Below are 57,671 nucleotides of genomic sequence, written 5' to 3'. Positions count from 1 at the left end.
ATTAATCAATGCTCAGATCAAATCGGGTTCTGGGCCTGTTCAGGGACTTCGTTCATCCAGTAGGAAGCTTCAATGACAGATATACGTGTTGACGATTTAAATGTCGAATCTCAAGCAGTACTGATTACTCCTGATCAGCTCAAAGCAGAGCAACCATTGACTCAGGCCGCCATGGAGTCTGTTTTGACCGGGCGACAGACAATCAAGAATATCCTGGACGGCAAGGACAAGCGCCTCTTTGTCGTCGTCGGTCCCTGCTCTATTCATGATACCAAAGCAGCCATCGAATATGGCCAGCGACTTAAAGTGATGGCCGATGAACTTCAGGACACTCTCTATATCGTCATGCGTGTCTATTTTGAAAAACCTCGCACCACTGTTGGCTGGAAAGGATTGATTAATGACCCGCACCTGGACGATTCTTTCCAGATTGAGGAAGGGTTACATATTGGCCGAAAGCTACTGATTGATCTGGCAGATATGGGGCTCCCTTTATCTACAGAAGCCTTGGATCCTATTTCTCCACAGTATGTTCAGGACCTGATTTCCTGGTCAGCGATCGGTGCCCGAACCACTGAGTCCCAGACCCATCGGGAAATGGCCAGTGGTTTGTCCTCAGCAATCGGTTTTAAAAATGGTACGGACGGTGGTCTGACTGTTGCTATCAACGCCTTGCAATCTGTCAGCCATCCTCACCGTTTTTTAGGCATCAATGCTGAAGGCCAGGTTGCAGTTATCCATACCAAGGGTAATCAGCACGGTCATGTGGTTCTGCGGGGCGGTAATAACAAACCCAACTATGATTCTGTTAGCGTCGCTCTCTGTGAGCAGGCGCTGGAAAAAGGCGGTGTCAGTCAGAACATAATGGTGGACTGCAGCCACGCTAACTCAAATAAGGACCCTGCTCTGCAGCCTCTGGTTATGGAAAACATTGCTAATCAGATACTGGAAGGCAATCAGTCTATTGTCGGCCTTATGGTTGAAAGCAACCTTGAATGGGGCAATCAATCCGTTCCTGAGGATTTAAGCCAGCTTAAGTATGGAGTCTCTATTACCGATGCCTGTATCGATTGGGACGCTACAGAAAAGAGTCTCAGGGAAATGCGCGAGAAATTAAAGGAAGTTCTGCCCAACCGCCGTCAATGAAATAGCTGAATAAACAGCGATCGGCCAGATTATTCTTTTGAGTAATTCTGGCCGATATGTTTTCTTTTAGTGCAAATCCTTTACTTTGTGATGCTGCTGATAATTCTCAGCCAGATGAGTCAAGAGTAACCAGTCCTTGAGAGAGTGGCTTGGATATTGCGCGGCAAGTTTTCCAACACCTTCCATCAGGTCCATACAGTCCCAGTCAGCGAGAATTTCTTCGACAGGATCCAAAGATGCACGTTCGGGTTCAGAAGGTTCGGGCATAATGACCCCCAACGGTGTCTTCTGGCCAACGGTGTGTTCTGGATAGCAGTACAACTCATGAAAAGACACCTAGTCCTACTGTAGCGCAAAACCAGGTTCAAATCTTCTTTCACTTCCTGTCGGGCTTAACCTTCATAACCGCTGTTTTTACCCCCGTTGTTTTCAATTAACCAGCAATTGTGAATTTTCTGGTTTCGTGCAAAATCCTTATCAATAGTCTCTCTGGTAATATCCTTGATTGTCAGGTCCGACAAGGACTCCAGATCCATCTTAAACTTTCGAAGGTTGTTCGAGAAAATAAGCTGCCCTTCGGGAGCCAGCAATACCAGGGCCAGACGAATGAGTTCTACATGATCCCGCTGAATATCAAGCGTATCACGCATACGCTTCGAATTTGAAAATGTCGGCGGATCCATAAAGATCAGATCATAACTCTGCGGTGATTCCTGTCCCTGAGCTTTGAGCCATTCCAGACAATCAGCCTGAACTGTCTGATGGAGTTGTTCACTCAAGCCGTTTAACGCAAGATTCTTGCGTAACCATTCCAGATAGGTGTTAGACATATCCACGCTGGTTGTGGAACGGGCAAGCCCCAAAGCCGCGTGAATGGTAGCGGCCCCTGTGTAACAGAAAAGATTAAGGAAACGTTTACCCTTAGCCCAGTGATGGATTTTCTGCCGGATGGGTCGATGATCAAGAAACAACCCCGTATCCAGATAATCATGAAAATTGACCAGAAAGCGACAGTTTCCTTCGCTAACTTCAACAAAATCTTTCTGCTCATCAAGCTGTTGATACTGGTCCTTGCCTGACTGTCGTCGGCGTTGCTTCAACACCACACGGTCAGGGTCCACCTGCATGACTGAAGGAATAACCGAGATGACCTGCTCTAAGCGCTCGACTGCCTTAACCTGATCAACCGACGCGGGCGCTGTATATTCCTGCACATGAACCCATTGATCATAACGATCAATCGCCACGGAAAACTCAGGCATGTCCGCATCATAAACGCGATAACAGTGAATATCCGCTTTACGGGCCCATTTATCGATCTGCTTTAAGTTTTTCCGCAAACGATTGGCAAACATCTCAGCACTGCCGGTAAAAGTCGTCTCAATCGTTGTCTTTGACTGAGCTTTTGATGTCGACGGTGAACCTTTCGGCTGATTATCCGCAGTTGTTTCAGCCCCCTTGTTTTCATCCCGAAAGAAGTGCTCTTTTTCTACATCAAACATCAGCAGTTTACTGGGGATCGCACCGTTATAGAGTTTGTATTGCTTGTTTGATCGTATTGCGACGGCCTTACCGAGTTCAGGATTGCCTGTGAAAACCCCTACTTTCCAGTGCAGGAAGTACTTCTTCAGGGCCTCTCCCAAGTGGCGATATAAATAGACAATAACGGGAACTTCGCTAAGTCGTTCACCATAGGGTGGGTTTGTCAGCAGAAGGCCGGGGAGTTGATCTGCCTTATGCGTTAGCGGTTTCAGATCGGCCAGTTCACGCTGGGATACCCGCACATAACCTTCTAAACCAGCGCGGCGAATATTTTCCCGAGTGATAGAAACTGCTTTCGGGCTGGCATCATAGCCGTGAATTTCAGGCAGGTTTATAGCCTTTGCCTCAACGCTATCCTGTTGTTGAGACCATGGATTGTCTGAATCTGATTTCGTTGTTTTTTTCGCAAGGTTATTTCGGGTCGCTCGTGCTTCTCGCACCAGCTCTTGCCAGCTCAACGAATCATGCTTTAGCCAGTTTTCGAAACCAAAACGTCGACGAAACACCCCAGGTGCAATACCTGCTGCCATTAATCCTGCTTCTATCAGCAAGGTTCCCGATCCACACATAGGATCAACCAAAGGACGTGAATCAGCCGCCATCTGTGGCCAGTTGCAGCGATATAGCAAAGCGGCGGCCAGATTTTCTTTTAACGGTGCTTCTCCACCCTCGGTACGATATCCCCGACGATGCAGGCTATCTCCTGATAGATCCAGGCTAAGCTGGCACTGGCCTTTATGCAAATGAACATTAATTCTGATATCAGGAGACTGCTTGTCCACACTGGGCCGCTGCCGGGTCTTTTCCCGTACCTGATCAACAACCGCATCTTTAACTTTAAGGGAGCCAAAATGGGTATTTTTGATGCTGTTCGTGCGACCGGTAAAATCGACAGTCAGGGTGCCTTCTGAACGCATGTGTTGCAGCCAATCAACTTGCTGAACACCGGCATACAATTGTTCTGCAGTTTCTACCGCAAAACTGTTCAGAGGCATAAGAATACGGTTCGCCAAACGGGACCAAAGACAAGCTTTATAGGCTGTTTTTAACTCTCCAGAAAAGTAAACTCCGCCGATAGTTGACTTGAGTTCTTCGGCCCCCAGCCCCTGGAGTTCTTCTAACAGCAGTAACTCAAGCCCTTTTGGACAAGTGGCGAAAAATTGCGAATGTTGGTGATTTGAACTCAAGTCAGATTGCCTTTGTTTGGTCTGTCATCTACGGAGTATTAACAGGGTCATCAGGAACAGTTTTTTGCTGATAAAAACCCGCTCGAATGATAACACTAACCAGGCATTTGTTCCCATTTTTGGATGTTCTGATTCGATGCAATTGAAAGCCTTGGTGACCTCCATTAATTTTTTTCAAGTTGCTAAGGTTGCGCTTCGGACAATGCTTCTATCAATTTGTTTATTAATAGAAAACAACCGTTCTCAGAGGATTTTTAGCAGCAAATTCCCAATATCATGACAAATTCAATGGTCGACAAATGAAAGCAGATTCGGTAAAACAATATGACTATCCTCTTGGATAGTCATGCGTCGGTAACAGTCGATAGCGGCAGCTGCCGGATTTTCTCATCGCATGTATAGACCTAGTTTAATGAAAACCAAGAAGAAACGAGGCTATAACTGAATGAAGAGACAAAAACGCGACTTGACTTCCAGAGCCTATCAACGCGGGTATCGTGTTGGACTGGCCGGTAAATCCAAAGAACTATGTCCATCGAATACCACTGAATCAACCCACCACTGGTTGACGGGCTGGCGCCAAGGGCGTTCAGATTTCTGGGACGGATATCAGGGGGTTTCGAGCATCCACTGCGCTCCAAACATCCCGTAACGACAAAAAAGGGAGTTTAACAGGGCTCGCTTTTGCGGGCCCTTGTCATTTACGAGTTTTGCTGATCAGCAATTGCTTGAGCCGCTTCTCTTATTAAGGCTGGCCCCTGGTAGATAAATCCACTGTACAGCTGTACCAAAGACGCACCTGCTTCTATTTTTTCGATAGCACTTTGAGCGTCGGTAATGCCCCCTACCCCGATTATAGGAAGACGCCCATTCAGGGATTCTGACAGTCGGCTAATGACTTTGGTTGAAGGCTGACGAACAGGAGCCCCACTAAGACCTCCGGCTTCCTGAGCAATGGCCGAGTGCTCTACACCTTCCCGTGCGAGCGTCGTGTTGGTTGCAATGACTGCGTCCATTTCATAGGACGCCAGAGAGTCGGCCACCATATCAATCTCTTCCGGTGCCATATCCGGTGCAATCTTGACAGTAACTGGGACATAGTAGCCATAGAATTCAGCCAACTTTTTCTGTTCGGTTTTAAGAGCGTCCAAAAGGCTGTTCAAAGAGTCGCCAAACTGCAAATCACGAAGTCCTGGCGTATTAGGCGAAGAAACGTTAACCGTTACATAGCTGGCACGGCTATATACCTTACGCAGGCAGAGTAGATAGTCGCTATTGGCATTTTCTACCGGGGTGTCAAAGTTCTTGCCGATGTTAATCCCCAGAACGCCTTCAAAGCGGGTTTTATGCAAATTCTTCAGCAGATTATCAACGCCACGGTTATTGAATCCCATACGGTTAATGATTGCCTGACTCTCCGGTATACGAAACAAGCGAGGCTTTGCATTACCCGGTTGAGGTCTTGGGGTGACAGTACCTACTTCAATAAATCCAAACCCCAGGGCTGCCAACGCATCAATATGAGCCCCGTCTTTATCTAAACCCGCCGCCAAGCCAACAGAATTGGGAAAATAGAGCCCCATCACCTCTTTTGGAGCATCCACGGCCTGATAAAGCAGTGAGCTGACACCCAGGTGTTCACTCAGATCCATGCCCTTCATCGCTAAATTATGGGAGGTTTCCGGCTCAAACTTGAACAACAGTGACTGCAGGTAACTATAACTCATCAATACGGGCTCTTTTAAAAACGGTAGTTGGACAGCGGCACTTTTTGAACGCCGGACATTTTTATCCAGAAAGCAGGGAACTGTTTGCAGGTTCTCTAATTGGAAAGGGATTATACGCAAAGAAAATGCAGGATTATATGCAAACATCCTCTGAAAATCGCCATACCCTACAGCCTGCGAATGGCTTGGAATTTCCCCTTATTATCAAAGCGAATGGAAAATATCCCCGATATACCTGTACGGGTGACAAATGGTTTCAGGATATTTGCTGGAAAGCGAACGGTACGACCATCAACGGATATGGCTGTTACAGACCTAGCCTGCCCTCGGTAAAGCTTAAGATACTCGTCCGTAGAAATGCTTAATCTTAGGGTAATATCTTCCATCAATCTCTAAAATAGTTACACAAGGGTGGCTAGCCACCCAGATTAAATATTGAAACCATCCGGTTTAAACGAGGCCAGCCAGCGCTCTTCGGTTAATGTTAACCTCCTTCACTGAGCATTGTACCCTTGGCCAGATCAAACAGTTCCCGTATCGCGACGGTAAACATCGAATAGTCTTGCTTATCAGCACCTTTAAGATCTGAAAGCATATTCAACCAGCGCAAAACCATCAAGTCATATTGCTGCATCCAAAGGTCAAAGCAGTCAGAGATTGAATCCTTACCATTCCATCGCTTAATCAAGCTGGTCGCCAGTGCGCGGACTTGCCAGTCCAGATCGTCCCTGAATGCCTCACGGGCCAGAGCCTGCCAATGATTATCGACCGTTAACGCCGAAACGCGTTTGGCAAACCAATATAAATCCAGGCGTTCACCCAGAACACAGTACGCTTCCACAACATGAGCGAGATTGGCCTCAGTATCTCGGGCCACTTCGATCACACCAAGAGACATGTAAAGACTATCTGTTCCTGCCACAACTGACGCCAGATCTTCCGGCACACCCGATTGATGGTAGTAATAGTAGCGGTCCCGCCAGTTTTGCGCAGGACTTCCCTGCAGCCACTCTCCCATCGCTTCACTGAGAATTTTCACCTGAGGTGCAAAGTTCTCTACCTCCTGCTGGACATTGAGTTCCATCCGACGATTTCTTAAAAACCAGCGGCTCGCTCTACGAACCAAACGCTGGAGTTCCAGCATCATTTTTGCCTGAACTTCAGAACCAACCTTATTGTCCAGCGCCTCTATTTGTGACCAGAGTTGAGGGAGCTGGAACACGTCTCTGGCAAGAATATAGGACTTGGCAATTTCCGGTAATTTACTACCCGTAGAAAGCTGTAACCGTTGAACATAGGAGATCCCCATTTGGTTAACCATATGATTGGCGATCTGAGTTGATATGATTTCGCGTTTCAGCCGGTGCTGATAGATTTCGGATTGATAGCGACTGACTAATTCCGCCGGAAATGCAGTTTCAAGCTCTCGACTTGCATGCTCGTCTTCAGGAAGGTCTGACGCAATAAATTCTTCTTTCATTTGAGCTTTACAATAGGAAATGATGACACTGAGTTCAGCCCTTGTCAGCCCCTTGCCATTGATTCGTCGTTCAGTTAACTCATCATCACTGGGTATAAATTCCAACTCTCTGTTGAGCTTTCCTTCATCTTCCAGATGGGATATAAGACGTCTGAACTCCCCCATTTTGTTTAACGTCTGCGCTTCCGCCAGGCTAATTGCCTGAACCTGGCGATAGTTATTGCCTAATACAAGTTCTGCGACAGAATCGGTCATTTCCTTAAGGAACTGATTACGGTGCTTGATTGTTAAATCACCCGCTTCAACGATGGCATCCAGTAATATCTTGATATTTACTTCATGGTCCGAGCAATCAACACCACCGGCGTTATCAATAAAGTCGGTGTTACAGGCGCCACCTTTAAGACAGTACTCCAGGCGCGCTCGCTGAGTGATGCCTAAATTTCCGCCCTCACCAATCACTCGACAAGATAATTGATCCGCATCCACCCGAATAGCATCGTTGGCCTTATCGCCAACTTCATTGTGGGTCTCATCACTACTCTTAACATAGGTGCCTATCCCCCCGTTCCACAGTAAATCCACGGGGGCCTGCAAAATCGCATGTAACAGAGCATTTGGCGTCATTCGATTAGCGCTGATATTGAATCGACTCTGCATCTCGGTACTGATCGGTATCGACTTGGCGCTGCGGGAGAACACCCCGCCGCCTTTGGAAATCAAAGAATCATCGTAATCAAGCCAACTTGAACGGGGGAGATCAAACAATCTCTGACGTTCTTTAAAACTAATAGCAGCATCCGGTTCTGGATCTATAAATATATGCAGATGGTTAAAGGCAGCAACCAACCTGATATGCTCGGATCTGAGCATGCCGTTACCAAATACATCACCAGCCATATCTCCAATCGCAAGAACGGTGAAATCAGTCGTTGCAGTATTATGACCCAGCTCACGAAAATGACGCTCAACAGAAACCCAGGCACCACGAGCAGTGATACCCATACCCTTATGGTCATATCCCTGACTGCCTCCTGATGCGAATGCGTCACCGAGCCAAAAATCATATTCTTTTGCGATACCGTTGGCGATATCCGAAAAAGTGGCAGTTCCTTTATCAGCCGCAACCACCAGATAGGTATCGTCAGTATCGTGCCTGTACACCTGTGGCGGAGGCACAACCAGATCATCTTTAAGGTTGTCGGTGATATCCAGCAGCCCGCGGATAAACAACTTATAACACTCAATGCCCTCTGCCATAAGTTTCTCCCGGGACATACTGTCCCGGAGTCGCTTGGCAACAAACCCGCCCTTGGCCCCCACAGGTACGATGACAGCATTTTTTACCTGTTGGGCTTTGACTAAACCAAGTACTTCAGTTCTGAAGTCTTCATTTCGATCTGACCAGCGTAATCCCCCCCGAGCAACCTTGCCACCGCGAAGATGTACCCCCTGAACTCGGGGCGAATAGACAAATATTTCAAACATGGGCCTGGGGTGAGGTATATCCGGAATATCTCGAGGCGAAAACTTAAATGAAAAGTAGGGTTTGAGCTTGCCGTCATCGCCTTTTTGAAAAAAATTGGTGCGTAATGTGGCCAGAATGATATCCAGATAACGGCGGATGATCCGGTCATCCGTCAAGCTGGGCACAGATTCCAGATCCTCAATAATGCTTTCCTTCAGGGACTCCTGTTTTTGCAGAAGTTTACCCTCAGGTTCAAACCGGGCATTAAACAATGCAATCAATTTTTTGGCGATACCTACATGATGTATCAGGCAATTGGCAATGGCTCTTTGACTGATGCCAAATTTTAGTTGTTTGATGTACGCCGCATAGGCCCTGAGCATTGCGACTTCCCGCCAGCCGAGCTGAGCGCCCAGCACTAAACGATTAAAGCGGTCACTTTCAGCATCGCCATACCATATATGAGCAAAAGCATTCTGAAATGTCTCCCGCACAGACTGCATATCAATTTCAGACCCTGCCCGGTGCAGCATACGAAAATCATGGATCCAGTAGCAAGCTTCTCCAGACCTTACCGCATAGGGGTGGTCATCCATCACCTTAAGCCCCAGGTTTTCCATGATGGGAATAACATCCGACAGCGGTATAGGCTCTCCATAATGGAATAGTTTGAAATTTACCTGCTGAATCGGTTGCTCCAGTTCACGATAAAAGCTCATTGCCATCGGTTGCCGGTCATCCAGTTCTTTCATATGCTGAATGTCGGCAACAGCTGTTCGCGGGGGAAAGTCATCTCTATAGCTGGCAGGGAATGCGCTGCGAAACTGGTTGGCAAGCCCTATCCCTTCTTCCTCACCATGAAAATCGATCAGTGCATTGTAAAGATCGTCCTGCCAGGAGCGAGAAGCCTGAATAATCCGCTGCTCTATGGCTTTCGGATCAATGTTCGAGTCCACACCATCCTGATCTACATGCAAGATAAATTGGGTCCGAGCCAGAATCGACTCTGAAAAGTGGGTGTTGAATTCAACTTTGCTGCTACCCAGCTCTTCACAAAGAATTTCCTGGACCCTGATGCGATAATCCGTGCTGTAAGCATCCCTTGGGGTATAGACCAGACAGGAGTAGTAACGCCCGTAAAGATCTCGACGAATAAAGACTCTCGTACGTCGGCGTTCATGGATGTGCAGGATCCCGAGGGCCGTTTCAAAAAGCTCATCGGTGCTTACCTGAAACAGATCGTCCCGGGGATAAATTTCCAGTATCTGTTCCAGCTCCTTCCAGTCATGACTCCCCCGATGTAACCCTGCTCTTCTGAGTACAGCATCAACCTTACGACGAACAACCGGAATAGAGGTCGTGCTCTGATAATAAACTGATGAAGTATAGAGACCAAGGAAACGATGCTCTCCGCTTAATTTCCCTTTAGCATCAAAGCATTTAACTGCAATATAGTCCGAGTAAGCAGGTCGGTGAATTCTGGATTTGGTCGGTGATTTGGTAAAACTTAACAGCTCACCGATTTTGATCTTGTCCCGTTGTCCTGTAGGTAGGTCACTGACCTGCATATGAAGGGATTTTTCATCACAGCAACGAAACATCCCCAGCTCTGAGCCGCTTACGGGCTCCAGTACGACCTTTGATCCTTTCTTTTTAGCCTTGTAAGCCTCATAACCAAGAAATGTAAAATGATCACCTTCCAGCCAGTTAACAAAATCAGTCATCTCTTTAGCATCAACTTTTGTCAACTTGTCAGAGATCCCATTAATCATATTTTTCAGGGACGTGGCTTTGGAGCGCATCTTGATGAAATCAGAAGTGACCAGAGTCACTTCATTGAGTATATCAACCAGAGTTCTGCGTAAATCCTTCAACTGAGTAGGGTCTGTATGCCTGTCGACCTCCAGATAAATAATGGATTCTCGGGGCACCTCCTCTTCAGTGCCTTCAGACAGCGTGACCTCCTGCAAATTGCCTTTAGGGTCACGCTTTACCGCCATGATGCTATTATGGATTGAATGTATGGTTAGCTCTCTACGATTGACTTCCATACGCACCGAGTCGATAAGAAACGGCATATCGGTCTGCAAAATTACAATTACGGTATGAGTGGACTGCCAACCATTTTCTTCAAAGTCGGGGTTAAAAACTTTTACTTTTGGTTGATCGGGTGCCAGATGTTGAAAGAAATGCCAGCACTCCATTGTTGCCCCGTACAGTTCATCTAATCGTCTGCCCGCAATCTCTTCTCCTGACGAAGAGCCATAGTGTAATCGGGCAAAATCCAAAACCTGTTTGGCTTGTTTCGCGGCCAGCTGCCGGTTTAATTCCTCCTCCAGTTTAGAGAGAATTTCGGCATGTCCTTTTCGGGAAAGCATATGCATTGCATCACCACTCCGGCAGTCAGATAATGTCTTGGAATCGGTAAGGTATATCGGCTCATCATAAGCCAACCGCAATAACGAGCTGGCGGTCCAGCTCCTGATGAGTATAGGCCAAGGTACTATTTTTGCAGGATTATCCATCAAATTATGGATAATTATCGAGAGCAGAGAGATCTTGGTTGGAGATCAGTCAGAGCGAAAATCCAAAGCCCCGACAGGCATTGTTCCAATGCGTCTAACGATCAGGGCTTGCGCAGGATTTAAAGAAAGGGACGTTTCAGGATGACCCTGAGACAGCCGTCAATCGATGTCAGTCAGTTTGATCCGTCATTTCAGAGTCGTTTTTTCCCATCAACTCTGCTGACTTTTGAGCGACTTCTTCCGGAGAGCGTTTAAGCCGTGGTTGACGTTTCTTCCGGTTATCGCCGGATGCGCTCTTAGCTTGCCTTTCCGCTTCCAGACGTTTTTCTTCTAATGATTTCTGCCGCTTTTTTTTAGCAAGATTTTCTTGCTTTCGTGTTTTGTATTCTGCCTTGGCGGCAGAGGTTTTCTTTTCGGTCTTTAAGGATACGAACTTCTGTCCTGCAACAGAACGAACCTTTTTCTTTTCACGCGTCATTTCTTAATACTCGTTTCTTAGCGCTGGCAAATCTGCAAGCACTTATCAATCAGGACTCACTCTTTGGAGTCTGGCTTTTCCTGCTCAATTCGAGCAAGTTCCTCTAACCTTGCGGCCTCCCGCAATTGGGCTTTATGCTGCCACTCGGCCACCGTTTCAAATGTCAGTCTGCCTATTTTTGCCGCTCTCAGGTCACCAATCAGGATTTCCGCCGCTTTGTGGTAATCAACCACTCCACCACTGCGCAAACACCCACGTCGGCGACCTATTTCGTCCAATGCCTGCTCTGGTTTTTCAGGCAGCTCCTTTAACTTGAACCGAGCAACAAGCAGATCAGGATAATCCTTCAAAAGAAAATCCAGTGCATAAAGGGCCACTTCCTCATATTCCATAACGGTGTCCTTGATAGCTCCACTTGCCGCTAATCGGAAGGTGGAATCCTGATCAAGAATCTTTGGCCAAAGGATGCCCGGAGTATCGTAAATGGCCAGCCCATTATGTGTAACGAACCGTTGCTGTGCCTTTGTAATGGCGGGCTCATTACCAACTTTAGCAATTTTTCTCCCTAACAGGCCATTAATCAGCGTCGACTTCCCTACATTTGGAATGCCCATAATCATCACCCGGATTGGGCGATCAGCGGAAACACGATTAGGGACCATCTTCTTGCAGAGTGCAGCAAGCCGTTTCACTTCCCCTTTATTGTCGCAACAAAGGGGAATAGCCTGAGTATCACCGGTACTGAAGTGTTCAACCCAGGACCTGGTTCGGACCTCGTCCGCAAGATCGCTTTTATTAAGCACCTTTATTACAGGCTTGCCTGATCTTAATTCATGAACCAATGGGTTTTCACTGGACACTGGCAATCGGGCATCCAGCACTTCCACCACCAGATCAATCTTTGGCATGATCTTGGCAATTTCTTTGCGAGCCTTATGCATGTGCCCGGGGAACCACTGTATGGCCATCTGCTGCAACTCCTTAAAACGAAAGCGCTGAAATAAAAACACCGAATATAAAAAAGGTGAGGATTATACCTTAATGGGCACAAATAGCTCTCCGGATAAATAATAAGAAAATCCCGACGGCCCTGTTTTTAGGCAAAAATCCACGTAGGCGTAATGCAGATTATGGGCTAGAATGAAAATCCACTCACTGTTGCCAGGACGCTTGTTGATGAATACGGTTTTGAACAAGAACCAAACTCTACTTGCCAGACAGCCTATATTTGACCGCCAGCTAAAAGTCATTGCTTATGAGCTCTTATACCGGGGAGACGACGGCGATGATGCTGTGTTTCTTGACGGAGACCAGGCAACTTGCGAGGTACTTCTCAATAGTTATACCAGTATCTGCGACAAAGGAACGATGAAACGGGTTCCTGCATTTATCAACCTGACCCGTGATCTGATTATTCAACAGAGTATCCCTAAGGCCCTGAGAAAGCAGGTCGTACTGGAAATCCTGGAAGACATCGAAATAGACGATGAGTTACTTGCAGCCGTCAGAAAGTTAAGAGAGGACGGATTCCGAATAGCCCTTGATGACTATGTCTATCATGAAAGTCACGATCCATTGCTGAAGCTCGTTAACATTGTCAAAGTCGATATCCTTCAGCTCAACAACGAACAGATTCGCGAACATATAAAAATACTGACTCCGTTCAACGTTACCCTGCTGGCAGAGAAAATTGAAAATGTTGAACAACTTTATGAGTGTGTTGATCTTGGTTTCAAACTGTTCCAAGGACATTTTCTAAGCAAACCACAACTGGTAAAGGGTAAGAAAATTTCCGGAAACAGTATTGCCCTGATGCAGTTGGTGCAAGAGATTCAGAAACCGAATATTACAGCCAATGACATTGAATCTCTGATAATCAGGGACCCAGTGCTAACCTACAAGTTGCTTCGAATCGTTAATTCAGCGGCATACTCCCTGGTTCGTAAAGTTGAATCTCTGAACCAGGCGATTGTCATGCTGGGGATGGAGCAGGTGAAAAAATGGGCGACACTGATCGCTCTGAGCAGCAATCAGGATAAACCCGAGGAACTGTCCCGTTCATTGCTTGCCAGAGGGCGTATGTGCGAACTGCTTGCTGAAGCGATGGGTTACGACAACAGCTCCAGCTACTTTATGGTTGGCATGATGTCCGAAATTAACGCTTTGCTTGATGTTGAAATGGCTGAGTTGCTGGAACAGATCCCTCTTCATGACGACATAAAGACAGCTATTTCAAGCCGAGCAGGCCGCATGGGTATGGTACTGGAAGCCACTATGGCTTACGAGCACGGAGAATGGGACCGGCTGGGCGAATTTAATATCAATGACACCCTCTATGAAAGCGCCTACCGTCAGGGCATACAGTGGGCTCAGGAAGCGATGCAGGCGTTAAACGACGATTCTTAGCGCTGTCTCTTTTAAAACGGTTCTTGTTAACAAGGCCAGTGAAGCATCCTACGCTATTTTTCTCTTCTGGGGAGGCCCTGTGTACGTTCATCCCTGCCATAAACATTTCGTATTGATTCTATGTCTTCGTCCAAATCGATAAATAGCTTTGATCCCGCTCTAATACGTCAGCAATTCCCACTAATCAGCAACAGCTCAGTGGTATACCTTGATAACGCGGCGACAACACAAAAACCCATCAGCGTTCTATCCGCCATTGAAGGTTATTACCAACACAGCAATGCCAATGTCCATCGAGCAGCTCACCAACTCAGCGCTCGTGCGACTCAAGCCTATGAAGACTCCCGGGAAACCGTAAAAACGTTCATTAATGCAAGCCAGAGTAGCGAAATTATTTGGACCAGCGGAACCACAGAGTCCATTAATCTGGTTGCTAACAGCTACGGAAATCACAACCTTAAGCCCGGTGATGAAATATTGCTGAGTTTAATGGAGCACCACTCCAACATTGTGCCTTGGCAACTACTGGCCCAGAGAACAGGTGCATCCCTGCGCGTAGTCCCTATCACAGAGCAAGGGGATTTGGATATTTCGGCTTATCGGAACCTGCTTAATGAAAAGACCCGAATAGTTGCCTTAACACAGGTATCTAATGCCTTAGGAACCGTTAACCCGATTCAGGAGTGTACCCACCTTGCTCACCAAACAGGTGCTGTCGTCCTTGTTGATGGCGCCCAGGCTGTGAGCCATATCGAGGTCGATGTACAAGCAATGGGGTGTGACTTTTACGCATTTTCCGGGCATAAACTGTTTGGTCCGACCGGCATCGGCGTACTCTACGGGCGTAAGGAGCTACTCAACCGGATGCCTCCCTGGCAGGCGGGTGGGGAGATGATCGAAAAGGTCAGCTTTAGCGGCACCACATTCAACAGGCTTCCTTTTAAATTTGAGGCCGGCACTCCCAATATAGCGGGGGCCATAGGACTTGGTAAGGCGATAGAATTTCTATCGGCCTTAGACCGAACGGCCGTCAACAACCATGAAGCACATTTGCTCAGTATTGCCACAGACTCTCTGAGCACTATCAAAAGCCTGCACATCGTTGGACAGCCACAGAAACGAATCGGACTGATACCCTTTACTATCGACGGCTTTCATACCTATGACCTGGGAACTTTGCTGGATCAGCAGAGGATAGCCATTCGAACCGGGCACCATTGCACTATGCCGTTGATGGACCACCTGGGGCTCTCAGAAGGTACCGCTCGAGCTTCATTCTCGCTCTACAATACGGCTAAGGATATTGCTGAACTGACCAAGGCTCTGGAACAATTAGTAAGCCCCGTGGCTGTCGACACAGGCACCGTTGCAATAACGTCACAGACTAAACCTGATTCGATACCGGATGAAACGGCTGATATATCCGTTGAGAACGAAGCCCTCTCACCAATTCAACACCCTATTCGAGACAAGTTAACGGCTACTCGCTCCTGGCAGTCTCGTTACAGCATTATCATGAAACTGGGTAAATCCCAATTACCACTACCAGACAATCTCAGATGTGAAGAAAACCTGTTACATGGCTGTACCAGTCAAGTCTGGCTGACTTATCAGTATCGTCCGGAAAGCAAAGAACTCACCTTTGCGATTGATAGTGACGCTCGGGTTATTCGCGGGCTGGCGTTAGTATTACTGGAAGCCCTGGCGGGTAAATCTCCCGATGAAATTTACCGTTTCAATATCAACGAATACTTTGATCCACTGGGGCTGATTCAGCACTTAAGCCCTTCCCGCAGTAACGGCATCATGGCCATAATGGAACAAATAAGACGAATCGCCGAGTCTTTAAGAGACTGAGCTAGTGTTTACCAATTTTATTTGAATTAACGATTTTATCGATTACTCGTGATACCGCTACAAAACCAAAGGTAGCGGTTACAACAGTAGCTGCACCAAAACCACCGCTACAATCCAGGCGCATAGCCCCGTCTCCGGTTTGTGTTTTTTGATGACAGACAGAGCCATCCTCCTGAGGGTAGCTTAATTGTTCTGTAGAAAAGACACAGGGCACATCAAAGCGTCGTTTAGGGTTCTTGGAAAACCCATAAAAACGTCGAAGATCAGAACGCACCTTGGCTGCCAGAGGGTCTTGATAGGTTTTACTGAGATCAGCGATAGCAATCTGAGTTGGATCCATCTGGCCACCGGCCCCTCCCACCGTGATAATCGGGATTTTTCTGCGCCGACAGAATGCGATCATTGCTGCTTTGGCTTTAACGCTGTCTATCGCATCGATTACAAAATCATAATTGTTGTCCAGCAGTTCCTGAAGATTGTCCTGGTCCAGAAACTCTTCCACCACCTCACATTGGCATGCGGGATTAATCTGCCTTATCCGTTCAGCCATCACCTCTACTTTTGATTGGCCAACGGTACTGGACAGCGCGTGGATCTGACGGTTGGTATTGGTAATACAGAGATCGTCAAGATCAATCAGGGTTATTCGGCCAATGGCGGTTCTCGCTAAAGCTTCAGCCGCCCAGGAACCAACTCCACCGATACCTACTACACAGACATGAGCACGACTCAAACGGACTAAACCTTCTGTGCCATACAATCTCGCCGTTCCGGAAAACCGTTGTGCCAACTCATCAGTCATTAGCGCCTGCCTCACCCCAGCATTTTCGTTATCTCATTTGAGTAACGATTCTATAAATTACATCAGGTTCCTTAGAGTCGGAGTGACCGACAACTAACCACCACACCCCTAAAAGCGTCGTCGTCACGGCTAAAAAACCTTACTGCTCAAAAAAGGAGCGACATTGTAACGGCAAAGATAGATAGCTTACAGACAAATATAGATTGAAATATCCGCAGAGCCTAAGGACGTGGCTGAGAGGCAGGACAGCAGAACGGGCCCAAATCAGTAAAATATAACAAATCTGGGCCACAGCAACGCGCTGTCAGTAGTGAGACTATCCTGATACTACTTTTTGCTTACTTTGAGATTACTTTTTACGCTATGAGACGGCGGTCACAACTATTCTTTTAACAGGCACTCTGGCTTAAATCCAAGGATGAAACCGCCCCAATGCTTGCCATCAACATAAATGGGTAAAGAGAGATCATTAAGAATCTCTCCGGTATCCCGAACATAGGTTTGCAACAAAAACGGTGCTGTATTTGTTGCTCGGCGTATTTCAGCCCGATTAGATTTGTATATTTTCTGATGCCGACTTTTAACATTATCCGTGTCAAAATCCCCGGTCATTGGGTGTGACAAATGCTTGTGGTGAGCAGGTACATAGCCATTCTTATCAACGGGGATAGCGTAGATAAACTCGGGCCGTTCCTTGATAAACTCATCAAATATCGGCTGTAACTTACGCTCGTATTGATCGCCATAGCTGACAGTATATTTCGCAGGATTGGTATTTGGTACGGGTTGATAGTTAGTATCAAATAAATTCAAACCACTGGCGGCCAGTTCATCAAAGCCGGCCTGAAGTCGGCTATGCCAGCTGCGAGCAGTCTGCACCATATTCTCAAAGCCCCCGTAACCGATAATGAATCGAGATAAGAGTTCCTGAGTTTCCTCAGTAGATATTTCCAGGTCATCAGAATGGGTCTGTGAGCAGTCAATATCACTTTTAATCACATTGCTGATTTCAGTTATTTCGGTAACATGCCCATGGGACTGCTTGTTCGTTGCGGAAAGTTGTTCGATAGCCGCACTGATTTCTGTCAACTGGGTATTTACCTGATCAAAGTCCTGAACCATTTTCTGGAATTGCTCGGAGGTACTGCTTATTACCCCCTGAGTATTCTGCGTATATTCCTGAATCTCCAGTGTGCCCTTTTTAGTGGTACCGACTAGTCCTGACATTTCAGTAATATTCTGAGCAATCTCTTCTGTTGCTGCATTTACTTTTTGTGACAACCCACGAACTTCATCGGCTACTACAGCAAATCCACGGCCATGCTCACCAGCACGAGCAGCCTCGATTGCCGCATTTAACGCCAACAAATTGGTCTGATCTGAGAACTCCTGGACCATGCCAAGAATATTGCTGATGTTTTGTGAGTTTTGACTTAGCTGATCAACGGTCATGTTGAAATCATTAACCAGAACATTTACAGCGCTTACCTGCTCAACAATTTGCACCAGCTCTTTTGAAGAACTCCGTGCTTCGCGCAGGTTTTGGTTGTTTTGTTCTGATATTGAAGAGGTATGCTGGGCAATTCCTTCAATGGCCTGAGTTGCCTCGCTGCTGGATTGAAATACCATGTTGGCATATTCTTCCTGCTGGGACACACGCCCATGAGCCTGCTGAATCACATGGCTAAGAGAAGTAGAGTCCAACGCAACGTTAACACTGTGTCTACGGACCTCCGAAATTATGCCTCTCAGGCTACTGGAAAATTCGTTATAACTAGCCGCCATATCGGATATTTCATCATAAGTGAACTCGGGTAAGGTCGCCGAAATATCACCGTCTTTTTCTTTAATCGCCTTAAGTACTTTGGTCATCTCCAATATCGGGCGAAGAAATAGATGCCGCATAAAGAAGATCAGAAAAATGCCGGCAAACATAGTAAAAATGAATACCGCACCAATCAGCATGAAATCACTTTCAAGCATAGTACTGACTTTTTGAGCGAGTTCCTGATCATCAGGGTAATTACTCATTACCGAGAGAATATTCTGGTGTGAGCGATAGACCAAAAACAATAAGAGCCCTTGCAAAAGCATCATGGAACCCACATTGCCTACGATTTTACGCGTCAGCGTAAAGAAGAAGCTTTTCTCTATCTGGCTATAGATATTCATGTGACTTTGCTTCCACAGTTGGTGATAGTTTTATGTCGTAACTAAATTTCAGACGAACACACTAAATCCATAAAAACTCAACCTAATATAGTATTTCCTTATATGCAGAACAATACACGCACTTTTTATATAGGTAAAAATACGTCTAAAATCAACCTCTAACAAAGTGTAATACCTTAGAGATCGACCTAAACCCTTCAATTATTCAATTCAGGAAAAGAATTACTTTCGGAACCTTTCACCGCTTGAGGAACAATCCAACATCAACTTTATTGGGATGTAGCTTGAGTGAAATACCTTAAGCGAGAACTCAGCGTTAGAAATTGCAAAGTCAGTCTTTAGGCCCGATAGGCTAGTTTGCAATCTTCTTTAATATTTACTTATCGTTAAGAAGAACTTTATTGATTTCAAAGAGATTGTGCAGTTAGTCTTTAGTATTGTTTTCACTAAAAATTAGACCTATATCATTAGGATAGCCTAATTATTTATGCAAAAAATAACTCTTCAGGGCGTTGATTTTACTGAAATAATAATCGCGCCGATATTCTGATTAAGTTGGCCCATTTTAACGGCGATATGCATTCAGTCCATCTGATAATGGCTTGCTAACTTAGGGAAAACCTGTATTCTTGCCGCTGCTGTTTTCTGCTTGAGAATTTCCCATGCCATTACCTGCCTCAACGCCAAGACGTCTTATCCATCAACGCCAGGTAAACTGTAACGGTTACCAGCGTGAAGATGGCCTTTGGGACATTGAGGGTCGAATGACTGACATCAAAACCTATGATGCCCCCAACAGAGATAGAGGCGGACTGATCCCTGCCGGTGAACCCCTGCACGATATGTCTATCCGATTAACCATTGATCTGGACTATGTCATCAGAGATGTGGAAGCTGTCATCGACTACTCCCCTTTTAATATCTGTCCCGGTATTGCTGGTCAGTTTAAACGGCTTATAGGTAAAACTATTGGCCCAGGCTGGACACGTGCGACTAAAGAAATGTTTGCCGGCACTCAGGGCTGTACTCATTTGATGGAGCTTTTGGGTCCAATCGCCACGACTGCATTTCAGGCGACCCATCTGGCTCGGTCCGAGCAGATAGAAAAACACCAGGGAAAACCAGCACTGTTAAACACCTGCCATGCACTGGCGGAAGACGGGGAAGTGGTTAGAGACTTTTGGCCTGAGCATTATCAATCTAAAAAATGATATGGCAGGTTAGACAGCCAGAATGGCTTGAATCCCCTGGAGCTAGTTGCTAGAATTCGGCCAGTGAAGGATCACGCGCAAATGCCAAATGGGACGGTATCTTGCAGTAAGGCATGTCAATCGTACAGCCAGCTTCTCTATCTGATGCGGGAATCTCTCCCGGCCTATAAGAAAAAAGCGAAGCATCCGGCTTAGTCATTCCGAATCCATCTTCGATTGTCATCTCGTCTTCTCTATTTGACTGTTCATCTCGTGAACGGTGCTTACTACAGTCAAAACCCTCTTACTTCCAACGAGCTTCCTATACTGCAACGTAAATTGCGTTACGGGGCTGTCGGCTCAACACTCTCAGGGTCCCCGATTTAAAACAATAGTCGATTGAATTCTGACAATTGAGGACGGTAAGTGTGATTAAAAAGGTACATGTGAAGGAGCTGCAAAAAGGGATGTTTGTCAGTGCAATCGACCGTCATTGGTTTGATACCCCCTTCCCTACCCATCGGTTCAGAATAAAATCCAAACATCAGATTGAACAGCTGCGAAAGTGCTGTCAGTACGTCTCTATTGATACTGAAAAAAGTACCGTTATCGATAGTGATTCAGATATCAGTCAACTTCGCTCCAGTACTAAAACGCTGGCAAAGGAAGCCATTAAACCTCCTGCTGAAAAAAATGAAAAAAGAGCTGCTCAGAAGCAATGGAAGGAAGAACTCAACCAATGTAAGACTCTGTACCTTGAAAGCAGAACGGTACTCAACAATGTCCTTAAGGATGTCAGACTAGGGCGCAGCCTGAATACAGAAAAAACGAAGGAAGTGATACAAAGCTTAACAATAAGCATTGTTCGTCATCCCGACAGTATGCTTTTTCTGGCTCAACTGAAAGAAAAGGGATATGACCTTGCCCAAAAATCAGTCAACGTGTGCATTCTCACCCTGACGTTTGCGAGGCATATTGGTATTCCCAAAAACAAGCTTGAGGCTATTGGTCTTGGAGCACTGCTGCATGATATCGGAATGGTCCATGTTCCCAAGGATATTCTGTCAAAACGTCATTCTCTGACCCCTTCAGATAGAAAGCTGCTTAAGATGCACCCCAAATTCGGGTTGGATATCATGGCGAAAGCAATGGATCTACCAGAAGAGGTAAGGGAGATTGTAGCGGCTCATCATGAGCGAATGGACGGATCGGGCTATCCGAAAGGATTAAAAGACAGGCAAATCAGTCTGTTTGCGCGCATGGTGGCTATCACCTCAGTCTATGAAGCGATGACTCGAGAGCGCTATTACAAAACCGCAGTATCCCCTTCCAGAGCACTTCAAACGCTATACAACCTGAGGCATAAAAGCCTGGATCCTCGCTTGGTCGAAAAATTCATACAGGCTCTGGGCGTCTATCCGGTGGGCTGCCTGGTGAAAACGAATGACGGTAAAATCGCCATCGTCAAAGCTGCCAGCGAAACGAATCGCTCACGCCCTGTCCTCCAGTTGTTATTGGATAGCAAACTGAATCACTACAAAGAAGCCAGCTATCTGGATCTCTGCGGTGTAGAAAACTCAAGCATAAAAATCGTTAGCACCTGCGATTTAAGCGACCCCCGCATTAGCGTCTTAATAGAACCCATTATCGATGAACTGCATACAACAAGTAGCGGCTACAGGAAGTAACATGAAAGGAGGACAGCAGCAATGAGCATAGCAACTGCCTATGACAACTTGGTGGATTTCGAATATTGCATTGCCCGACAACCCGTCTGTGACAGGGATTTGAAATTAGTGGCCTATGAGCTGCTGTATCGCTCCAACAACCTTGCTATCAGCGCAGAGTTTCCAGATCCGGATCAAGCGACAGCCCAGGTGCTAATGACCGCGTTAACCGAAGCGGGGATGGAATTTTTAACCGGGGATGTCCTGGGTTACGTCAACATGACCCGGGAAGCATTGTTGAATATGGAGAACCTGGATCTTCCCTGTGACCATATCGTGCTGGAAATTCTTGAAGATGTCATTATCGATGAGCACCTGCTAAGCATCATCAGACGTTTAGCCGGGCAAGGATACCTGATAGCGCTGGATGATTTTGTCTACAAAGACTCACTGAAGCCTCTGGTCGAGTTGGCTCATATTATCAAGCTTGATGTCCGGGCACTTGATCAGCAAGAACTGATAGAACAGGTACAGCTTCTTAAAAAATTTCCGGTCAAACTGCTGGCAGAAAAAGTTGAGACCTGGGAAGAATACCGTTTCTGTAAGGCCCTTGGGTTTGATTTATTTCAGGGCTACTTCTTTTCAAGCCCACAGCTGCTAAGTGGAAAAAAAGCTCCTCACAATCGACTGTCAACACTAAAGCTGATTGCCAGGCTAAATGAAGAAGAGGTGCAGTTTGAGGAGCTGGTACAGCTTATTGCTCAGGACCCTTTTCTTTACTATAAGTTGCTACGCTATATCAATTCAGCAGCCTTGGGATCGCAAAAAAAATTCAGCAATATCAATCAAGTGGTAATTTTTCTGGGTATCGATCGACTGCGGATACTGGCAAGCATGCTGAGTCTGACCAAGATGTCCGACAAACCTGCCCTGCTGTTTTCCGCCGTTTTACAGAGAGCTCGATTTTGTGAGCTACTGGCACAGGAAATGAACATATCTAATCAGGAAGAATATTTTACCGCTGGACTGTTCTCCATGCTTGATGCCTGCCTGGATATGCCGCTTGACCAACTCTTTCAAGATTTACCTCTGCCCCCGTCAATGAAGGATGCCATCCTGAAACGAGAAGGCTGCGCCGGTTCTATATTGAGCTGCGCCATGAGAATGGAGCGGTGGGAATGTGATCAGTGCTTAAGCTGCATATCCAACAAAAGCACGGTACATCGATGCTATCGCCAAGCCATAAAGTGGAGCGACGAAATATTACGGGATTTGGATTGATTCGCAGGTCCACTCAAAACCACCCGATTATCAAACTGAAGTAAACCCAATAAAAAAACATCACTCATTATCAGGAGGATAAGAACCGATGAACTCAAATTATTGCGTCCATCCAATCGCACTGGTGTTAATAGTCTTGCTGGTGACCGGTTGTTTGCAAGAATCGGAAAACCACGATCATTCAGCACTAATCACCGGCCAGCAGTTATTTGAGCACCATTGCTCGACTTGTCACGGTGATACGGGAAACGGGAACTTTTTTGAAGGAATACCCGCAAATCGCAGCTCCACAATGAACAAGGAGCAATTGATAAGCTGGCTCAAAAACAGTACCGGAGAAGATCGCCTGGCTCCTTCTTTTCCCAAAATGAGCGATCAAGAAGCAGAGAAAATTGTCTCTTATATGCTGACGTTGTAACGCGGACAGCCCCTCTCTTGAATGAATAGGTAGACCTATGAAGACGGCTTATATCAGGTTCAGATTACTTAATCTTATGGAGCCCTGCTCGCTTTCTAACAGCAGCCCGGCAGATTAAGACCTGCGGTCAGACAGTTTTTTTGGTCTGAGCCAGAATCAATAACGGGCAAGATCACTAAAGACCTTGCCCGTTATCTGAAGGGTTTTGTACGAAAAGTTTTGAACGGTCTAGAACCGATAGCCAATCATCAAAGAAGAGACAATCGGATCGATGTCTACATCGACATAGCTTTTTTCACCACCCAGTTTGAAATTGGCGGTGGTATCGATATCAATATAACGCACCGAGGCATTTACCAACCATCGTTCGTTAATCTGGTAATCAAATCCCACCTGTGCCGAAAGCCCCCAGGAATCATCAAGTTCCAGATCGCTAAACCCCTGAGATTTACGATCAGCAGTAAACTCCTCATCGAAAAAGGTGGTGTAATTGATACCAACGCCCACATAAGGCTGAAAACTCTGCTTAGCGTCGTTTAAATAGTAGAGCACACTAACAGTAGGGGGCAGTTGTTTGGCGTCGGCCAGCGAACCGTTACCCAGCCCCAAATTATCCTTCTGCAAATCCAGGTCATGGGCAAATGGGGTTGCCGCCAGTACCTCAACAGCCCAGTGTTGATCGTAAAAATAAACCAGATTGAGACCCAACTGAGTATCACTATCGACACTCGCTTCTAATACTGTCCCACCCAGCCCACTGAAGTCGGTGTAAACCTTACCGCTTTCTTCATCAGGTGACACATTGGTGATACCAGCTCTGAGTACAAGATCTCCGGCTTCAAAAGCCATCGTTGCGGTACTTGTGAAAGAAAGAGCTGCTGCCACAGCGCCACAGAGCATTGCCTTTTTCATTAGTTACTCCTTATTTAGATTGCTGCGGTGCATAATACCTTTCTCTCAATAGGGCTTATTTGACTTAGGTCAATTCAATATTCACACAAAAATAAAGGTTATTTTACATCACCCTTTATTGACAATCACTTACAGACATGCAGTAGCATTAATATTTATCATTTAAAGACTTATGTTACATTTAAGATGTATTGAGGCCGCTCTTTCGAGGCTTTTAAAACGACGATAAAGAGGATGTTTATTTGGTGCCCGCTGTGAAAAGCAATTATTCGATCTCAAAATAAAATTGCTGCTTAGCAATATTTATTCACAAATTTCGAACGACTGAGGAAAGGTTCCCATGCGACCTAAGTACTGATTATCTGGACGGTAGACATGCTTTGGTATCGATACTCTTCCCCTCCCCGTACTACAAGCCTTAATATGGATTTAAAACTAGGAGAACGATTATGACTGTACTCTCAACACTGATATCGCTATTCACTCCGTTACCAGAAGGCACAATTCGCTATAAAGGTTTTACCATAGCCGCAACTCCCGAAGCAGACGGCAACCGATACCGGATTAGCGGAAATATTAAAAAGAAAAGTCTGCAGCGAAATTTTACTCTGGTGGACCGAGTGGATGTCAGAGATGAATGTGTACAGCTAGTCCATCACAAAGCGAAAGTGTTTATTGACCAAAAGGGGGATGAGCTTTTTACGTAGCTTTAGATGTTTTCGGTAAGCAAAAAAATAGAAGTTAGTTAGGCACACTCGGCGTTGAGATCCCGATTTGAAGAGAAAGTCTGGTCATGGTTGATCAGTAATAGGTTGAGTTTAATCCTTCAATTAATTCCCGCTGTTCTTCAATTATCTCGATCAAGAACTCGCGACCTACTCGAACCCGTGCGGTTGATCGTAAATCCACATGGCTGAGAACCCAAACTCCCCAGGAAGATGGCGTAAGCGAGAGATCCAAGCGCCTTAATGTCGGTTCAGCATCAGCAACATAACAGGGTAGCCTGGCGATACCTATGTGATTTCTAACCACTTCCATCATAGTCATAATTTCATTAGCCCTTGCAGCAACTGTTACGCGAAAGCGATGCATTTTTTGAACCGGTCGGCCCACGTATTTTGCGCTTTGATAATGCCTCCGCGACTGAAGAAGCCATCTTTGTTGACTTCAATTTCGAACAAACGGGTGAACCCTTTATCGTTTTCGAAAAGCCTCCGGTAGAGGCCATCGATAGAAGGACCCTCCCAACAATAAAGCTCAGCGGCAAAGAGGTTGAAAAGGTTAATGTTTTTAAAACCGATCTAACTCCCAATGAGTCAATCGATGTAAATAACAGCGAGCCCGCTTTGGGAATTGTTGCTCAGGGCGTGGTTACCATTCGTGAGAAAGGAAAATCAGCAAAAACGGTTGTTACCGGCGCAACTTTCGCTCTTCCTGAAGCGGGTTCTATGGTAACCATTACCAACGCATCGAGTGAGGCACCGGCAAAAGTCATTACTTTTCGGGTCCTGTAAATTTCTGGATTCCATTAATTTCCGGATTCTACAAACTGAAGACTTAAGAACCCCGTAAAATGGGTAAGAGGGCTCAGGGACATCCTGGCGGTTGTCCCTGGCTGTCATTCTGGTCAGCTCAATCTATCAGACTGAATTATCAACTAAAGGCTGTTTTTGTAACCAGAACCTGGATTACCATAGCAGCCTTAAAGTGACTCAGTGAAACCTACAATGACCGACGATATTTTCGTAACCGATACCCCTGAAATTGAACCTGTACTTTTGTGGCAAACTGAATGCTACGTTTGCACAAACCCAACACACTCTATTATTAAAGACGAGCTGCGTTCAGTTGTTTATGCTGATGTCAGGCGCAGTGAAGTTTCAATAAAGAGTGATGTCGCCATTACCGCCAAACATCAGGTCAAAGAAAGTGAGCTGGATTTTCTGACCCATGAGAACCCAAATGTTGAGTTACTGAACCAAACGGTTACTGAGCTGATAACCACGATAGCGACTGAAGTGAACAGAGGATTCTGGCCAGAACAAGCTGAGGCGGCAGCCGATATTATTGAAAGCTGGTACCACGTGACTCAAAACGGCGGCTACCATGATGCCCACAGTCACCCAAATTGTTCCTGGTGCGGCATTTATTACCTGGATATAGGTGATGCAGAACTGGCCACCAGAAATGGTGTTAATCGGTTTTACGACCCTCGTAATAATGCAGACCAATATCTGGATGCAGGCTCACAATATTTAAACAGTACAGGATTCTGGGATATAGAACCGAAAGAAGGCCAGATAATTATTTTTCCTTCCTATCTGAAACATTCCGCACTGCCCTATTTCGGAGAAAAAGACCGGATAGTCATCGCTTTCAATGCCCAGGTACATTTTGTCTGATACTCCCGGTTTTTACCTCAGCTATTGAATCAATGAGCCACTTTTTGACGAACAGGCAATAATCAGCCTGGGAGCAACAACAAGGGCTCGTTTGCGGTCCGGTATTTATAAATGCTGGACACAAGCTGAGAGAGGTATTGAGAAAGTTATAAAGTGAGACGATAGCCTTCGAACCATTGAAGGATTTCTTTTCGATTACCACGGAACACAACTCTGTCGAGTTTCTTGGACAGCTGAAAGTCGTACATCCTGTCGTAATACTGATCTAATAGTAGTTTTATCCATAAGCGGTGAGGCTCGATATCAGCCGTCTTCTTCTGGACTTCAAGGGCTTGTGCGAGCAGGCTTCGGATCTGCTGATGCCTCTCTGAACCTAGCCGCTTTCGAATACGATCCATTGCGGCCAGCATGTATTCCCCATATAACTCTATTCCCTGCTCGCCGTGGTGATGCTGGTATTCAGCCGACAAACCAACCACGTAGTCTTCTATTACCGTATCAATTCTGACTTCCATCGGCTCTTCTAAAACAGCCAACGGAGATTTCTTCATCGATTCAAAGAACCTGGATGGGATGTGTGCTCGACCGATGGCGACACTCTCATCCTCAAGCATTAAACGGCCGGCAGTGCTCTCTCGATGCTTCAACAATGCAACTGATAAGCTGTTTTCAAAATTTATTTGTGTCGGCTGTGGCATCACCCGACCACCAAAGCTTGAGCCTCTATGATTAGCCAGCCCTTCCAGATCAACGGATTGGGGAACACGATCAATGACCTTGGTTTTGCCGGTACCCGTGCGCCCGCTAAGAATAACAAACGGGCGTTGCAGTGCTTCCGCCTCCAACTGATCGATAAGAAAGCGCCGCATTGCCTTGTAGCCACCTTCAATGAACGGATAGTCAATACCCGCCTCCTTTAACCACTGCTGTGAAATGCGGGAACGCAGCCCCCCGCGGAAACAATACAGATACCCCTCAGGATTAGCCTCGGCGAAATCCTTCCACGCAGCAACACGCTCTTCTTTAACGTTACCGCACACCAATTTATGGCCTAATAGGATAGCAGCATCCTGTCCTTGCTCTTTGTAGCAGGTCCCCACCTGCTTTCGTTCAGAGTCATTCATCAGCGGAAGGTTTTGGGTACAGGGAAAAGCCCCCTGCTGGTATTCAACTGGAGCACGGACATCCATCATAGGAATGTCCTTAACAAAGAGTGCTAAATAGTCGTTACTATTTTGTCGCTGCGACATTGATACTTCCGTACTCACAATTTATAAATCGAAGAAATTTACCAACATTGGATTAGCGGATATGAATCAGGGCACCATCGCGCTGTTCAACCAGCTCACCAATAGGTTTCAGATCAAAACCTTCTTTTTGAATCAGCTCAAGAAAGCCAGCCTCTGCATCCGCTTCAACAGCGACCAGCAGACCACCGCTTGTTTGCGGATCACAGAGAATGTTCTTTTGCTCCTCAGTAACAGGACCTATTTTATCCCCGTAGCTGGCAAAATTTCGCGAAGTGCCACCGGGTATAGATCCCTGAGCCAGATATTCTTCCACAGCGTCCAGGGTAGGTACTGCGGAAAACTCCACAGTTGCGCCGACACGACTGCCTTCACAGATTTCGCTTAAATGTCCCAGCAGACCAAAACCGGTGATATCTGTTAACGCACAAACGCCGGGCAATTGGGATATTTGTGCGCCAATATCATTAAGCTGGCACATGGAATCTCGCGCAATATTGAGGTGTTCCGGTTTCAGGATCTTACGTTTTTGTGCCGTGGTTAAAATACCGACTCCCAGGGGTTTGGTGAGATATAGCCTGGCACCCACCTTAGCGGTGTCGTTACGCTTAAGTTGATCAATCGCAACAGATCCGGTTACTGCCAGGCCAAAAATAGGCTCTGGAGCATCTATACTGTGTCCACCCGCTAACAGAATGCCCGCCTCTTTGCAGGCCTGACGACCGCCGTCTACCACTTGGCGCGCAACCTCAACGGATAACTTATCTATCGGCCAGCCAAGAATAGCAATTGCCATGTTAGGACGTCCGCCCATGGCATAGATATCTGAGATCGCATTTGTTGCAGCAATCCGGCCAAAATCAAATGGATCATCAACAATGGGCATAAAGAAATCAGTGGTGCTGATGACCGCTTGCCCATGTCCCATATCGTAGACTGCAGCATCATCTTTGGAGCTGTTTCCCACCAGGAGTTTTGGGTCCGGTATCAACTCCAGATCACTTTTTAATATCTGATCTAAAACATTGGGGGCGATTTTGCAGCCACAACCCGCTCCGTGGCTGTATTCTGTCAATTTTACTGTTTCAGTCATGAGATTATTCACTCACTAAACGGCTAACCTGTTGCAAGGCTTGCTCTCATTTCAATAAAGTGTGCTTACAAAATACCGAGCATTGTATATTGAATTTCAGTTGCCTGTTAGAGAAGCCTGAGGATATTGCCAGTATTCAAGGATTCTAAAATCCGAAACGATCAGACATACTGAGTAAAAGATCCGAGATCCAGGAACCGATACATAAATGCATCCAATTCAACAATTGCTGGGGGCTTTGGGAGGTACAAAACAACCAACCGGCCTGCCATTGTTCGAACTGCTCGAAAGTGCTTGTGAAGGCACCATCATCGTCAATGAAAACTGCCGGGTCATATGGATCAGCGAAAAATACCGCCCTTTACTAGGAATAGCTGATGAAGTAGAAATTCTCGGGCGCGATATTGAGCAGATTATTCCAAACAGCTTAATGCGCCAGGTCGTCGAAGGCGGCCATCCACAACTATTGGATCTGATGAAGTTTGGAGATCGGTGGTTTGTGGTTACCCGACTGCCACTGAAAGATCGCCAGGGAAAAGTCCTGGGCGCAATCGGATTTGTATTTTATGATGAGCTGGATTATTTACGCCCTCTGGTCGACAAATTCACCCGACTCAATCCCCATCAGCATTTCCATCAACAGGGCAAGTTGCAGCAAGGCAGTAAACAAAAGGTTCGGCAAACCCGCTATAGCTTCGCTGATCTTGTAGGGAACAGCCCCACTATTTTGCGCTTGCGGCAACAGGCTCTTAGAACGGCGCAACTGGATAGTACAGTCCTTCTATTGGGAGAAACGGGAACCGGTAAGGAATTACTGGCTCAGGCCATACACAACGCCTCTCCCCGGACAGCGGCTGCTTTTGTTGGCGTTAATACGGCAGCACTGCCTGATACACTGGTCGAGGCAGAACTCTTCGGTGCTGCTCCCGGCGCATATACCGGAGCAGATAAGAAGGGGCGAAAAGGAAAATTTGAGTTAGCCGAGGGAGGAACACTGTTTCTTGACGAAATTGGAGAAATGTCAGCAGCTGTTCAAGCCAAACTGCTACGGGTTATTCAGGAACGGGAAATTGAACCCCTCGGCGGAAATAAGATAATAAAAATTGATGTGAGAGTTATCGCGGCGACCAGCCGGAATCTTGAGCAAAGAGTCGCTGAAGGTCTATTTCGAGCAGACCTTTATTATCGACTTAATGTATTACCCTTAACTCTTCCACCACTGCGCGAGAGAACCGAGGACATTCCTCTGCTTTGCCAGCACTTGAATCAAAAAATTGCAGAGGATTTGGGTGAAATACCGGTAACGGTCACTGGTGATTTACTCGCCAGAATGAGCCACTATCACTGGCCCGGCAACGTTCGGGAGCTGCGAAATGTGCTGGAACGGATTAATTTATTTGCAGACCAGGGCTGGATATCAACCGAACTGTTTGGAGGATTGGTTCCTGTCATTCCTTCTGTCGCGCCTGATGAGGGAAAGCCGGAAATTCCCCTGCTAGCTGAAACATTAGCTCAAGCCGAACGGCAAGCGATTGATACTGCACTTAACATCTGTGGTAATAATAAAAGTCAGGCCGCAAAGCGTCTGGGAATTTCCCGTGCAACCCTTTATGAAAAAATGGCAAAACTAAATACCGCCAAAGAAACCAAATGACCTTCTTCCATTTATGATCACACCTGATGCCAGAAATGTCTGATTATTAAGACAACTGTATGCATACCCATACACAACAGCGTTTCAAGTTGTCTTTTTTTCCTGACACTTATTTATAACTCATTCTTATCTATTATAAATAACTCATTGTATTTTATAGAAATAACACTAATGGCATGGTCTTCGCTATAGGTGTTGTACAGAAATAAAACCGAACTAATAAAAACCAGATTGGAGACCGCCATGATAGCTATCTGTAAATCCAATGAAGCTTTTGAAGACAGCCTGACCATCTATAAATCCTACAACCTCATTCAGTTGGCCAATGCTTCAATTCTGATCTTGAATGATCGAGGTGAAATCCGCTGGTATGGAGTGGATAAGTTCAAACTGGCAACCAAAGGTTCTTTAAACAACTCCGGTAACAACAGCATGAATCAGTCATTTCAAACCGATCCACTCTGAGAACTAAAATGATAAATTGATAAATTGATAGACTGGACAATCCAAACGCTGAACGGATCAACAAGGGTTTGCTTATGGCTGCTTCGAAAATAGTTACCGCTGCTCAAGCAGTAAGTCTGGTCAAAGCCGGTGATACCATAGCGACTGCAGGGTTTGTAGGCGTTGGTTTCCCGGAGCTGCTGGCCACAGCCCTGGAACAACGCTTTAAGACGGAAAACGCACCTCGGGATCTGTGCCTTGTTTATGCAGCCGGTCAAGGAGACGGACACCATCGAGGATTAAATCACCTGGCACACGAGGGGTTGATCAAACGTGTTATCGGTGGACACTGGGGGCTGGTTCCAGGCCTTGGAAAACTTGCCAGAGAAAACAAGATAGAAGCCTACAATCTGCCTCAGGGCGTTATATGTCATTTATTCCGGGATATAGCAGCCGGTCGCCCAGGCAGCATTACTCATATCGGAAAGCATACATTTGTCGACCCGCGTCTTGATGGAGGACGGCTGAATGATGTCACAACCGAACCCATTGTTGATCTTATCAAGATCAACGAAGAAGAGTTCCTGTTTTACAAGTCCTTTCCTATACAAGTGGCTTTTTTAAGAGGCACTACTGCTGATCCACAGGGAAATATCAGTATGGAACGGGAAGCCCTGCCACTCGAAAGTCTGGCCATCGCTCAGGCGGTTCGAAACAGTGGCGGAAAAGTCATTGTTCAGGTTGAAAGGCTAACCCAACAGCACCAGCTGCCAGCCAGCATGATTAAAATTCCGGCGATAATGGTTGATCAAATTGTAGTTGCTCCGTCTGAGCTTCATTGGCAAACATTTGCGGAAGCTTACAACCCCTCTTATACAGGAGAGGTAAAAGCAGACCCGGTACTCCCACCTGCACCTTTGGATCAACGAAAACTGATCGCTCGTCGTGCGCTGATGGAGCTTAAAAGCAATGCCACTATTAATTTAGGCATCGGTATGCCGGAAGCACTTGCGGCCGTCGCTTCGGAAGAAAAAATGCTCAATGATGTCACCATTACCATCGAACCGGGCGGTATCGGAGGTTTGCCCGCTTCCGGTTTAAGTTTTGGGGCGGTTGTTAACCCTGAAGCCATTGTCGATCAACCGGCACAGTTTGATTTCTATGATGGTGGTGGGCTGGATCAAGCCTTTCTGGGGATGGCTCAGGTTAATCGATCCGGAGATGTTAACGTAAGTCGCTTCGGCAATCGCATTGCAGGCGCCGGTGGTTTTATCAATATCAGTCAGAGTGCCCGTGAGATTTACTTTATGGGAACATTTCTGTGTGGCAAGCAACAGGTTGCTATTAATTCGGATAAGTCGGCTTTAGAAATTCCTAAACCAGAACAACTTGATGCTGATAAGCAAACAACAATCGATACTGAAGCAAGTCACAAGTTTGTAGATGAAATAGAGCACCTTACTTTCAGTGGTCAGTATGCCTTGGAATGTGGTCAGAAGGTTTATTATATTACCGAGCGCTGCGTTTTCCGATTAACCGCAAGCGGGTTGGAGTTAATCGAAATAGCCCCCGGTATCAACCTGGAGAATGATATTCTCAGGAGGATGGATTTTTCCCCGAAGATCGCAAACAGCCTGTGCCTGTCAGATCATCGCATCTATCGTCCAGGACCGATGAATCTGAAACATCCGGGCAGCACAGGTATTCACCATCTTCGAAAAGCGTTCTTACAGGCGCAACGGGAGTTAGTTTCTGGCTAACAGCGCATAAGAAAGGCCTGCATACTAATCCAACGAAAGCGGCACCGGAGATACCAGAACACCATTGTTATCGGCGTACAGGTAGTGACCGGGCTGACAGGTCACTCCAGCAAAAGTCACCGGGACATTAAGATCCCCCAAACCACGCTTTTCCGTTTTCATCGGATGGGCGCCTAGTGCCTGCACACCGATGTCGGTTTCACCGATCACGTTGACATCACGGATGCAGCCATTAATGACAATACCTTCCCAGCCATTCTGTGCAGCTTTTTCAGCCAGCATATCACCGAGCATGGCTCGTCGCATGGACCCGCCACCATCAACGACCAAAACCTTTCCCTGTCCTGGCAGAGCGACCTGCTCTCGGACCAGAGAATTATCTTCAAATGCCTTTATCGTGACGATTTCCCCGCCAAAGGCTTCCCGCCCCCCATAGTTGCCAAACATCGGCTCAAGAACATTGACCTGTTCGGGAAATTTGTCACAAAGCTCCGGTAGTAGATCTTCCACGTTTTTGATCCCTTTCTACATTAAGTTGCTATTACATTTTCTATGAATACTGTCAGTTATGTTTTTCCAGAAGTAAGGTTCGTCGGTGCTATAGGCCCTCTGGGAAAGTCCATGTCCGCCTTCGATAGTAACGATACTCCTGAAGTAACCTATAATCTGAAGTAACTGTGAAACAGACTATATCTGTAATCAGGCAAAGTTTATGTTGTTTGTTTGCTGTTGTCATAGCCTGCATCAATATAACCGAAAGCCTTGCCGCACTAAACTGGGCGGTTTAAGCAGGTGCTTATGAGAGTTTTAATCGCATTCTGTTTTTTCTTTATTTTTCAAGGCCAGTTATTTGCTGCCGGCAGAATCGCAATTTTTGACTATGACGCTCGTACGCCAGAGAACCCTGGTGTTGCCCCTTATCTCCAGCACCAACTCAAGCTCTGGAAACCGGATATTGAGATCAAATACCTCAGCGCAGGGGGCGACGGTGAAAATGCTATAAAAATGTTACAGGATCTGGATACCCAACAATGGGATCTTATCGTAACAATTACCACCGACGCCATGCTACTCGCCCGACATTATCTACGAAAAACCCCCTTTGTTTTTACCAACGTAAACAATCCCAAAGTATTTTCAATTCAGGATAGAGGTGGAACTGATCGCAATTTTACCGGAGCAACTTACTATGTTCCGGTCAAAAAACAGTTGCAGCTATTTCTTCGAATCCAGCCAGACATTAAAAAACTGGGATTTATTTTTGATAGCACCAATAGGTCAATGCAAGCTGAGGCCCGGGAATCCAGGCAAGCCTGCCTTGATCTCGGCATCGGTTTTCGATATCGCCGCATTGGGAAAAAAGAAGATTTGCAGGAAGCAACAAAGTATCTGTTGGATGCTGGCAGTGATGCGATCATCGCCACATCCAGCGGAAAGATTTATATGAATATTGAAGATATCACTCAAATTGCCAGGAGTATCCCCGTGTACTCCTTTAACTCCCGCGGGGTTTCCCGAGGGGCTGTCGCCGCGCTAAGCACTGACTACTGGGATATGATTGATGAGCTGGTCATGCCAAGAATCAAAGCAATTTTGGATAAGAAAAAGTCCATTCATGAGCTGGAGATTGGTTATCCCAGTAAACATCGGATAAAAATCAATAAAAAGTCTTTGCAGTACCATGGGCTTAACGCTCCCTGGTAACCTTGGGAGCGAAGCCTTTTCTGTCAAAAAGAAAGCAATATGGGACGTACATGAAAAGTAGCTATCCCTGGTCATTCTGAACATTAACCGACTTAATTTCTGACTTATGCTGGGCCAGGAAAAACCAGGTATCAAGCACCGAGTCAGGATTCAGGCTAAGACTGTCAATTCCCTGTTCTACCAACCAACTGGCAAAATCTGGATAATCTGAAGGCCCCTGGCCACAAATCCCCACGTACTTACCCGCTCGTTTACAGGCCTGGATTGCCAGTGCCAACAGGGCCTTTACCGCTTCGTCCCGTTCATCAAACAGGTGCGCCACGACACCCGAGTCCCGATCCAGCCCCAGTGTCAGCTGGGTCAGATCATTTGAGCCAATGGAAAACCCGTCAAATTGCTCTAAGAACTGGTCCGCCAAGAGTGCGTTTGAAGGCAATTCGCACATCATAATCAACTTGAGCCCGTTTTCCCCCCGCTTTAGACCATTAAGCTCCAATAACTCAACAACCTGCTTTGCTTCCCCCAGTGTCCTGACAAAGGGCACCATCAGCTGCACATTGGTCAGTCCCATCTCATCACGGACCTTCTTCATGGCCCGACACTCCAACTCAAAACATTCTCGAAATGATTCTGAGATATAGCGGGAAGCACCGCGGAACCCAAGCATTGGGTTCTCTTCATTCAGTTCGTACTGGCGTCCACCGATCAAAGAGCTGTATTCATTGGATTTAAAATCGGACAAGCGCACAATCACCGGCTTATCAGCAAATGCCACAGCCAGAGTGGAAACCCCTTCCACCAGTTTTTCAATATAAAAGTGCTCTGGAGACCGATAACCGGCAATACGTAAATCAATAGCCCGCTTGATTTCCGGGGGTTGCTCCTGATGGTGAATCAGAGCCTTCGGATGTACACCAATCATGCGCGTAATAATGAACTCCAATCTGGCCAAGCCAACCCCTTCATTAGGCAGAGACTGAAAGTCATATGCCCTGTCGGGGTTAGCGATGTTCATCATCATTTTGAATGGTAACTTTGGCATTGCATCCACGCGACTGCTGTGGTGCTCAAAATCCAGACGCCCTTGATAGCAGACACCAACATCACCATCGGCACAGGATACTGTAACCAACTCTCCTTCTTTCAGGTACTTGGTTGCATCACCACAACCGACGATAGCGGGTATCCCCAGTTCTCTGGCAATAATCGCCGCATGGCAGGTGCGACCGCCACGATTAGTCACGATACCAGAGAGCCGCCTCATCACAGGCTCCCACTCTGGATCAGTCATGTCGGTTACCATGACATCACCTGGGCGGATACCATTCAGCTCTTCCCTGTCTCTGATAACTCGCACGGGACCACTACCAATGCGCTGTCCAACACTACGGCCTTCGGTCAAAACGCGGCCGGTCTCTTTCAACAGATAACGCTCAACGACTCTGGAGCTGCTTCCATTCGAATTTCCTTCATTGGAATAGCTTTCAGATGTATTTTTTGCCTGTTCAGGCCGGGCTTGAAGTATATAAAGTTGCCCATCGTCCCCATCCTTGGCCCATTCAATTTCCATGGGGCTGCCAAAATGATTTTCTATGTCCAGTCCCAGTTCAGCGAGGCGCAGGACTTCCGAATCATTAAGACAAAAGCTTGCTCTCTCTTCGGCACTGGACTTGATCGTAGTAACTGACTCGCCGACCAGATGCTGATCAGTATGGATCATTTTGATGGACTTTCTGCCCAGATTCCTACTTAAAACAGCAGGCCGCTTAGCTATTAAAATTGATTTGCTGACATAAAATTCATCGGGATTAACCTGCCCCTGAATAACCGGCTCTGCCAATCCGTAAACCGCATTAATAAAGATAAGATTTCGGAACCCTGACTCAGTGTCCAGAGTGTACATCACACCACTGGAACCGGTTTCACTGCGGACCATGCGTTGTATACCAGCAGAAAGCGCTACGTCCTTGTGGGGAATGCAGCGGTGGACCCGGTAAGCAATCGAACGGTCATTAAATAATGAGGCGAAAACCTGCTTAATCGCCAGCTTAACGTTTTCCAGCCCGGCTATATTCAGATAGGTTTCCTGCTGACCGGCAAAAGAAGCTTCTGGTAATTCTTCTGCAATGGCTGAAGAGCGAACGGCAACAGGAACATTTGATCCGAGCCCTGGTAATGAAACCAGAGCCTCGCCTATTTGCTGATCCAGTTGTGGCTGCAGCGGCGTTTCCAAAATCCATTGCCTGATCGTTGCTCCCGCTTCAGATAACAGATGCATGTCCTCAACATCCAGATTATCCAACAGTTTCTCTATCCGGTTATCCAAACCACTCTGAGAAAGAAAATCACGATAGGCAGCAGCCGTCGTCGCAAAACCGGGAGGGACATTAACTCCAGCAACCGAGAGTTGTTGTAGCATCTCTCCATGGTATGCATTTTTGCTTCCGACCTGCTCCAGATCAGCCAAGCCCAAATGTCCAAAATCAGCTATATAGTTGCCCAACAACTCTCCCCTTATCTTTCCACAGATCGCTTAATCAGCGCAGCGGATTATACTACCATCCTGGCATCTGGATACTGTTGATTCCTAACAGCTTCTGAATAGAGGTATCTTAAACACCATTGCCAGAGCAGAATACAGGTACAGCTGATTATTCCGCTGACCTGATGATCTATCTACCTATTCAATATAGAGAGCATCCATGCAACGCACAGCATTTTTTATCTCCGATGGTACCGGTATCACTGCGGTAGCATTAGGAAGAAGTCTGTTAGCACAGTTCAAGGATATTGAATTTTCTCGTACCACGCTGCCTTATATCGATTCAATTCAAAAAGCCGAACAAGCTGTCAAGCAGGTAAATCAGTGTGCAAGCGAGACCGGTCTGCGTCCCGTTGTAATGTATACCCTGGCCGATGAAAAACTTAGAGATATTCTCAAGCAAAGCAACGGCTTAACAATTGATATTTTCAGCTCGTTTATGCCTGCCCTGGAAACCGAACTGGGAACAAAACCCGATAACGCAACCGGTCAGGGACGCTCGGCCCTTAGAAGCACAATTTCAAAAGAAAGAGTAAATGCCGTTAATTTTGCGCTGGAAAACGATGATGGAGCCTCTTCAAGAGGGTATCAAAAGGCAGACATTATTCTTATCGGGGTTTCCCGCACTGGAAAGACTCCAACTTGCCTATACTTAGCCTTACAGTTTGGTATTTACGCAGCAAACTACCCTCTAACTGAAGATGACCTTGACGAGACTCAAATACCAAAACTACTACAGCCGTACAGGGAAAAGCTTTTCGGTCTTAGTCTGGAGGCCGAAATGTTATCAGCGATTCGAAACGAAAGGCGACCTAACAGCCGCTATGCAAGCCTTAGACAATGCCTCCGGGAAGTAGAAGATGCAGAAGCAATGTTAACCCTTAATCGCATTGATTACCTGGATACCAGCAACCTCTCAATTGAAGAAGTATCCACGCGCATCATTGCCGAAGCAGGGCTTAGGCGAAGATTCAAGTAAAAGATCAAAAAATCATTTTATTTATTTGAAATATAAGGATATTAAAATGACTTTTCAGTTATCAGAATTCAAAAGTCTGCATCGTTTATCTCTACCAAAACTCGCACTTCTGTTGTTGTTACCTTTGATCCTGACGACCCATAGTCGAGCACAGGGACAAGAGAACAACCCTTATCTTTGGCGTGTAGAAAAACCTGGTTTCAACCCCTCTTTTCTTTTTGGCACTATTCACAGTGCTCATCCTGAACTGAATACGTTGCCGGACGTTGTCACCCACAGTTTTGAACAATCTGATGCTTTTTACGGTGAACTCGAAATGACTCCGGAAGTGCTTCTTCAAGCGACTCAGTTATTCATCAGCTCCGATAACAGCTCGCTGCAAAACACGCTTTCACAACACAGACAACAACGGATCAATCGCATACTCGACAACATTCATCCGGGTTTATCCCTTAGTGTATTCTCAAAATTGAAACTATGGGCATTCACCGCAACACTTGCGTTACTTGAAGATCAGATTGCCCATGGAAGTCTGGTTCCAATGGATATGCGCCTGTTTCAAATCGCCTCATTTAAAGGAAAACAGGTAGGAGGACTGGAAACTATCGAAGAACAATCCGGAGTCTTTGAGTCATTCAGTCAACAGGAAAACTTACTATTGCTGGACTCGACCCTCGACTATATGGAAAAAGCCCAAGAGCAAGGCACCTCAGTAATGGAGGAAACCTATCAGGCCTATCGATCTGGCAACCCTGATAATTTCTCCACTTTAATGGAATCTCAGTTGTCACTGTCGCCAGCCCTGGCAAATAAACTTAATCAGCGTTTGTTAGTTGACCGTAATCTAAGAATGGCTGAGCGAATTTCAAAATTATTGCAACAACAACCTCAAAACAGTTACTTCTTTGCAGTGGGCGCAGCTCACTACAGCGGAGCGAGTGGAATTCAGAAATTGCTACAAAAAAAAGGTTATCAGGTTACTCGTGTCAATCGCTGATTAGCCAGGGCTGTCACTCAGCATCCGTGTGAGCACAGTAAAATCCTCAACAACCGCATCTGTCAGTTCGGGCCAGCGCTCTGGGCGATCGGCACCGTAATGCACTGTCGCTATAGCCGACTCAGCACCCGCCTGGAGGTCATATAAAAAGTCCCCAACGATCAAGCAGTTATCCGGACTGGTTTGCCAGCTATTGAGGAGTTTCTTAACACCCTCGGGATCAGGTTTTGGAGCCGCATCCTCACAGGCGATGATAGCAGCATCCGCAAAGAGTTGACGGACACCCAGACGCTGCAAACTGATATCAACACACTCTCGTTGATTTCGGGTCAGGATGGCTAACACCCGCCCCTGCTCAGACAACTGATGCAGTAATTTCAGAACACCGGGGGTCGGCTCGGCCTGCTCTGCCAGGTTTCTTTCAATGGATGACAGTTTCCTATTGAGAGAAGTTTTCTCAGGTTCCGGCTGGCTCGCTATATATTCCAGAATACCAGTCGCTTCGGGGACCCCGAGAGCTTTACGAATAGCCACAAAGTCGTGAACAGGCTTTGTGATCGTTCCATCCAGATCAAAGATCCAATAACGACGATCCAGCAGAGCGCGAAACCTAATCAAGTCAGTCGTCAATCTGGTCTACCCATGATTCAATTTCGGGCTGGAGGTATAACTGTTCCAGTAATTCCTTGACCCAGGCCTCATCAGATAACTGTCGCGCCATCCAGACCGCCATAACCTGCACAGCAGGCACCGGACTCCAAACAGCTTTGGAGAGACAGTGCCAATGACTTACATCCCGACGCTTGGGTGTATTGATCTGCAGCGCACACTCTTCACAAGCGAACAGGCAGTGCTCCAGCTGAGGTTCTGAGGGGATCGGTGGAACTTCATGAATAACAAGTTTTACGTTACAGGCCTCACAAAGTTCACAGCAGGAACCTGAGCGCCGAGTAAGCTCCTTCCCAAAGGCATTTAAGCCCTGGTTGCGATGTTGATGTTGACGAAGCCCTTTGGCCACGATATCCCCCAAGCGATGATCATTATTTATACTGCCGTCGGTAGAAACCCGTTTTTTAGAACAGCATCCTATGACAGCAGTGTCATAAAAAATAACTGATTAAGCCAGACTAAGTTTAATCAAACTTTAGCAGTATTAGCTCTGCACGTCTTTGACTGGTTAAGATTTTTATTGCTGTTATTGCCGTTATCCTGATGCCCTGAGAAGCAAAGATAGTTTAACATTAGCCCTGTTTATTAAACTGCCGTCCAACTGTCTGACAACCGGCATTTGACAACTAAATTAGAGTCTATCTATGATCCTACTCCGCTTCCTGTTGCTTTCTATTGTTCTACTTGCAACGACAGTCTTCGCTGAAGAACCAACGGAAGAAGCCTCTCAAGGAATAACCCCTCTTGGCCTGATTCAAGGAAAGCTTGATAATCTGGGGGCCCACACCGAGGGAGAGAACGTCCAGTTACGGGAAACTTATCAGCAGACACTAAAGTATTTGCAGGATCAGGAAAGATTCAATAAAAGGGCCGAAAAGTACAGCCTGCTGATCAGGGATTTTACCGAACGCTCTGAAAGCATCAACCAACAGATCGAAAACTACCTGCCAGAACCCCTTCCCAAGCTTTCTCGGCTCTCTGCCAGCGAGATTGAGCAGTTATTGGCGGTCACACGAGCAAGGCTGCTCAACCTTAAAAACAAACAAGACAACTACAATAATGAACTGGCTCTGATAGGTAGTCGCCGCCTTGTTATTCCAGAACTGATCAGCAAGGTCAAAGAAACACAAGAACAGATCATTGAACAGGCATCAGAAATAAATACAACCAGTGAAGAAATGACCGGTGCCCAAAAGTCACTGAGCAACGCTCATCTGACCGCACTGGTGGCACAGGCAAACATGCTGAAACTGGAGCTGTTAAGCAGCAATAATCAACAAACCTTATTTAAACAGCAACTCAATCTGTTAGGCATCGAAATCGATGATCTCACACAGGTGGCAACGAAACTACAGGAGCAACTGGCAGATGTCCGTCGTCAAGAAGCGGAAAAAACGGTTGCAGAGTCCAAGAAATCCACCCTGACGACACCCGGTAGCCACCCCTTGCTACGCCAGCAGGCAGAAGAAAATGAACGACTATCTGAGAAGTTAACCCAGATCACCATTGAGTTGGACAATACGGTTGCAACCAAACAAATCACAGATGAGCAGAGTCAGAAAGTCAGCCAGAAATTAAAGCGTATAAAGCGGCAACTTCAATGGCTAAGCATGAGCTCCGCATTTGGCCAAACCCTAAGAGCCGAGCTGGCTTCATTGCCGGAGTTACCTGATCTTGATGCACTGTTAAAGCGCCAGGGTGAGATTCAGTTCTTTACCTATGATCTGGAGCAGGAGTCAGAACTGCTGACTGACCCGAATGCCTATGTGCAAACGTTGGCCAAAGACGCCGACCCCATACTGAGCAGCCAGGAACAACAAAACCTTGTTGAGATTATTAATGCCCGGGCAACCCTGGTATCCGGCTTACTGGACAGTTACCGCTCGCTGCTTTCTGTTCTATCTGAACGGGAAGTAGCCGCACAGGGACTATTCAATCAAATCCATCAATTCAAAGAGCTGATCGATCAACGCCTGCTCTGGGTACCCAATACCGGGCAGATTAATTTTGAACGCTTTCCCCTTTTGCAACGAAGTATACAGTGGATGTTTTCTCCCAGCCGTTGGCAGGAGGTTGTTACCTCTCTCATGCAAAGTCCGAAATATTCTCTGGGACTTATCGCTGCAAGCGGCTTACTTCTGGTTGTCTGGTTTTTTTCTCGTCGCAGACTGGCACACCTGCAGAATTACTTCGCCCCCTTGCTTGGAAACGTCCGCAAAGACAAGTTCAGCTATACCCTTCATCTCATGATTGCGGGTGCCTTCTATGCGCTTCCGCTTCCGCTATTCTTTCAAATGCTGGGTAGAATTTTGTTAGAAACCGGAGGACTCGATTTTGCTCAGGGACTTGGGCAGGGCTTGTTATGGCTTAGCCTCCCGTTTTGGGCCTGGATTACATTACGCAACTGGAGTGCAACACAGGGGCTTCTCAAAGCTCACCTTCAATGGAGTGAAACAACTGTAATCCAATGGGCACGCCAACTCAGACGATTGATCTGGTTTAGTTCTCCTTTACTTCTGATGATCAGCATATCCGAGTGGGTCAATACAGAAGCCATGCGAAGCACTCTGGGAAGAGCCTGCTTTATCATATGGTGTCTTGGGCTTAGCCTGTTTTTCTGGAGAGCTTTGCGTAGCTATGTCCTGTTTGAGCAATTGCCCCACCCTTCAACACAACAACGGAAATTTTATAACTTCGTCCGTATTTCCCTGGCATTAACACCGCTGTTTTTTGGCGCCTTTGCTCTTTATGGATACTTTTACACCGGACTTAAGCTGCTTAGCATGCTTATGTATTCTCTACTCATTGGTATTGGCTGGATTGTTATCTACAGCCTGGCCATTCGAGGATTATTGGTACAAGAGCGTCGCATTGCATTTGAACAGGCAAAAGCCCGTCGTGCTGAAATATTGGCGCAACGCGCCCGAGACGATGAGGGCAATAGTGAGACATCCATTGAAATTCCCGATGAGAGCCAAATAGATTTAAAGGCCATCAGCGAACAAACCAGAGGACTGGTCAAGACCTTGCTATGGATTGGTGTTGCCGTATCACTATGGACCCTTTGGTCTCCATTATTCAGTGCACTGGATATCCTGGACACCATTACCGTCTGGGAAACCACTTTTTCACTCAACGGTACTGAACATCTGCAGCCAATTACGCTAAAAGCCTTCCTGTTTGCTACTGCCACCATACTGGTGATATGGATAAGTGTTCGCAACCTACCGGGGGTTATGCAGTTACTGGTGCTGCAACACCTGCAATTATCCCCCGGAACGGGTTATGCCATCACGACTCTTCTGAATTATTCACTGATAGCCATTGGCTTAGTTGTCAGTTTTAATATTATTGGTTTCAAGTGGGAAAATATTCAGTGGCTGGTCGCGGCGCTAGGGGTTGGCCTGGGATTTGGTTTGCAAGAGATTTTCGCTAACTTTATTTCGGGACTGATTATTTTGTTTGAAAAGCCCATTCGCATTGGTGACACTGTCACAATCAATGGACTTACAGGGACTGTCAGTAAAATACAAATACGTGCAACAACCATCGTTGATTGGGATCGGAAGGAAATTATTGTTCCTAACAAAGCCTTTATTACCGAACAACTGGTGAACTGGTCTCTATCTGATCAGGTAACCCGGGTGAGAATTCCTGTTGGAGTTGCCTATGGCTCCGATAATGAGTTGGTTGAACGTCTGCTGTTAGAAGCGACTAATGAAGTACCCAGCGTATTGGACACACCGAAAAGCGAAGCCTATTTTGTTGGCTTTGGTGATAGCACGCTCAATTACGAGCTCAGAATTTATGTCAGTGAAATGGCGGACCGGTTACCGGTAACCCATGCCCTGCACAACCTGATTGACAAGAAGTTCCGCCAACATGGCGTAGAGATAGCGTTCCCTCAAATGGATATAACCATTAAACGGGCAGCTAAGCAGCCAGTAGAGGATTCTTAAAAGGTATCTTTCACTGTTAAGCGGTAACCCTGTTGGAATGCTTGAATCACCCTGAACGGTTATCGGTCAGGGTGATTTTTAGAACTGGGAAAGGTTACCAGTCACCCTTTCCAGCGCTAAAGTATTTTGACGGGGCTAGTCCTGAGTAGGATCCATTGAGCGTAGATCGTAAGGCGTAATCTGGTAAACATAATAGTTCAGCCAGTTGGAAATCAGCAGACTGCCATGACCACGCCAAGTCACACAAGGATCATTATCTGGATTATCATCAGGGAAGTAATTTACCGGTACACTCGGGTCCAAACCTTCGCCTAAATCCCGACGGTATTCCTGCGCCAGAGTCTCCGCGTCGTACTCTGGATGGCCAGTTACATAAACTTGTCGTTTATCGTCAGAAGCCATCAAATACACCCCAGCCTCTTCCGAACTGGCCAGAAGCCTTAGATCCGCATAGTCTCGCATAAAATCTACGGGGAAATCGGCATAACGGGAATGGGGGGCCATGAAACCATCATCAAAACCTCTTGTTAATGGCTCATCCTTAGCAAGAGTCTTGTGTTGATACACGCCGGACAGTTTATTTTTTCGTGTACGTTTAGGCAGATCATAAAGCACTTTAAGACCCGCCTGAACAGCCCAGCACAAAAACAGTGTTGAAGTTACATGCTTCCGGGACCATTGGATAATCTCTTGAATATGATCCCAATAAAGCACATCCTCAAAAGAGATCAAACCAAGAGGAGCCCCTGTAATAACAAGGCCATCGTAATTTTTATCCTTAATCTGATCAAAACTACGATAGAAGCGCTCCAGATGCTGCTGTGGAGTATTCTTCGAGACTCGGCTATCAACACGCAGCAGCTCAATATCAACCTGCAACGGGGTATTGGATAACAATCGAATCAACTGATTTTCTGTCTCAATTTTCTTAGGCATCAGGTTCAGAATGATCACCTTCAGCGGACGAACGTGCTGGCTCAATGCCCGCTGTTCGGACATAACAAACACGTTTTCCTTGCGCAAAATACTAGCGGCTGGTAATTGATCAGGTATTTTTATCGGCACATCTTCACCTTCTGTACGACTAGATAAGGGTTTTTATTTCCTCTGCCCAGAGCAACAATTGATAACTAAGCTTAAAAGTTTAACCTATATTTCCTCTAAACTGTAAAAAAAATCCTTTATACAGAATAAAAACTATAATTCGTCACCTGTTCTGTCAAAGACACCTCGACAGAATCAGAGAACACCTGATAAGAAACCAGAGGCTCTCTGATACTCAATGCTCGGCGCCTAAAGCGTCAGATGCCACATCTGTGTACTAAGTACAGACCGGCAACTGTCACACCAGATATTTGTCGTGCCCCCTGTCAGGAAGCAGCTTTAAGGGCTTCCTCAATTGCTTCAACAAGACCTTGTTCCAGCTCTCCGTGCAGGTGCAACTGACGGCCATTGATAAAAAAGGTCGGTGTACCGGTCAATCCAAGCCGATTGCCCTCTTCCAGAGAAGCGGTTACTTTAGCTTTAGTTTCTTGCTCAGCGTAACAGGCATTGAATTTATCCATATCCAACCCTAATTGCTCTGCCAGCATGCTGGATTTAACAGCCTTCAGATAGCTTTGGCGCTCAAAAGCCAGATCATGAAAATCCCAGAAGCGCCCTTGCTGATCAGCACAAACGGCAGCTTCAGCAACTTTCCGTGATATACCTGATGAATTGATAGGGAAATCTCTATAAACAACCTGAAGCTGGTCACCAAATTTTTTCAGTAGATTGTTAACCACTTTTCCAGCTTTTTTACAGTGTGGGCACTGATAATCCGCAAACTCCACTAATGTCACTTTCGCTTTGGGATTACCTTTCGAGGGGTAACCGGCAGTAGCCACATCAAAAACAGGAGGTGACGGTTCAGTCATTTCAACAGAGTAGCCTTTTTGCTCCTGAATCTGTTTCATCAGCTGCCCTTGTTTCAGCGCCACTCTCTGGGAACGAAGAAACTCTGATATCTGAGCCTTAACCTGTTCAAAAGGAGCAGGAATCCGGGCTTTGTTTGCGTCATAAAATTGTTTCAGCTCTTCATCAGAAGGAGTGCTGACCTGCAGTAACTCCTGTTGTAGAACTCTTATGTCTTTGGATTCAGCTTTAGCCCGATCCTGTAGGTAACGGTTAAGAATATACTGATCAACAATTTGTTGCTTCTGCTTGCTGGTCTCCAGCTCAAGCTCATAAAATTTTTGACGTAGTGCAGCAGGCAGGTTGCTCCCCTGGTATTCGTGACCATCGTAGCGTATGACTGTCGACTGCTCCGCAGAAACTGTTGAAACACATAAAAACCCTAAGACCAGAGCCAGGGCGTGGGTATATCTTGCCATTGAAATTTCCTTACTGTTTGCAGACGATAGACATCTGTTAAATTCAAAGATCAGGGGGTTTCTGTACAAGCCTCAAGGACTCTCAGAAAGTACACAAAACCTAATCGGAATGTCGTTAGTAATTCAAAATTGTTTTTGGTTCCATGGGCCCCATCAGAGCAGTCCAATACACCAAGCTTAAAATAATGAGAGCTGTCCCGGTCCAGGGGGTTGTCGAAATAACTGACAGTTAAGTTTACCACCCTCTCCCGCAATCAACCCCAACCGAGAACAGGAGACACGAAAACGCTGTGCAACCATCTCAGCATAAAAGCCACTGCCAACCATTCGTTGACCATAGCGGGCATTATAAGCCTTACCGCCTCTGCTTTGTCGAATCAAGCTCATTACATGATTGGCTCGCCCAGGGTAATGTGTCATCAACCACTGCTCAAATAGCGCTTTAACTTCGTGCGGTAATCGAATCAATATATAGCCAGCTGTTTTAGCGCCCGCGTCACGACAGGCTTCGAGGATAGCTTCTAGTTCATGATCATTAATCTTCGGAATCACCGGTGCTGCCAACACCCCTACGGGAACCCCGGCCTGGTTCAGTTCCTGGATGGTTTTTAGACGAACTTTCGGTGAAGGAGTTCGGGGTTCCAGCGTTCGCTTTAAGTCATTATCCAATGTTGTAACACTGATTCGAACTGAGCAGAGTCGCTGTCGAGCCATTTCTTCCAAAATATCCAAATCACGTAAAATCAGAGCGCTCTTGGTGACAATGCTAAAAGGATGACGATGTCGCTGCAACACTTCCAGCAGTTGACGTGTTACCTGCTGTTCTTTCTCAATAGGCTGGTATGGGTCTGTATTAGTGCCCAGTGCTATCGGCTGGCACCTGTACTTGGGTTTTGACAACGCTTCCTCCAGCAACTCCACAGCATTGCTCTTGTAGGAAAGCCTGGTCTCAAAATCAAGCCCGGGGGACAGATCCCAGTAAGCATGAGTAGGTCGGGCAAAACAATATATGCAGCCGTGTTCACAGCCTTGATATGGATTGATTGATTGGCTGAAAGGCAAGTCCGGAGAGTTATTACGACTGATGATCGATTTTGCTTTCTCTGCTCGAACCTCGGTACAAACGCGGGGAATTAACTCCCATTCAGGATCAGCGCCATCAGATGTCCTGTTGTCAGGAACGCTCTCAACCTTTGTGATGGCAAAACGACCAGGTTCATTACTGAGCGCACCACGTCCCTTAATTATTTTGATAGCCGTATTATCGGTGCTGGTTTTATTAATACCGGCCTTGTTGGTATCGACAGTCGGTTCTCTGCCCTTATTCAAAACGAGGCTTTCATGACGGTTGCTTTCACAATAACTGACTTCACAACAATTACTTTCATGACCAGTCGCCACGATCACTGTATCAGTATTCATCTACCACACCTCGTTATCTTCATTTTGTCAGGACAACTGTCTGCTTGCTGTGAGAATTTTTGCTGACTATACTGTATATATGTACAGCATTCTAGAAGTTGGTTACTCACTATGCAACAGTCTTATGCCCATAGAACCCACCACGGACAATTAAATAATCTGCTAAAACAAGGCCGTGTCTGGCCTGCACGCCAGAACCAGGCAACCCAAAATAGAAACCGGCAGAGACATTCTCCCCAATACCTAAGCAGCGGATATCCTGAGATTGATCAACAGCTGATCGGTGATGGTTGGCAACCGGGTAATCTGGTGGAGTTGCTTTATGCAAAAGAGGGATGTGGAGAGCTTCGGCTGCTGTTACCACTGCTGGCCACACTGTCCTTGAACGAGAAATGGATAATCTGGGTCGATCCTCCTCATATTCCTTATGCCCCTGCGCTGGCTACAGCAGGTATCGACATTAACAAAATACTGATGGTTTACAGTAACACCTGGCAAGATCGCATTTGGACTCTGGAACAAGCCTTAAAGAGTGGCAGCTGTAGCGCTGTACTGGGCTGGTTACCGGCCAAGCAGGAAAAAGCTATTCGGCGATTACAAATAGCCGCTTCTGAAGGTGGAACTCTGGGCTTTTTATTTCGCCCCCTGCACTGTCGCGACGAAAGCTCCAGTGCACCTTACCGCCTCTCTCTTGAATCTCGTCCAGACGGCATAGATATCACCCTGATCAAGCGTAAAAATGGCTGGACTATGCCAACCCAGCGATTAAAACTGGGTGAAGAAATATTATTAGGGAAAAAAGCAGCATCACTGGAATATCCAGAACCGACACCGGCCCCGATTTCAATTCAAACTTCAGCACCAATTCAAACCTCAACATCAATCCAGCCCAAGCTTAAACTGGTTGAATAATCAGATGGCAGCCTCTATCCCATCAACCCGTTCATCATCACAGACACCACTGTGGATCTATCTGCACTTCCCACTGCTTCCTCTTGAAATGCTCTATTGTGATGATACTCCGGGTCCTGCTGTGTTGCTGGATCAACGTCAGTCACGATTACATCTTTGCAATGACAAAGCCAAAGACCGAGGGTTAAAACAGGGAATGGCAATAGCGACAGCTTGTAGCCTCTGCCCGGAGGTGCAGATCTTTAGCCGTCAAAAACACCGAGAGTCCCAACAATTGGAAGCTCTGGCAATTTGGGCGGGGAAATTCAGCGCTCAGATATGCTTACAACCAGAAGACGGTCTGTTGCTGGAAATTGCATCCATGCTGCATTATTTTCAAGGTTTGAAAGTACTGCAACAGCAGTTACAGCAGCAATTGACCCGTTTTGGTTTCAGCATCCAATGGGCCACCGGACACACACCTTTAGCCGCCCGCTTGCTCGCTCGTAACGGTACTTTTATTGGCCAGAATAAAAACCAGCATTTAGCACGCTTAGGCCAGTTGCCGACCGATTGTCTGGAGCTGGATGAGAAAAGTAGTGAACGTCTCATCGGCATGGGCTTCTTTCAACTGCAACAGCTGCTCAGTGTGCCTCGAAACGAATTGGCATCCAGATTAGGACCAGAACTGGTTAACAAAATCGACAGAATTATTGGTCAACAGGCTGACCCTCTTTGCTATTTTGAACTTCCCCTGCACTTTAGTCGCCAATTGGATCTAAGCCACGAGGTCGAAAACAGTGAAGCCCTGTTATTTCCCTTAAGACGTATGCTGGGAGGGCTGGAAGGCTACCTCCATAGTCGCCAGCTACGCACCCAGCAACTGACCTTAACATTAGTGAAACGGGGATCTGCTGCTGACCATCAACATGACTATCATAAGGTTGACAACCAGCCTTTTGGCAAGCGTAACTTTAACAATCACAGGGCTGGTAACAGCAGCATTAATGGCCGAGGACAACGAGTCACCGTTAAACATCATAACGGTGAACACAGAGCTGAAGCTTGGTTGGAGCTTTGGCGACTGCGTATTGAACGACTAACCATTAAGCAGCCGGTAATCGCATTACGACTGGAAGCCAGTCATTTCAGAGAAAAAGAGAATCGTAATCATAATCTTTTTATTCAAGAAAACCCGGAAGAACCTCCTGCACACCTGCTAAGTCGCCTGCAAACACGGCTAGGAGAGTCATCCCTTCATCGTTTGGCGCTGGTCGCAGATCACCGTCCAGAAAAGAGCTGGAAAACTCTCAGCCTAAATCAACAGCTCCTGCAACAAAGTACTCATCAAGAAAAGATAAAAAGCAGAACTGAAGAAAAGCCAGGGCGTCCCAACTGGTTATTAGAAAAACCACAGCCACTGCAGGCGCATCAGCTAACACAACAGAATATAACCATTGAAACAGGACCGGAACGTATCGTCAGCGGATGGTGGGATGAAACCCCGATACGCCGCGATTACTACATTGCCCGCTGGCCTGACGGACGCCTCGGATGGCTATATCGAGACGATAAAGGCATGTGGTTTGTACACGGATGGTTTGGTTAGAGCTGGAAAAGATGGCGATGACTGTATAAACATGATTAAGACCGTAAATTATGCTGAACTCCATTGCCTGAGCAACTTCAGTTTCTTACGTGGAGCCTCTCACCCGGGAGAACTGGTCCAGCGTGCCGTAGAATTGGGTTACCAAGCTCTGGCACTCACCGATGAATGCTCAGTAGCGGGTGTAGTCAGAGCTTATGAAGCGGCACGGGAACAGCCTCTGAAACTGATTATAGGCAGTGAGTTTCATTTGGCTGATGAGCTGGTCGTCGTTCTGGCGCCAGACCGTCGTGCCTACGCTCAACTCTGCACTCTAATTAGCCACTGTCGCCGTAAGGCTGAAAAAGGCCACTATCACATCCAGTGGTCTGATTTCGATTGTAATGATGGCCTGAACCTGGACCACTGCCTGTTGCTCTATCGCCCTGCTCCAAATCCTGAACCTATGTTACCTGATCCTATGCTAAAAGCCCGAAACCGCCTGAAATGGCTGGCCGCACAATTTCCTCAACGATGCTGGCTGCTGGTTGAGCGATTATTAACAGCAGCTGACGAGCATCATTACCGACAGTGCATAACCCTGGCCTCAGAGTTAAAACAACCCGTAGTCTGCGCTAATAATGTTCATATGCATCACCCCAAAAGACAGAAGCTACAGGATCTGCTGACCGCTATCCATCATCGAACCACCATCAAAAACTGTGGTTTTAAACTGGCAGCTAATGGAGAACGCCACCTCCGGTCAATAAACAAAATCAACCGTCTTTATCAACAAGCATTAATTGATGAAACCCTGAAAATAGCCAATCGCTGCCACTTCTGCCTTTCTGAGCTTCGTTACGAATATCCAGCAGAACTGGTACCTGCCGGGCTCAGTGCCCGACAACACCTTCACAATCTGGTGAAGGAAGGGGCTCGGCTCCGGTTTCCTGATGGCATAGCAAAACAATTCCAACAGCAGATCAGTAAGGAGCTGAAACTTATTGGAGAACTGAAATACGAACACTATTTCCTCACTATTCAGGATATCGTCAAATTTGCCCGTCGTCGGGATATTCTTTGTCAGGGACGAGGATCATCGGCAAATTCCATTGTTTGCTATTGCCTGCATATAACCGAAGTGGACCCCAAGGAAGTTAATCTGCTCATCGAGCGCTTTATTTCCAAAGAACGTGACGAACCACCTGATATAGACGTAGATTTTGAACATGAGCGCCGTGAAGAAGTCATTCAATATATCTATCAGCGTTATGGCCGTGACCGGGCAGGACTTACCGCCACTGTCATCAGCTATCGAGCCAAAAGTGCCATCCGTGATGTAGGCAAAGCCCTGGGTATGGATGAAAGCTACCTTAGCTGGCTTATCAGTCAGCTGGACCGCCGCAGTGGGCGTCAAAGCTGGCTGAAACAGCTATCAGAACTCGGCGGTGAAACACCAGACCCTACCCATCGATTACTGACAGAGCTGGTTATGGAAATTCTCGACTTCCCCCGTCATTTGTCTCAGCATGTTGGAGGCTTCATTATCTCCGCAGGCCCCCTTACGGAACTGGTTCCCATAGAAAACGCAGCAATGACTGAACGGACCATTATTCAATGGAATAAGGATGATTTGGAAACGCTCGGGCTATTAAAGATGGATGTACTGGCCTTGGGTATGCTGACGGCTATTCGTAAAACCCTGGAAATGCTCAGTCAATCACAAGGCAAGCCTTTTAGCATTCAGGATATTCCTCGAAAAGACCCCCTGACCTACGAAATGCTCTGCCAGGCCGATAGTGTCGGTGTCTTCCAGGTTGAGTCTCGTGCCCAAATGAGTATGTTGCCACGCCTAAAGCCTCAGACATACTACGACCTGGTTATTCAGGTAGCGATTGTACGGCCAGGGCCTATTCAGGGAGATATGGTACATCCATTCTTACGCCGAAGAGACGGTATCGAACAAGTCGATTATCCCAGCCCGGAAGTGCAAGGTGTATTGGAGCGTACCCTTGGGGTACCTATTTTTCAGGAGCAGGTGATTAAATTAGCCATGGTCGCGGCTGGATTTAGCGGTGGCGAAGCGGATCAACTGCGACGGGCTATGGCTGCCTGGAAGCGCAATGGGCATATACACAAATATCAGCAAAAACTCATTACCGGTATGTTGGAACGAGGCTACGAAAAAGAGTTTGCTGAACGTATTTGCCGCCAGATTGAAGGATTTGGAGAATACGGTTTTCCAGAATCTCATGCAGCCAGTTTCGCTTTATTGGTTTACGTTTCTGCCTGGCTCAAGTGCCACCACCCTGCTGCTTTTTGTTGCGGTCTATTAAATAGTCTGCCTATGGGTTTTTATACCCCTGCCCAATTGATCCAGGATGTACGCCGACATGGCATAGAAGTTCGCCCGGTTGATATAAACCGCAGCAGGTGGGACAGCAGCCTAGAATATGATGTCCCGGACACTGTAGAGTATGGCATTCCAGACAAGCAGAATCGCCCCTCTTCCAGCCAACATACCCTGCGCCCGGGAAACCTCCCTCAACCAGCTATGCGCCTGGGCTTCAGATTAATAAAAGGACTATCCAAAGACGCAGCAGAGCTTATTCTGCAAAACCGTCCAGAAACTGGTTTTCGTTCAATCACAGATGCCCGCTTGTGCTGCCATTTAAAGCGCAACGATTGGGATGCGTTAGCAGCATCAGGCTCACTCAACAATCTGTCAGACCATCGATATCAGGCACGCTGGGAGCTTTTGCAAGACCTGAATAATCTGGAACTGACCGCTGTTGATACTTCCACTGCCCCAAACACTCACTCAGCGGCTTCGAACACCCAACTCAGCGCTCCTTCTGAACAAGCTGATCTGGAAGAAGATTTTCGGCATCTGGGACTCAGTCTGGGTCGTCACCCGCTGGAACTGCTACGCGAGCAACAACTGTTACAAGGATGTCTGCGTGCTCATGAATTACTCCATTGCCGCCATGGACAATTAGTTCATGTTGCCGGTCTGGTCACCAACAGACAACGCCCTGGCACTTCAACCGGAGTAACCTTCGTTACATTAGAAGATGAAACAGGACAAATAAACCTCGTTGTCTGGAAGGCAACAGCGCAAATACAACGTAAGGCCCTGCTGACAGCCAACATCCTCAAGGTCTCAGGAGTTATGGAACGAGAAGGCTCCGTGATCCATGTCATAGCAGGACGCCTTACCGATATCTCCGACCACTGGAATGCGATGAAAGTAAAATCGAGAGATTTTCGATAACGGGAATACAATTACTTTTGGCAGTTAATTTATTGATGTTAATACTTTTTAGCAGAAACAATTGATAATTCTCACCAGCTGCATAGAATCAGTCCGTATCTTTAAGATCCGTTAATCTAATTTGGTAAGGGAATTTATATGCCACAGGATTTTACTTCATGGAAAACGATATGGTCTCTGAAATGGCACCGTGTTGCAAAATACAAACAGAGACGTCAATTGAAGACAAGAGCACATCTTAGCAGCCTGAAAAGTGTGCAAATAGGAGGTTGCACGGGCTTAAGCTTCCAGTGGATACAAAGACACAAGAGATTTGCCACAGAAAAGCCAACAGATCGAATAGAGTTTCTCAACTCAGACGGCGCCTGGACACAAATTGATTATTTCGCCAAGCAGTTTAACAGCTGGCGGACCGGCGGCACTTATCCTGAACGAGTGGAAAAAGTAACACCGCATACCCTGGGCGGACAAATGGGAGAACATCACCAAGAGTTCAATACAGCAACCTTCAGTAAAACCTTAGCCCATTTGAATAATAACCCCGGCTACCATATCGTTATCATGGAACTTAAAGGAGCCAATACCAATCATGTCTGCGCTCTGCATCAAGACGACAACAAGATGACTTTTTTCGATCCCAATTCCGGAGAATATTCACTGTCATCAAGCAACAGAGCATCATTCTTAAAAAACCTGGAAACCCAATATGGAACCTATGTTACCAGTGGAGGAAAGTCACAATCTCTATCATTTGAGTCTGTTCATTTCTGCCACGTTGCGTAGTATTTCAGCGTAGTCGCCGCATCAGTTTTGTTGGAACGAGAGTAGATTGTAAGCGTCGTTGAGCCACTTACCTGTATTAGTTCAGACCCAATCTACTCTCACAGGTTAAGGTGGTTACTTTGCACCGACTGCGATTAAGTATTTAATCATCTCGCTCCGGTCGAGAGTATCATCTCCTTCTTTGTGCATACGCTTGGCTGTGTCAAGTGGCGTTGCTCCTATCTCTGGTTTTACCCCAATTGGGTCAGACCTCATCAGATCCTCCAGGCAAATACTGCTCATACCCTGAAACGCCGAAGTAGCGGACCGATTTTTTCTGGGTCTTCTTCTTGGCGATTAGTTTGCCATCCCGGTAGATTTTGACTACTTGGGTATCGCCATTTTTATCAACCTCATACTCGTTGCGATCGTCCAATCGCAACGAGTCAAATTCAGAGCGCATAATCAGCTTCATAGCATTCCTTTGTTTTTGGCGCGATTGTTATATCACTGACTTAGTCATCCACCCACGGTGCCGGTGAACAGACCTTCGTTAAACCACAGATGAACCCAGACACTGGCGGCATAACCTAAAAATATCACTGGCGTCCATTTCAGGTGGCCGAAGAAGGTATAGATTCCCCGTGCTTGGCCCATAACCGCGACACCCGCTGCAGACCCGACCGACAACAAGCTGCCGCCGACCCCGGCGGTGAGGGTGATTAGCAGCCATTGTCCCTGAGACATTTGTGGCTCCATGGTCAGTACCGCAAACATCACCGGAATGTTATCGATTACCGCCGAGATAATCCCTAGCATAACGTTGGCGCTGGTCGCGTCCCACTGGGTATAAAGCAGATCTGACATCATCGCCAGGTAGCCCATAAAGCCGAGACCGCCTACGCACATAATGACGCCGTAGAAGAACAGTAAGGTGTCCCACTCGGCCCGGGCCACACGGTTGAAAACGTCGAAGGGAACGACACTACCCAGGTAGTCGAGCTTCTCAGTATCACCGGCTTGCTCGGCTTGTTGACGCTTTTTCTCCAGGCTTTTAGGCAAGGTCATACGCAGGTAATAACCGAAGAACTGCAAATAACCCAGCCCCGCCATCATGCCCAGTACAGGTGGCAGGTGCAGGAATGTATGGCAACTAACCGCCGAGGCGATGGAGAGCAGGAACAGCAGCGTAAAGCGTTTGGCACCGCGCTTCATTTCGATCACTTCGACATCGCCATGTGGCGTGCGATTTTTGATAAAGAAGCTCATGATCAATGCTGGGATTATGAAATTCACCAGCGAAGGCACTAGTAGGGCGAAGAAGTCCTGGAATGGAATAATCCCTGCCTGCCATACCATCAGTGTGGTGATATCACCAAAGGGACTGAAGGCGCCGCCTGCATTCGCTGCCACCACAATATTGATGCAACAGAGGTTGATAAACTTGTTATCTCCTTCGGCGACCTTCATGACCACTGCGCACATCAGCAAGGCGGTGGTGAGGTTATCGGCGATAGGAGAGATAAAGAACGCCAGGAATCCGGTCAGCCAGAAAAGCTTGCGGTAATCGAAGCCTTTGCGAATCATCCAACTTCGAAGCGCATCAAACACTCGCCGTTCTTCCAACGTATTTATGTAGGTCATTGCTACTAACAGGAACAGCATCAGTTCCGCAAACTCTAGCAACGTGGCTTTAAATGCATGCTCGGTATCGTGGGTCAGGCCTTGTTGAATATAAGCCCAGCCTGCCACGACCCAGATAATCCCCGCGGCTACCAGCACCGGTTTGGATTTTCGCATGTGGAGCTTTTCTTCGAGGATGACTAAGGAGTAGGCGATCACAAAAATCGCCACAGCAAAGTATCCTATACCGCTGCTAGTGAGGTCTAGCGACCCAGTGGCAGAAGCAAAAGAGGTTGGGGAGAATAACGTGGTCAGAAGCAGTAACAGGGTGGGCCGAAGCAAAGTTCCTTGCATATAATTCACCTAGTAACGATGCATGTTTAGCTGTAAAGATTAGTTTTATCAGATGTTTAATGCCAATCCAACGACAAAATGAAGATACCTTTGTGCCAGCAAGCGGTTTTAGTGGTTATTTGGAGATGTTAGTAGTGGAGGTTTTAGCCAAAAAGACAGGGGAATAGCTTGCTATAAAGGAGGAAAGTACGCGCTATAAGGATTGCGAACAAAAGGTGCCACTGAGGTAGCAACACCCTTTACCCTTTGGGTATTCAGACTAACGATTGCCAGAATTGTTTGCGATTGTATTGCTACGCTGAGGCCGTTTTTGGCCATTTCCGGGATTAGTTGACCACTGCAGTTGGATTTCGCCCCCGCTGGTTTTTGACCGCCAGTATGTCTTCTATTTTACCGGCAGATTTATGGCCCCGAGCGATATCACCGGAGCCTCTTCGAGTGTTTGACGCACCCAATCTAAAACCTTTCAAAATTGAATGTTTTTTTTGTCACTACTTTCAGCTAACTTATTGTCTGTTTAGTATCTGTTTAAACAGGCTACTAACAACGCTGATCTCAAGTAACGGACCATACTATGAAAATCGTCTCCTTTAATACCAACGGCATACGTGCTCGTTTGCATCAACTACAAGCCCTGATCGATACGCAGTCTCCTGACGTGATTGGTATTCAAGAAACGAAGGTCCATGACGATGAGTTTCCGGTGGATGCGATTAAAGCGATGGGCTATGAAGTCGATTACCATGGACAAAAAGGACACTACGGTGTTTGCCTAATCTCAAAGTTACCGGCTTTACGGGTTCAGAAGGGGTTTCTGTCTGATACAGAAGACTCCCAGAAGCGATTGATTATGGCGGACTACAAGACTCCAACCGGTTCTGTATTAACAGTTATCAACGGTTATTTTCCTCAGGGTGAGAATATTAGCCATGAAACAAAATTCCCGGCTAAGCGTAAGTTTTATGCAGATTTACAGGAACAGCTTGAGCAGCGACAGTCCCCTGACGAGTTGCTGTTAGTCATGGGAGATATGAACATTTCTTCAGAAGATATCGACATTGGGATCGGAGAAGATAACCGTAAGCGCTGGCTCAGAACAGGTAAAACCAGCTTTCAGCCCGAAGAAAGAGAATGGCTTCAGCGTATGAAGGCGTGGGGACTGACCGACAGCTTCCGCTCACAGCACCCGGACGATCACCAGTGGTACAGCTGGTTTGATTATCGTAGCAAGGGTTTTGATCGTGAACCCAAACGAGGACTAAGAATAGACCTGATCTTAACCACCTCAAGTCTTCTGGAAAAATGCACAGCAACTGGCATCGACTACAACATACGAGCGATGGAGAAACCTTCTGACCATTGCCCAATATGGGCTGACTTTGATCTATAGAGTAATCCAGCCGCAAGTCAGAAAATCAGATACTTTAGGGCAAGGAAGCCGATTTATATAAGCCAGCAACGGGGACCTTTAGTGCATTATGACTCGACTTAAACCAGTCATAATGCCCCTGACATATCCCCGCGCGAATCTCCTCCAACATCCCATCGGGTAATGCTACTCTCAGCTCTGTGATCGTTACCACCACTGGTGTAAACAACAGAAGCAACCACTATAACGTAAGCGGTAAATAAACCCCACCTGTTACCAGGGCTGCTCGCCAGCTAAGGTCATGATCTCTG

Annotated in this window: 45 protein-coding genes; 23 read left to right on the top strand and 22 right to left on the bottom strand. The window is 46.6% G+C overall.

Features of this window, described 5'->3' with window-relative positions; translation table 11 throughout:
- Positions 1-72 precede the first annotated feature (72 nt).
- A complete protein-coding gene (locus BGP75_RS13650; protein ID WP_076719388.1) occupies positions 73-1,146 on the top strand; it encodes a 3-deoxy-7-phosphoheptulonate synthase in 1,074 nt (357 codons plus the stop codon).
- 66 nt (positions 1,147-1,212) lie between these two features.
- Here the strand turns inward: BGP75_RS13650 and BGP75_RS13645 are convergent, their stop codons facing one another.
- Together BGP75_RS13645 and rlmKL are read right to left on the bottom strand one after the other, a co-directional pair.
- Positions 1,213-1,482 (bottom strand): hypothetical protein, encoded by a 270-nt coding sequence (locus BGP75_RS13645; RefSeq protein ID WP_143821067.1) that lies wholly within the window; start codon positions 1,480-1,482, stop codon positions 1,213-1,215.
- Positions 1,483-1,538: 56 nt separating this feature from the next.
- Positions 1,539-3,875, bottom strand: coding sequence for a bifunctional 23S rRNA (guanine(2069)-N(7))-methyltransferase RlmK/23S rRNA (guanine(2445)-N(2))-methyltransferase RlmL (gene rlmKL, locus BGP75_RS13640; RefSeq protein ID WP_076719386.1), 2,337 nt, complete (start codon positions 3,873-3,875; stop codon positions 1,539-1,541).
- Between the two features lie 445 nt (positions 3,876-4,320).
- Between rlmKL and rmf the strand changes: the two genes are divergently transcribed.
- Positions 4,321-4,527: a ribosome modulation factor gene (rmf, locus tag BGP75_RS13635; protein WP_076719385.1), complete on the top strand. Its 207-nt coding sequence runs from the start codon at positions 4,321-4,323 to the stop codon at positions 4,525-4,527.
- A gap of 49 nt (positions 4,528-4,576) precedes the next feature.
- Here rmf and BGP75_RS13630 read toward each other — a convergent pair whose 3' ends face one another.
- The 5 genes from BGP75_RS13630 to ylqF all read right to left on the bottom strand — a co-directional run bounded on the left by BGP75_RS13630 (position 4,577) and on the right by ylqF (position 12,521).
- A complete protein-coding gene (locus BGP75_RS13630; protein ID WP_076719598.1) occupies positions 4,577-5,602 on the bottom strand; it encodes a quinone-dependent dihydroorotate dehydrogenase in 1,026 nt (341 codons plus the stop codon).
- A gap of 167 nt (positions 5,603-5,769) precedes the next feature.
- A complete protein-coding gene (locus BGP75_RS13625) occupies positions 5,770-5,988 on the bottom strand; it encodes a DUF2835 domain-containing protein (RefSeq protein WP_076719384.1) in 219 nt (72 codons plus the stop codon).
- A gap of 98 nt (positions 5,989-6,086) precedes the next feature.
- Complete coding sequence (locus tag BGP75_RS13620) at positions 6,087-10,934, bottom strand: NAD-glutamate dehydrogenase (protein ID WP_076719597.1); 4,848 nt, start codon at positions 10,932-10,934, stop codon at positions 6,087-6,089.
- Positions 10,935-11,244: 310 nt separating this feature from the next.
- Positions 11,245-11,553: a hypothetical protein gene (locus BGP75_RS13615; protein ID WP_076719383.1), complete on the bottom strand. Its 309-nt coding sequence runs from the start codon at positions 11,551-11,553 to the stop codon at positions 11,245-11,247.
- A 56-nt stretch (positions 11,554-11,609) separates the two neighbouring features.
- Entirely contained in the window at positions 11,610-12,521 is a 912-nt protein-coding gene (gene ylqF, locus BGP75_RS13610; RefSeq protein WP_076719596.1) for a ribosome biogenesis GTPase YlqF, read from the bottom strand.
- A 208-nt stretch (positions 12,522-12,729) separates the two neighbouring features.
- Here ylqF and BGP75_RS13605 point away from each other — a divergent pair, with 208 nt between their 5' ends.
- Both BGP75_RS13605 and BGP75_RS13600 read left to right on the top strand, forming a co-directional pair.
- Positions 12,730-13,959, top strand: a complete 1,230-nt coding sequence (locus tag BGP75_RS13605) for an EAL and HDOD domain-containing protein (RefSeq protein ID WP_076719382.1) — start codon at positions 12,730-12,732, stop codon at positions 13,957-13,959.
- 120 nt (positions 13,960-14,079) lie between these two features.
- Positions 14,080-15,816 (top strand): SufS family cysteine desulfurase, encoded by a 1,737-nt coding sequence (locus BGP75_RS13600; RefSeq protein ID WP_076719381.1) that lies wholly within the window; start codon positions 14,080-14,082, stop codon positions 15,814-15,816.
- 1 nt (position 15,817) lies between these two features.
- Here BGP75_RS13600 and tcdA read toward each other — a convergent pair whose 3' ends face one another.
- Both tcdA and BGP75_RS13590 read right to left on the bottom strand, forming a co-directional pair.
- On the bottom strand, positions 15,818-16,618 hold the full coding sequence (tcdA, locus tag BGP75_RS13595; RefSeq protein WP_076719380.1) for a tRNA cyclic N6-threonylcarbamoyladenosine(37) synthase TcdA: 801 nt from the start codon (positions 16,616-16,618) through the stop codon (positions 15,818-15,820).
- A gap of 381 nt (positions 16,619-16,999) precedes the next feature.
- Positions 17,000-18,790, bottom strand: coding sequence for a methyl-accepting chemotaxis protein (locus BGP75_RS13590; protein ID WP_076719379.1), 1,791 nt, complete (start codon positions 18,788-18,790; stop codon positions 17,000-17,002).
- 662 nt (positions 18,791-19,452) lie between these two features.
- On the opposite strand from BGP75_RS13590, the gene BGP75_RS13585 reads away from it, so the two are divergent.
- The 4 genes from BGP75_RS13585 to BGP75_RS13570 all read left to right on the top strand — a co-directional run bounded on the left by BGP75_RS13585 (position 19,453) and on the right by BGP75_RS13570 (position 23,346).
- On the top strand, positions 19,453-20,001 hold the full coding sequence (locus BGP75_RS13585) for a DUF2889 domain-containing protein (RefSeq protein ID WP_076719378.1): 549 nt from the start codon (positions 19,453-19,455) through the stop codon (positions 19,999-20,001).
- A gap of 407 nt (positions 20,002-20,408) precedes the next feature.
- Positions 20,409-21,668, top strand: a complete 1,260-nt coding sequence (locus BGP75_RS13580) for an HD-GYP domain-containing protein (RefSeq protein WP_076719377.1) — start codon at positions 20,409-20,411, stop codon at positions 21,666-21,668.
- Positions 21,669-21,689: 21 nt separating this feature from the next.
- Complete coding sequence (locus BGP75_RS13575) at positions 21,690-22,928, top strand: EAL and HDOD domain-containing protein (RefSeq protein WP_076719376.1); 1,239 nt, start codon at positions 21,690-21,692, stop codon at positions 22,926-22,928.
- 88 nt (positions 22,929-23,016) lie between these two features.
- Positions 23,017-23,346, top strand: coding sequence for a cytochrome c (locus BGP75_RS13570; RefSeq protein WP_076719375.1), 330 nt, complete (start codon positions 23,017-23,019; stop codon positions 23,344-23,346).
- Positions 23,347-23,574: 228 nt separating this feature from the next.
- Here the strand turns inward: BGP75_RS13570 and BGP75_RS13565 are convergent, their stop codons facing one another.
- The gene (locus BGP75_RS13565; RefSeq protein WP_076719374.1) at positions 23,575-24,258 is read right to left on the bottom strand and encodes an OmpW family protein; all 684 of its coding nucleotides are present in this window, start codon (positions 24,256-24,258) and stop codon (positions 23,575-23,577) included.
- Between the two features lie 449 nt (positions 24,259-24,707).
- Here BGP75_RS13565 and BGP75_RS13560 point away from each other — a divergent pair, with 449 nt between their 5' ends.
- Positions 24,708-24,965 carry an HlyU family transcriptional regulator gene (locus BGP75_RS13560; RefSeq protein WP_076719373.1) on the top strand — a complete coding sequence of 86 codons (258 nt, stop codon included), beginning with the start codon at positions 24,708-24,710 and terminating at the stop codon, positions 24,963-24,965.
- A gap of 94 nt (positions 24,966-25,059) precedes the next feature.
- On the opposite strand, the gene BGP75_RS13555 is transcribed toward BGP75_RS13560, so the two are convergent.
- On the bottom strand, positions 25,060-25,371 hold the full coding sequence (locus BGP75_RS13555; RefSeq protein ID WP_369832126.1) for a LysR substrate-binding domain-containing protein: 312 nt from the start codon (positions 25,369-25,371) through the stop codon (positions 25,060-25,062).
- 5 nt (positions 25,372-25,376) lie between these two features.
- Here BGP75_RS13555 and BGP75_RS13550 point away from each other — a divergent pair, with 5 nt between their 5' ends.
- Both BGP75_RS13550 and BGP75_RS13545 read left to right on the top strand, forming a co-directional pair.
- The gene (locus BGP75_RS13550; RefSeq protein WP_076719371.1) at positions 25,377-25,772 is read left to right on the top strand and encodes a hypothetical protein; all 396 of its coding nucleotides are present in this window, start codon (positions 25,377-25,379) and stop codon (positions 25,770-25,772) included.
- A 213-nt stretch (positions 25,773-25,985) separates the two neighbouring features.
- On the top strand, positions 25,986-26,660 hold the full coding sequence (locus BGP75_RS13545; protein WP_076719370.1) for a putative 2OG-Fe(II) oxygenase: 675 nt from the start codon (positions 25,986-25,988) through the stop codon (positions 26,658-26,660).
- Between the two features lie 146 nt (positions 26,661-26,806).
- On the opposite strand, the gene mnmH is transcribed toward BGP75_RS13545, so the two are convergent.
- Both mnmH and selD read right to left on the bottom strand, forming a co-directional pair.
- Entirely contained in the window at positions 26,807-27,910 is a 1,104-nt protein-coding gene (gene mnmH / locus BGP75_RS13540; RefSeq protein ID WP_076719369.1) for a tRNA 2-selenouridine(34) synthase MnmH, read from the bottom strand.
- 52 nt (positions 27,911-27,962) lie between these two features.
- The gene (gene selD / locus BGP75_RS13535; protein ID WP_076719368.1) at positions 27,963-29,000 is read right to left on the bottom strand and encodes a selenide, water dikinase SelD; all 1,038 of its coding nucleotides are present in this window, start codon (positions 28,998-29,000) and stop codon (positions 27,963-27,965) included.
- A 208-nt stretch (positions 29,001-29,208) separates the two neighbouring features.
- On the opposite strand from selD, the gene BGP75_RS13530 reads away from it, so the two are divergent.
- The 3 genes from BGP75_RS13530 to BGP75_RS13520 all read left to right on the top strand — a co-directional run bounded on the left by BGP75_RS13530 (position 29,209) and on the right by BGP75_RS13520 (position 32,858).
- Positions 29,209-30,654, top strand: coding sequence for a sigma-54-dependent Fis family transcriptional regulator (locus BGP75_RS13530; protein ID WP_076719367.1), 1,446 nt, complete (start codon positions 29,209-29,211; stop codon positions 30,652-30,654).
- Between the two features lie 243 nt (positions 30,655-30,897).
- Positions 30,898-31,119, top strand: a complete 222-nt coding sequence (locus BGP75_RS13525) for a hypothetical protein (RefSeq protein WP_076719366.1) — start codon at positions 30,898-30,900, stop codon at positions 31,117-31,119.
- A 74-nt stretch (positions 31,120-31,193) separates the two neighbouring features.
- Complete coding sequence (locus BGP75_RS13520; protein WP_076719365.1) at positions 31,194-32,858, top strand: acyl CoA:acetate/3-ketoacid CoA transferase; 1,665 nt, start codon at positions 31,194-31,196, stop codon at positions 32,856-32,858.
- A 24-nt stretch (positions 32,859-32,882) separates the two neighbouring features.
- Here BGP75_RS13520 and rraA read toward each other — a convergent pair whose 3' ends face one another.
- Positions 32,883-33,368 carry a ribonuclease E activity regulator RraA gene (gene rraA, locus BGP75_RS13515; RefSeq protein ID WP_076719364.1) on the bottom strand — a complete coding sequence of 162 codons (486 nt, stop codon included), beginning with the start codon at positions 33,366-33,368 and terminating at the stop codon, positions 32,883-32,885.
- Between the two features lie 288 nt (positions 33,369-33,656).
- On the opposite strand from rraA, the gene BGP75_RS13510 reads away from it, so the two are divergent.
- Positions 33,657-34,562 (top strand): ABC transporter substrate-binding protein, encoded by a 906-nt coding sequence (locus tag BGP75_RS13510; RefSeq protein WP_076719363.1) that lies wholly within the window; start codon positions 33,657-33,659, stop codon positions 34,560-34,562.
- Positions 34,563-34,623: 61 nt separating this feature from the next.
- On the opposite strand, the gene ppsA is transcribed toward BGP75_RS13510, so the two are convergent.
- The gene (gene ppsA, locus BGP75_RS13505; protein WP_076719362.1) at positions 34,624-37,065 is read right to left on the bottom strand and encodes a phosphoenolpyruvate synthase; all 2,442 of its coding nucleotides are present in this window, start codon (positions 37,063-37,065) and stop codon (positions 34,624-34,626) included.
- A gap of 199 nt (positions 37,066-37,264) precedes the next feature.
- Here ppsA and BGP75_RS13500 point away from each other — a divergent pair, with 199 nt between their 5' ends.
- Both BGP75_RS13500 and BGP75_RS13495 read left to right on the top strand, forming a co-directional pair.
- Complete coding sequence (locus tag BGP75_RS13500; RefSeq protein ID WP_076719361.1) at positions 37,265-38,083, top strand: pyruvate, water dikinase regulatory protein; 819 nt, start codon at positions 37,265-37,267, stop codon at positions 38,081-38,083.
- Between the two features lie 46 nt (positions 38,084-38,129).
- Positions 38,130-39,080: a TraB/GumN family protein gene (locus BGP75_RS13495; protein WP_076719360.1), complete on the top strand. Its 951-nt coding sequence runs from the start codon at positions 38,130-38,132 to the stop codon at positions 39,078-39,080.
- On the opposite strand, the gene BGP75_RS13490 is transcribed toward BGP75_RS13495, so the two are convergent.
- Together BGP75_RS13490 and BGP75_RS13485 are read right to left on the bottom strand one after the other, a co-directional pair.
- Positions 39,081-39,710 carry an HAD family hydrolase gene (locus BGP75_RS13490; protein WP_083704814.1) on the bottom strand — a complete coding sequence of 210 codons (630 nt, stop codon included), beginning with the start codon at positions 39,708-39,710 and terminating at the stop codon, positions 39,081-39,083. It abuts the gene before it with no gap.
- A complete protein-coding gene (locus BGP75_RS13485; RefSeq protein WP_076719359.1) occupies positions 39,700-40,098 on the bottom strand; it encodes a phnA protein in 399 nt (132 codons plus the stop codon). Before BGP75_RS13485 ends, BGP75_RS13490 begins: the two co-directional genes overlap by 11 nt.
- Positions 40,099-40,393: 295 nt before the next feature.
- On the opposite strand from BGP75_RS13485, the gene BGP75_RS13480 reads away from it, so the two are divergent.
- Positions 40,394-43,708, top strand: a complete 3,315-nt coding sequence (locus BGP75_RS13480) for a mechanosensitive ion channel domain-containing protein (protein ID WP_076719358.1) — start codon at positions 40,394-40,396, stop codon at positions 43,706-43,708.
- 135 nt (positions 43,709-43,843) lie between these two features.
- Here the strand turns inward: BGP75_RS13480 and metA are convergent, their stop codons facing one another.
- From metA to BGP75_RS13465, 3 genes are all read right to left on the bottom strand, one after another.
- Positions 43,844-44,773 (bottom strand): homoserine O-succinyltransferase, encoded by a 930-nt coding sequence (metA, locus tag BGP75_RS13475; RefSeq protein ID WP_076719357.1) that lies wholly within the window; start codon positions 44,771-44,773, stop codon positions 43,844-43,846.
- Positions 44,774-45,078: 305 nt separating this feature from the next.
- Positions 45,079-46,080: a thioredoxin domain-containing protein gene (locus BGP75_RS13470; protein ID WP_076719356.1), complete on the bottom strand. Its 1,002-nt coding sequence runs from the start codon at positions 46,078-46,080 to the stop codon at positions 45,079-45,081.
- A gap of 177 nt (positions 46,081-46,257) precedes the next feature.
- Complete coding sequence (locus BGP75_RS13465; protein WP_083704813.1) at positions 46,258-47,502, bottom strand: PA0069 family radical SAM protein; 1,245 nt, start codon at positions 47,500-47,502, stop codon at positions 46,258-46,260.
- Positions 47,503-47,613: 111 nt separating this feature from the next.
- Here BGP75_RS13465 and imuA point away from each other — a divergent pair, with 111 nt between their 5' ends.
- From imuA to BGP75_RS13445, 4 genes are all read left to right on the top strand, one after another.
- On the top strand, positions 47,614-48,414 hold the full coding sequence (gene imuA / locus BGP75_RS13460) for a translesion DNA synthesis-associated protein ImuA (RefSeq protein WP_076719355.1): 801 nt from the start codon (positions 47,614-47,616) through the stop codon (positions 48,412-48,414).
- A 4-nt stretch (positions 48,415-48,418) separates the two neighbouring features.
- Entirely contained in the window at positions 48,419-50,002 is a 1,584-nt protein-coding gene (locus tag BGP75_RS13455; RefSeq protein ID WP_076719354.1) for a DNA polymerase Y family protein, read from the top strand.
- A complete protein-coding gene (locus BGP75_RS13450; RefSeq protein WP_304441979.1) occupies positions 49,890-53,252 on the top strand; it encodes an error-prone DNA polymerase in 3,363 nt (1,120 codons plus the stop codon). The genes BGP75_RS13455 and BGP75_RS13450 overlap by 113 nt, the downstream gene beginning before the upstream one ends.
- A 219-nt stretch (positions 53,253-53,471) precedes the next feature.
- Positions 53,472-54,035, top strand: coding sequence for a YopT-type cysteine protease domain-containing protein (locus tag BGP75_RS13445; RefSeq protein ID WP_158070110.1), 564 nt, complete (start codon positions 53,472-53,474; stop codon positions 54,033-54,035).
- Positions 54,036-54,279: 244 nt separating this feature from the next.
- Here the strand turns inward: BGP75_RS13445 and BGP75_RS13440 are convergent, their stop codons facing one another.
- Complete coding sequence (locus tag BGP75_RS13440; protein WP_076719352.1) at positions 54,280-54,489, bottom strand: hypothetical protein; 210 nt, start codon at positions 54,487-54,489, stop codon at positions 54,280-54,282.
- A 44-nt stretch (positions 54,490-54,533) separates the two neighbouring features.
- Entirely contained in the window at positions 54,534-55,991 is a 1,458-nt protein-coding gene (gene nhaD, locus BGP75_RS13435) for a sodium:proton antiporter NhaD (protein WP_076719351.1), read from the bottom strand.
- Between the two features lie 574 nt (positions 55,992-56,565).
- Here nhaD and xthA point away from each other — a divergent pair.
- Positions 56,566-57,381: an exodeoxyribonuclease III gene (xthA, locus tag BGP75_RS13430; protein WP_076719350.1), complete on the top strand. Its 816-nt coding sequence runs from the start codon at positions 56,566-56,568 to the stop codon at positions 57,379-57,381.
- The last annotated feature ends 290 nt before the right edge of the window (positions 57,382-57,671 follow it).

Source organism: Motiliproteus sp. MSK22-1, assembly GCF_001968815.1.
Taxonomy (GTDB): domain Bacteria; phylum Pseudomonadota; class Gammaproteobacteria; order Pseudomonadales; family Balneatricaceae; genus Motiliproteus.
Note: the sequence above shows the minus strand (reverse complement) of the source record. Positions and strands in the feature narration are given on the sequence as shown.

What these genes read in the sequence shown, in the direction of transcription:
- imuA (WP_076719355.1), top strand. Translation starts at nt 47,614, where the DNA reads ATGCAACAGTCTTATGCCCATAGAACCCACCACGGACAATTAAATAAT.
- BGP75_RS13500 (WP_076719361.1), top strand. Translation starts at nt 37,265, where the DNA reads ATGCAACGCACAGCATTTTTTATCTCCGATGGTACCGGTATCACTGCG.
- rmf (WP_076719385.1), top strand. Translation starts at nt 4,321, where the DNA reads ATGAAGAGACAAAAACGCGACTTGACTTCCAGAGCCTATCAACGCGGG.
- BGP75_RS13465 (WP_083704813.1), bottom strand. Translation starts at nt 47,502, where the DNA reads ATGAATACTGATACAGTGATCGTGGCGACTGGTCATGAAAGTAATTGT.
- selD (WP_076719368.1), bottom strand. Translation starts at nt 29,000, where the DNA reads ATGACTGAAACAGTAAAATTGACAGAATACAGCCACGGAGCGGGTTGT.
- BGP75_RS13620 (WP_076719597.1), bottom strand. Translation starts at nt 10,934, where the DNA reads ATGCATATGCTTTCCCGAAAAGGACATGCCGAAATTCTCTCTAAACTG.
- tcdA (WP_076719380.1), bottom strand. Translation starts at nt 16,618, where the DNA reads ATGACTGATGAGTTGGCACAACGGTTTTCCGGAACGGCGAGATTGTAT.
- BGP75_RS13440 (WP_076719352.1), bottom strand. Translation starts at nt 54,489, where the DNA reads ATGAAGCTGATTATGCGCTCTGAATTTGACTCGTTGCGATTGGACGAT.
- BGP75_RS13630 (WP_076719598.1), bottom strand. Translation starts at nt 5,602, where the DNA reads ATGAGTTATAGTTACCTGCAGTCACTGTTGTTCAAGTTTGAGCCGGAA.
- BGP75_RS13495 (WP_076719360.1), top strand. Translation starts at nt 38,130, where the DNA reads ATGACTTTTCAGTTATCAGAATTCAAAAGTCTGCATCGTTTATCTCTA.
- BGP75_RS13605 (WP_076719382.1), top strand. Translation starts at nt 12,730, where the DNA reads ATGAATACGGTTTTGAACAAGAACCAAACTCTACTTGCCAGACAGCCT.
- BGP75_RS13625 (WP_076719384.1), bottom strand. Translation starts at nt 5,988, where the DNA reads ATGGAAGATATTACCCTAAGATTAAGCATTTCTACGGACGAGTATCTT.
- BGP75_RS13560 (WP_076719373.1), top strand. Translation starts at nt 24,708, where the DNA reads ATGACTGTACTCTCAACACTGATATCGCTATTCACTCCGTTACCAGAA.
- BGP75_RS13470 (WP_076719356.1), bottom strand. Translation starts at nt 46,080, where the DNA reads ATGGCAAGATATACCCACGCCCTGGCTCTGGTCTTAGGGTTTTTATGT.
- nhaD (WP_076719351.1), bottom strand. Translation starts at nt 55,991, where the DNA reads ATGCAAGGAACTTTGCTTCGGCCCACCCTGTTACTGCTTCTGACCACG.
- ylqF (WP_076719596.1), bottom strand. Translation starts at nt 12,521, where the DNA reads ATGGCCATACAGTGGTTCCCCGGGCACATGCATAAGGCTCGCAAAGAA.
- BGP75_RS13650 (WP_076719388.1), top strand. Translation starts at nt 73, where the DNA reads ATGACAGATATACGTGTTGACGATTTAAATGTCGAATCTCAAGCAGTA.
- BGP75_RS13530 (WP_076719367.1), top strand. Translation starts at nt 29,209, where the DNA reads ATGCATCCAATTCAACAATTGCTGGGGGCTTTGGGAGGTACAAAACAA.
- BGP75_RS13545 (WP_076719370.1), top strand. Translation starts at nt 25,986, where the DNA reads ATGACCGACGATATTTTCGTAACCGATACCCCTGAAATTGAACCTGTA.
- mnmH (WP_076719369.1), bottom strand. Translation starts at nt 27,910, where the DNA reads ATGTCGCAGCGACAAAATAGTAACGACTATTTAGCACTCTTTGTTAAG.
- BGP75_RS13590 (WP_076719379.1), bottom strand. Translation starts at nt 18,790, where the DNA reads ATGAATATCTATAGCCAGATAGAGAAAAGCTTCTTCTTTACGCTGACG.
- BGP75_RS13585 (WP_076719378.1), top strand. Translation starts at nt 19,453, where the DNA reads ATGCCATTACCTGCCTCAACGCCAAGACGTCTTATCCATCAACGCCAG.
- BGP75_RS13600 (WP_076719381.1), top strand. Translation starts at nt 14,080, where the DNA reads ATGTCTTCGTCCAAATCGATAAATAGCTTTGATCCCGCTCTAATACGT.
- BGP75_RS13615 (WP_076719383.1), bottom strand. Translation starts at nt 11,553, where the DNA reads ATGACGCGTGAAAAGAAAAAGGTTCGTTCTGTTGCAGGACAGAAGTTC.
- BGP75_RS13570 (WP_076719375.1), top strand. Translation starts at nt 23,017, where the DNA reads ATGAACTCAAATTATTGCGTCCATCCAATCGCACTGGTGTTAATAGTC.
- BGP75_RS13480 (WP_076719358.1), top strand. Translation starts at nt 40,394, where the DNA reads ATGATCCTACTCCGCTTCCTGTTGCTTTCTATTGTTCTACTTGCAACG.
- BGP75_RS13520 (WP_076719365.1), top strand. Translation starts at nt 31,194, where the DNA reads ATGGCTGCTTCGAAAATAGTTACCGCTGCTCAAGCAGTAAGTCTGGTC.
- BGP75_RS13565 (WP_076719374.1), bottom strand. Translation starts at nt 24,258, where the DNA reads ATGAAAAAGGCAATGCTCTGTGGCGCTGTGGCAGCAGCTCTTTCTTTC.
- BGP75_RS13450 (WP_304441979.1), top strand. Translation starts at nt 49,890, where the DNA reads ATGAAACCCCGATACGCCGCGATTACTACATTGCCCGCTGGCCTGACG.
- BGP75_RS13525 (WP_076719366.1), top strand. Translation starts at nt 30,898, where the DNA reads ATGATAGCTATCTGTAAATCCAATGAAGCTTTTGAAGACAGCCTGACC.
- BGP75_RS13575 (WP_076719376.1), top strand. Translation starts at nt 21,690, where the DNA reads ATGAGCATAGCAACTGCCTATGACAACTTGGTGGATTTCGAATATTGC.
- xthA (WP_076719350.1), top strand. Translation starts at nt 56,566, where the DNA reads ATGAAAATCGTCTCCTTTAATACCAACGGCATACGTGCTCGTTTGCAT.
- BGP75_RS13510 (WP_076719363.1), top strand. Translation starts at nt 33,657, where the DNA reads ATGAGAGTTTTAATCGCATTCTGTTTTTTCTTTATTTTTCAAGGCCAG.
- BGP75_RS13455 (WP_076719354.1), top strand. Translation starts at nt 48,419, where the DNA reads ATGGCAGCCTCTATCCCATCAACCCGTTCATCATCACAGACACCACTG.